Origin of the sequence: Streptomyces sp. NPDC051452, assembly GCF_044454765.1 — a bacterium.
Lineage (GTDB): Bacteria > Actinomycetota > Actinomycetes > Streptomycetales > Streptomycetaceae > Streptomyces.
Map to the genome: position 1 here is coordinate 172219 of NZ_JBITEB010000002.1, position 56509 is coordinate 228727.

Annotated in this window: 54 protein-coding genes, 2 tRNA genes and 3 pseudogenes (2 of these 59 running past the window's edge); 34 read left to right on the plus strand and 25 right to left on the minus strand. The window is 70.5% G+C overall.

From position 1 onward, the window contains the following. On the minus strand, positions 1-404 hold the 5' end (the start) of the coding sequence (locus ACIBA9_RS06005; protein WP_399360123.1) for an alpha/beta fold hydrolase. The gene continues 517 nt to the left of window position 1, outside the view; only the first 404 of its 921 coding nucleotides appear in the window; its start codon is at positions 402-404; the stop codon falls past the left edge of the window. Beyond that, entirely contained in the window at positions 401-1987 is a 1587-nt protein-coding gene (locus ACIBA9_RS06010; RefSeq protein ID WP_399360124.1) for a flavin-containing monooxygenase, read from the minus strand. The genes ACIBA9_RS06005 and ACIBA9_RS06010 overlap by 4 nt, the downstream gene beginning before the upstream one ends. 177 nt (positions 1988-2164) lie before the next feature. On the opposite strand from ACIBA9_RS06010, the gene ACIBA9_RS06015 reads away from it, so the two are divergent. Further along, positions 2165-2791: a MerR family transcriptional regulator gene (locus ACIBA9_RS06015; protein WP_399361224.1), complete on the plus strand. Its 627-nt coding sequence runs from the start codon at positions 2165-2167 to the stop codon at positions 2789-2791. Between the two features lie 40 nt (positions 2792-2831). On the opposite strand, the gene ACIBA9_RS06020 is transcribed toward ACIBA9_RS06015, so the two are convergent. After that, the gene (locus ACIBA9_RS06020) at positions 2832-3635 is read right to left on the minus strand and encodes an exodeoxyribonuclease III (protein WP_393898882.1); all 804 of its coding nucleotides are present in this window, start codon (positions 3633-3635) and stop codon (positions 2832-2834) included. 75 nt (positions 3636-3710) lie between these two features. Here ACIBA9_RS06020 and ACIBA9_RS06025 point away from each other — a divergent pair, with 75 nt between their 5' ends. Continuing rightward, positions 3711-4187, plus strand: coding sequence for a GNAT family N-acetyltransferase (locus ACIBA9_RS06025; RefSeq protein ID WP_393898881.1), 477 nt, complete (start codon positions 3711-3713; stop codon positions 4185-4187). Between the two features lie 102 nt (positions 4188-4289). Here ACIBA9_RS06025 and ACIBA9_RS06030 read toward each other — a convergent pair. From ACIBA9_RS06030 to galU, 7 genes are all read right to left on the minus strand, one after another. Continuing rightward, positions 4290-4363 (minus strand) — tRNA-Ala (locus ACIBA9_RS06030). Positions 4364-4437: 74 nt separating this feature from the next. Then, a complete protein-coding gene (glpR, locus tag ACIBA9_RS06035) occupies positions 4438-5766 on the minus strand; it encodes a gephyrin-like molybdotransferase receptor GlpR (protein WP_399360126.1) in 1329 nt (442 codons plus the stop codon). A 172-nt stretch (positions 5767-5938) separates the two neighbouring features. Continuing rightward, entirely contained in the window at positions 5939-6580 is a 642-nt protein-coding gene (locus tag ACIBA9_RS06040) for a GNAT family N-acetyltransferase (RefSeq protein WP_399360127.1), read from the minus strand. A 20-nt stretch (positions 6581-6600) separates the two neighbouring features. Further along, positions 6601-7131 carry a molybdenum cofactor biosynthesis protein B gene (locus ACIBA9_RS06045; protein ID WP_393898871.1) on the minus strand — a complete coding sequence of 177 codons (531 nt, stop codon included), beginning with the start codon at positions 7129-7131 and terminating at the stop codon, positions 6601-6603. Then, positions 7128-7607, minus strand: coding sequence for a cyclic pyranopterin monophosphate synthase MoaC (gene moaC / locus ACIBA9_RS06050; RefSeq protein ID WP_362158305.1), 480 nt, complete (start codon positions 7605-7607; stop codon positions 7128-7130). The genes ACIBA9_RS06045 and moaC overlap by 4 nt, the downstream gene beginning before the upstream one ends. A gap of 125 nt (positions 7608-7732) precedes the next feature. Next, entirely contained in the window at positions 7733-9055 is a 1323-nt protein-coding gene (gene glp, locus ACIBA9_RS06055; protein ID WP_399360128.1) for a gephyrin-like molybdotransferase Glp, read from the minus strand. Next, positions 9052-9963, minus strand: coding sequence for a UTP--glucose-1-phosphate uridylyltransferase GalU (gene galU, locus ACIBA9_RS06060; RefSeq protein WP_362158309.1), 912 nt, complete (start codon positions 9961-9963; stop codon positions 9052-9054). Before galU ends, glp begins: the two co-directional genes overlap by 4 nt. 97 nt (positions 9964-10060) lie before the next feature. Here galU and ACIBA9_RS06065 point away from each other — a divergent pair, with 97 nt between their 5' ends. Next, a complete protein-coding gene (locus ACIBA9_RS06065) occupies positions 10061-10681 on the plus strand; it encodes a 5-formyltetrahydrofolate cyclo-ligase (RefSeq protein ID WP_399360129.1) in 621 nt (206 codons plus the stop codon). Positions 10682-10753: 72 nt separating this feature from the next. Here the strand turns inward: ACIBA9_RS06065 and ACIBA9_RS06070 are convergent, their stop codons facing one another. Further along, a complete protein-coding gene (locus tag ACIBA9_RS06070; RefSeq protein ID WP_399360130.1) occupies positions 10754-13558 on the minus strand; it encodes a penicillin acylase family protein in 2805 nt (934 codons plus the stop codon). Positions 13559-13775: 217 nt separating this feature from the next. Between ACIBA9_RS06070 and ACIBA9_RS06075 the strand changes: the two genes are divergently transcribed. The 9 genes and pseudogenes from ACIBA9_RS06075 to ACIBA9_RS06115 all read left to right on the plus strand — a co-directional run bounded on the left by ACIBA9_RS06075 (position 13776) and on the right by ACIBA9_RS06115 (position 21144). Continuing rightward, positions 13776-15332 (plus strand): potassium/proton antiporter, encoded by a 1557-nt coding sequence (locus tag ACIBA9_RS06075; protein ID WP_399360131.1) that lies wholly within the window; start codon positions 13776-13778, stop codon positions 15330-15332. Positions 15333-15614: 282 nt separating this feature from the next. Continuing rightward, the gene (locus tag ACIBA9_RS06080; RefSeq protein WP_399360132.1) at positions 15615-16910 is read left to right on the plus strand and encodes an MFS transporter; all 1296 of its coding nucleotides are present in this window, start codon (positions 15615-15617) and stop codon (positions 16908-16910) included. 67 nt (positions 16911-16977) lie between these two features. After that, positions 16978-17319, plus strand: a complete 342-nt coding sequence (locus ACIBA9_RS06085; protein WP_399360133.1) for an FmdB family zinc ribbon protein — start codon at positions 16978-16980, stop codon at positions 17317-17319. A gap of 123 nt (positions 17320-17442) precedes the next feature. Next, entirely contained in the window at positions 17443-18276 is an 834-nt protein-coding gene (locus ACIBA9_RS06090; protein ID WP_362158325.1) for an S-methyl-5'-thioadenosine phosphorylase, read from the plus strand. Positions 18277-18594: 318 nt separating this feature from the next. Next, a complete protein-coding gene (locus ACIBA9_RS06095) occupies positions 18595-19179 on the plus strand; it encodes a hypothetical protein (protein WP_399360134.1) in 585 nt (194 codons plus the stop codon). Positions 19180-19329: 150 nt separating this feature from the next. Beyond that, entirely contained in the window at positions 19330-19803 is a 474-nt protein-coding gene (mscL, locus tag ACIBA9_RS06100; protein WP_399360135.1) for a large conductance mechanosensitive channel protein MscL, read from the plus strand. Positions 19804-19901: 98 nt separating this feature from the next. Beyond that, a pseudogene (locus tag ACIBA9_RS06105) lies at positions 19902-20015 on the plus strand (IS630 family transposase); the annotation flags it as partial. A 1-nt stretch (position 20016) separates the two neighbouring features. Continuing rightward, positions 20017-20238: pseudogene (locus ACIBA9_RS06110) on the plus strand (hypothetical protein); the annotation flags it as partial. 72 nt (positions 20239-20310) lie between these two features. Beyond that, positions 20311-21144 (plus strand): alpha/beta fold hydrolase, encoded by an 834-nt coding sequence (locus tag ACIBA9_RS06115; RefSeq protein ID WP_399360136.1) that lies wholly within the window; start codon positions 20311-20313, stop codon positions 21142-21144. 59 nt (positions 21145-21203) lie between these two features. Here ACIBA9_RS06115 and ACIBA9_RS06120 read toward each other — a convergent pair whose 3' ends face one another. Beyond that, positions 21204-21380 (minus strand): hypothetical protein, encoded by a 177-nt coding sequence (locus ACIBA9_RS06120; protein WP_362158331.1) that lies wholly within the window; start codon positions 21378-21380, stop codon positions 21204-21206. Between the two features lie 184 nt (positions 21381-21564). On the opposite strand from ACIBA9_RS06120, the gene ACIBA9_RS06125 reads away from it, so the two are divergent. The 3 genes from ACIBA9_RS06125 (at position 21565) to ACIBA9_RS06135 (ending at position 24934) form a co-directional block, all read left to right on the plus strand. Further along, the gene (locus ACIBA9_RS06125) at positions 21565-22587 is read left to right on the plus strand and encodes a P1 family peptidase (RefSeq protein ID WP_399360137.1); all 1023 of its coding nucleotides are present in this window, start codon (positions 21565-21567) and stop codon (positions 22585-22587) included. A 222-nt stretch (positions 22588-22809) separates the two neighbouring features. Beyond that, complete coding sequence (locus tag ACIBA9_RS06130) at positions 22810-24030, plus strand: Ig-like domain-containing protein (protein WP_399360138.1); 1221 nt, start codon at positions 22810-22812, stop codon at positions 24028-24030. Positions 24031-24187: 157 nt separating this feature from the next. Continuing rightward, positions 24188-24934 carry a DUF6227 family protein gene (locus tag ACIBA9_RS06135; RefSeq protein ID WP_399360139.1) on the plus strand — a complete coding sequence of 249 codons (747 nt, stop codon included), beginning with the start codon at positions 24188-24190 and terminating at the stop codon, positions 24932-24934. 62 nt (positions 24935-24996) lie between these two features. Here ACIBA9_RS06135 and ACIBA9_RS06140 read toward each other — a convergent pair whose 3' ends face one another. The 5 genes from ACIBA9_RS06140 to ACIBA9_RS06160 all read right to left on the minus strand — a co-directional run bounded on the left by ACIBA9_RS06140 (position 24997) and on the right by ACIBA9_RS06160 (position 31388). Further along, the gene (locus tag ACIBA9_RS06140; RefSeq protein WP_362158341.1) at positions 24997-25248 is read right to left on the minus strand and encodes a hypothetical protein; all 252 of its coding nucleotides are present in this window, start codon (positions 25246-25248) and stop codon (positions 24997-24999) included. A gap of 133 nt (positions 25249-25381) precedes the next feature. Beyond that, positions 25382-27670 (minus strand): fructose-specific PTS transporter subunit EIIC, encoded by a 2289-nt coding sequence (locus ACIBA9_RS06145; protein ID WP_399360140.1) that lies wholly within the window; start codon positions 27668-27670, stop codon positions 25382-25384. A gap of 160 nt (positions 27671-27830) precedes the next feature. Then, positions 27831-28787 carry a 1-phosphofructokinase gene (pfkB, locus tag ACIBA9_RS06150; RefSeq protein WP_399360141.1) on the minus strand — a complete coding sequence of 319 codons (957 nt, stop codon included), beginning with the start codon at positions 28785-28787 and terminating at the stop codon, positions 27831-27833. Further along, positions 28784-29545: a DeoR/GlpR family DNA-binding transcription regulator gene (locus ACIBA9_RS06155; protein ID WP_362158348.1), complete on the minus strand. Its 762-nt coding sequence runs from the start codon at positions 29543-29545 to the stop codon at positions 28784-28786. Before ACIBA9_RS06155 ends, pfkB begins: the two co-directional genes overlap by 4 nt. 292 nt (positions 29546-29837) lie before the next feature. Beyond that, positions 29838-31388: an MFS transporter gene (locus ACIBA9_RS06160; protein ID WP_399360142.1), complete on the minus strand. Its 1551-nt coding sequence runs from the start codon at positions 31386-31388 to the stop codon at positions 29838-29840. Positions 31389-31451: 63 nt separating this feature from the next. On the opposite strand from ACIBA9_RS06160, the gene ACIBA9_RS06165 reads away from it, so the two are divergent. Further along, positions 31452-32414, plus strand: coding sequence for a helix-turn-helix transcriptional regulator (locus ACIBA9_RS06165; protein ID WP_399360143.1), 963 nt, complete (start codon positions 31452-31454; stop codon positions 32412-32414). A 14-nt stretch (positions 32415-32428) separates the two neighbouring features. On the opposite strand, the gene ACIBA9_RS06170 is transcribed toward ACIBA9_RS06165, so the two are convergent. From ACIBA9_RS06170 to ACIBA9_RS06180, 3 genes are all read right to left on the minus strand, one after another. After that, the gene (locus ACIBA9_RS06170) at positions 32429-33253 is read right to left on the minus strand and encodes a TetR/AcrR family transcriptional regulator (RefSeq protein ID WP_399360144.1); all 825 of its coding nucleotides are present in this window, start codon (positions 33251-33253) and stop codon (positions 32429-32431) included. Between the two features lie 579 nt (positions 33254-33832). Then, positions 33833-34831, minus strand: coding sequence for an RNA polymerase sigma factor RpoD/SigA (locus ACIBA9_RS06175; RefSeq protein ID WP_399360145.1), 999 nt, complete (start codon positions 34829-34831; stop codon positions 33833-33835). Positions 34832-35362: 531 nt separating this feature from the next. Next, complete coding sequence (locus tag ACIBA9_RS06180; protein WP_399360146.1) at positions 35363-36178, minus strand: dioxygenase; 816 nt, start codon at positions 36176-36178, stop codon at positions 35363-35365. A gap of 137 nt (positions 36179-36315) precedes the next feature. On the opposite strand from ACIBA9_RS06180, the gene ACIBA9_RS06185 reads away from it, so the two are divergent. Next, the gene (locus ACIBA9_RS06185) at positions 36316-36825 is read left to right on the plus strand and encodes a MarR family transcriptional regulator (protein ID WP_362158360.1); all 510 of its coding nucleotides are present in this window, start codon (positions 36316-36318) and stop codon (positions 36823-36825) included. A gap of 15 nt (positions 36826-36840) precedes the next feature. Here the strand turns inward: ACIBA9_RS06185 and ACIBA9_RS06190 are convergent. The 3 genes from ACIBA9_RS06190 to ACIBA9_RS06200 all read right to left on the minus strand — a co-directional run bounded on the left by ACIBA9_RS06190 (position 36841) and on the right by ACIBA9_RS06200 (position 40435). Then, positions 36841-37670, minus strand: a protein-coding gene (locus tag ACIBA9_RS06190; RefSeq protein ID WP_399360147.1) for an IS5 family transposase whose coding sequence is annotated in 2 segments (ribosomal slippage) — positions 36841-37331 and positions 37331-37670 — 831 coding nt in all. Because the reading frame shifts where the segments join, the coding sequence is not laid out codon by codon here. Between the two features lie 129 nt (positions 37671-37799). Next, positions 37800-39344 carry an MFS transporter gene (locus ACIBA9_RS06195; RefSeq protein WP_399360148.1) on the minus strand — a complete coding sequence of 515 codons (1545 nt, stop codon included), beginning with the start codon at positions 39342-39344 and terminating at the stop codon, positions 37800-37802. 443 nt (positions 39345-39787) lie between these two features. Continuing rightward, entirely contained in the window at positions 39788-40435 is a 648-nt protein-coding gene (locus ACIBA9_RS06200; RefSeq protein ID WP_399360149.1) for a TetR/AcrR family transcriptional regulator, read from the minus strand. Between the two features lie 277 nt (positions 40436-40712). On the opposite strand from ACIBA9_RS06200, the gene ACIBA9_RS06205 reads away from it, so the two are divergent. Further along, positions 40713-42050 carry a M6 family metalloprotease domain-containing protein gene (locus ACIBA9_RS06205; protein ID WP_399360150.1) on the plus strand — a complete coding sequence of 446 codons (1338 nt, stop codon included), beginning with the start codon at positions 40713-40715 and terminating at the stop codon, positions 42048-42050. A 212-nt stretch (positions 42051-42262) separates the two neighbouring features. Then, positions 42263-42335 (plus strand) — tRNA-Arg (locus ACIBA9_RS06210). A gap of 156 nt (positions 42336-42491) precedes the next feature. On the opposite strand, the gene ACIBA9_RS06215 is transcribed toward ACIBA9_RS06210, so the two are convergent. Continuing rightward, a complete protein-coding gene (locus tag ACIBA9_RS06215; protein ID WP_399360152.1) occupies positions 42492-42905 on the minus strand; it encodes a hypothetical protein in 414 nt (137 codons plus the stop codon). 608 nt (positions 42906-43513) lie between these two features. Between ACIBA9_RS06215 and ACIBA9_RS06220 the strand changes: the two genes are divergently transcribed. The 10 genes and pseudogenes from ACIBA9_RS06220 (at position 43514) to ACIBA9_RS06265 (ending at position 53516) form a co-directional block, all read left to right on the plus strand. Continuing rightward, the gene (locus ACIBA9_RS06220) at positions 43514-44029 is read left to right on the plus strand and encodes a transposase (protein ID WP_399360153.1); all 516 of its coding nucleotides are present in this window, start codon (positions 43514-43516) and stop codon (positions 44027-44029) included. A 111-nt stretch (positions 44030-44140) separates the two neighbouring features. After that, a complete protein-coding gene (locus ACIBA9_RS06225; RefSeq protein ID WP_399361227.1) occupies positions 44141-44491 on the plus strand; it encodes a transposase in 351 nt (116 codons plus the stop codon). 1046 nt (positions 44492-45537) lie between these two features. Next, positions 45538-46497, plus strand: coding sequence for a hypothetical protein (locus ACIBA9_RS06230; protein WP_399360154.1), 960 nt, complete (start codon positions 45538-45540; stop codon positions 46495-46497). A 390-nt stretch (positions 46498-46887) separates the two neighbouring features. Further along, positions 46888-47724, plus strand: a complete 837-nt coding sequence (locus ACIBA9_RS06235; RefSeq protein WP_399361229.1) for a S8 family serine peptidase — start codon at positions 46888-46890, stop codon at positions 47722-47724. Between the two features lie 113 nt (positions 47725-47837). Continuing rightward, positions 47838-48201 (plus strand): annotated as a pseudogene (locus ACIBA9_RS06240) (transposase); the annotation flags it as partial. An 821-nt stretch (positions 48202-49022) separates the two neighbouring features. Next, positions 49023-49376: a hypothetical protein gene (locus ACIBA9_RS06245; RefSeq protein ID WP_399360155.1), complete on the plus strand. Its 354-nt coding sequence runs from the start codon at positions 49023-49025 to the stop codon at positions 49374-49376. Positions 49377-49396: 20 nt separating this feature from the next. Beyond that, a complete protein-coding gene (locus tag ACIBA9_RS06250; RefSeq protein WP_399360156.1) occupies positions 49397-50413 on the plus strand; it encodes a radical SAM/SPASM domain-containing protein in 1017 nt (338 codons plus the stop codon). Between the two features lie 135 nt (positions 50414-50548). Further along, a complete protein-coding gene (locus tag ACIBA9_RS06255) occupies positions 50549-51058 on the plus strand; it encodes a SigE family RNA polymerase sigma factor (RefSeq protein WP_399360157.1) in 510 nt (169 codons plus the stop codon). A 60-nt stretch (positions 51059-51118) separates the two neighbouring features. After that, complete coding sequence (locus tag ACIBA9_RS06260; RefSeq protein WP_399360158.1) at positions 51119-51832, plus strand: hypothetical protein; 714 nt, start codon at positions 51119-51121, stop codon at positions 51830-51832. Positions 51833-52280: 448 nt separating this feature from the next. Continuing rightward, entirely contained in the window at positions 52281-53516 is a 1236-nt protein-coding gene (locus tag ACIBA9_RS06265) for a hypothetical protein (RefSeq protein WP_399360159.1), read from the plus strand. 191 nt (positions 53517-53707) lie between these two features. On the opposite strand, the gene ACIBA9_RS06270 is transcribed toward ACIBA9_RS06265, so the two are convergent. Beyond that, complete coding sequence (locus ACIBA9_RS06270) at positions 53708-53962, minus strand: hypothetical protein (RefSeq protein ID WP_399360160.1); 255 nt, start codon at positions 53960-53962, stop codon at positions 53708-53710. A 358-nt stretch (positions 53963-54320) separates the two neighbouring features. On the opposite strand from ACIBA9_RS06270, the gene ACIBA9_RS06275 reads away from it, so the two are divergent. The 5 genes from ACIBA9_RS06275 to ACIBA9_RS06295 all read left to right on the plus strand — a co-directional run. Beyond that, positions 54321-54899: a fasciclin domain-containing protein gene (locus ACIBA9_RS06275; protein ID WP_399360161.1), complete on the plus strand. Its 579-nt coding sequence runs from the start codon at positions 54321-54323 to the stop codon at positions 54897-54899. Positions 54900-55149: 250 nt separating this feature from the next. Next, positions 55150-55359 carry a hypothetical protein gene (locus ACIBA9_RS06280; RefSeq protein ID WP_399360162.1) on the plus strand — a complete coding sequence of 70 codons (210 nt, stop codon included), beginning with the start codon at positions 55150-55152 and terminating at the stop codon, positions 55357-55359. A 66-nt stretch (positions 55360-55425) separates the two neighbouring features. Continuing rightward, positions 55426-55698 carry a hypothetical protein gene (locus ACIBA9_RS06285; protein ID WP_399360163.1) on the plus strand — a complete coding sequence of 91 codons (273 nt, stop codon included), beginning with the start codon at positions 55426-55428 and terminating at the stop codon, positions 55696-55698. A gap of 96 nt (positions 55699-55794) precedes the next feature. After that, entirely contained in the window at positions 55795-56274 is a 480-nt protein-coding gene (locus ACIBA9_RS06290) for a hypothetical protein (protein ID WP_399360165.1), read from the plus strand. Between the two features lie 57 nt (positions 56275-56331). Next, positions 56332-56509, plus strand: the 5' portion of a protein-coding gene (locus ACIBA9_RS06295; RefSeq protein WP_399360168.1) for a glutathione peroxidase. It continues 341 nt past the right edge of the window; 178 of the gene's 519 nt are visible here — the first part of the coding sequence; it begins with the start codon at positions 56332-56334; its stop codon lies off the right edge, out of view.

Consider the following 56509-nt stretch of genomic DNA (forward strand, 5'->3'; position numbering starts at 1 on the left):
GCGTGCTCCCGGAAGCGGGGGCGGCCGGCGGCGGCCATGACGGTCATGCCGCCCATGGAGTGGCCGACGATCAGGGCCTTCTCCTCGGGCGCGAGTGTCTGCGCGAGTACCGCCTCGAGGTCGTCGGCCAGCGCCTCGGTGGTGCACGCGGCGCCGGCCGGACTGCGTCCGTGCCCGCGCTGGTCGTAGGTGATCACCCGGTGGTCGCTCGCCAGTTCCCGGATCTGGGCCGCCCAGAAGGCGGTCGAGCAGGTCCAGCCGTGCGACAGGACGACCGGGGGCGCTTCGTCGGGGCCGTGCACCTCGACGTGCAACCGGGCGCCGTCGGCGGAGACGACGGTGAGCCGGCGGCCCGGGACAGGCGGGGCGTACGGGCCCGAGGCCACGGAGGCGGGCCGGCTCATGCGGCGCCCTCGCTCTGCAGCGCGGTGTCGTCCTGGGCGGCCGGGGTCCGGGCGGCCGGGGTCCGGGCGGCGCCGGCCGTCGGTCGCGTGGCGGGGTCCGCGCCCTTCGCGGCGGGCCTGCGGACGACCTCGTACTCGCTCAGGTCCACGCGCCGGGTCGCGCGCCGGAACTCGGTCGTCGTACCGGGCCAGATGGTGGTGTTGCGGCCGCTCGCGTCCAGGTACCAGCTGGTGCACCCGCCGGTGTTCCACACCGTGCGCTTCATGCGCTCCTGCACCCGGTCGTTCCAGGCCTCGACGGCGGCGGGCCGGGCGTCCAGGGCGGTGCGGCCGCCGAGGACGTCGAGCTGACGCAGATAGTCGGCCATGTAGTTCAGCTGGGACTCGATCATGAGGATCATGGAGGAGTTCCCCAGGCCGGTGTTGGGGCCGATGATCGTCATCCAGTTGGGGAACCCGGCGGCCGCGGCACCGCGCAGCGCCCGCATGCCGTTCTTCCAGGACTGCGCGAGGGTGATGCCCTCCACGCCGACCACGCGTTCGGCGATGGGCATGTCCGTGACGTGGAAGCCCGTACCGAAGACGATCACGTCGGCCTCGGTCTCGGTGCCGTCGGCCGCGACCAGGGTGGAGCCGCGGACCTCGTCGAGCCCGGCGGCGACGACGTCCACGTTGGGCCGGGCGAGGGCCGGGTAGTACGCGCTGGACAGCAGGATCCGCTTGCAGCCGATGCGGTAGTCGGGGGTGAGCTTGGCGCGCAGGGCCGGGTCCTTGATGGCGCGGGTCATGTTGCGCTTGGCGAGCCGCTCGACCAGGCCCAGCTCCTCGGGGTGCTTGGTGAACGCCTGGACCTGCAGTTCCCGAATGCCCCACAGCAACCCGCGCCGCAGCCGGGTGGTGAGCGGCAGCGACCGGTGCAGCCACCGCTCGGCGCCGCTGATGGCCCGGTCGACCCGGGGCATCACCCACGGCGGGGTGCGCTGGAAGAGGGTGAGACGGCCGACCTGGGGCTGGATGGCGGGCACGATCTGGATGGCGGAGGCGCCGGTGCCGACCACGGCGACGCGCTTGCCGCGCAGATCCTGTTCGTGGTCCCAGCGCGCGGAGTGGAACACCTGGCCGGGGAAGGTGTCGAGGCCCGGGACCTCGGGGATCTTCGGGTCGGACAGCGGTCCGGTGGCGGAGACGACGACGTCGGCGGTCAGGGCGCCGCGGGCGGTCTCGATGCGCCAGCGCAGCCGCTCCGCGTCCCAGGTCATCAGCTTGACCTCGGAGTCCAGGCGGATGTGCGGACGCAGTCCGAAGAGGTCGGTGACGTGCTCCAGGTAGGCGCGGATGTGCCGCTGCCCGGAGAAGGTGCGGGGCCATTCGGGGTTGGGCGCGAAGGAGAAGGAGTACAGGTGGGAGGGCACGTCACAGGCGCACCCGGGGTAACTGTTGTCCCGCCAGGTGCCGCCGACGCTGTCGGCCCGCTCCAGCACGACGAAGTCGGTGATCCCCTCGCGGCGCAGCCGCACGGCGGCCCCGAGTCCGCCGAACCCGGACCCGATCACCGCCACCCGTACATGCTCGAGCTCGGCCATCCCGAAGCCTCCACGCATCGCCTTGGACTCTGCCAGTGAACACTGGCGCAATGGGACTGTAGAGCAGCTCCGTACCGAGCGGTAGGGGTCGGGAGAAGGAAAGTTACCGGCGGTACAACATAGGCTGCGGGCGTGGCAGAGGACGCAGAACACCCAGGTGCCCCGCGCGAGTACCGCATGGAGGAGCTGGCCCGGCTGGCCGGCATCACCGTGCGCACCCTGCGCTTCTACCGGGAGCGCAAGCTGATCCCGCCGCCCCGCCGGGAGGGCCGTATCGCCTGGTACGACGAGCATCACCTGGCCCGTCTGCGCACCATCGCCGCCCTGCTGGAACGCGGCCACACGCTGAACGGGATCGCGGAACTGGCCGAGGCCTTCGACCACGGCCGCGACGTCGCCGACGTCCTCGGCGTCGGCACCCCGACCGAGGAGGAACCGGTCCGCCTCACCCCCGAGGAACTCGCGGCCCGCTTCGAGGGCGAGGTCACCCCCGAGAACCTCGCCGCGGCCATGGACCTCGGCTATCTCGGCACCGACGGCGACGAGATCGTCCACATCAGCCGGCGCCTGCTGGACGTCTCCTCCGCGCTGGTCCGCGAGGGCATCCCGCTCGCCGAGGTGCTCGGGGCCGGCGCCCGCGTCCGCGAGCACGCCGACGCGCTGGCCGAACTCTTCGCCACCCTGATACTGCGGCACGCCTCGAGGAAGGACCTCCACCGGCTGCGCCCGCTCGCGCGCAGTGTCGTCGAGGCGGAACTCTCCCTCGCCCTGGACCGCCGGATCGCCCGGCACCTCGACGCCTGAGGGCGCCGCGGCCACGGCACGGCGGCCACGCCGCCCGCGGCTACAGGTCGTAGACGACGGTCACCGGCGCGTGGTCGGACCAGCGCTCGGCGTGGGTGGCCGCGCGCTCGACGAAGCCCTTGACGGCCCTGGCGGCCAGGCCGGGGGTGGCGACGTGGTAGTCGATGCGCCAGCCCGAGTCGTTGTCGAAGGCCCGCCCGCGGTAGGACCACCAGGTGTACGGCCCCTCCGCCTCGGGGTGCAGGGCGCGCACGACGTCGACGTAACCGCCCTCGCCGGCGGCGAGCACCCGGCCGAGCCACTCGCGCTCCTCGGGCAGGAACCCCGAGTTCTTCGTGTTGCCGCGCCAGTTCTTGAGGTCGGCCTGCCGGTGGGCGATGTTCCAGTCGCCGCAGACGACCACCTCGCGCCCGTCGGCGGCGGCCCGCTCGCGCAGCTCCTTGAGATGGCCGAGGAACTCCCCCATGAAACGGACCTTCTCGTCCTGCCGTTCGGTTCCCACCTCACCGGAGGGCAGATAGAGGGAGGCGACCGTGACGCCGGGCAGATCGGCCTCGACATAGCGTCCGGAGCCGTCGAACTCGGCGGAGCCGAAGCCGACCCGGACCCGGTCGGGCTCGCGCCGCGTATAGAGGGAGACGCCCGCACGACCCTTGGCCGCGGCCGGGGCGTGCAGGACGTGCCAGCCGTCGGGCTGCCGCACCTCGTCCGGCAGCTGGTGCGGCTCGGCGCGTACCTCCTGGAGGCAGACGACGTCCGCCGAGGTCCCGGCGAGCCACTCCACGAAGCCCTTCTTGGCGGCGGCCCGCAGTCCATTCACGTTCACGGAGGTCACAGTCAGCACCCGGGCACGATACCGGCACACTGGTGGGAGCCCGCACCGTCCGAGATTCCTCTGCATAGAAGTACGATACTCAGCATGAATATACGCCCCGTTCGCTTCGATCACCCCGACGCCGTCAAGCTCAACGACGAGGTCCAGGCCGAGTACCACCTGCGCTACGGCGACGGCGGCGACGCCACCGTCCTCGACCCCGCGGACTTCGACGCACCCCGGGGCGTGTATCTGATCGCCTACGACGACCTGGGCCGCCCCGTGGCCACCGGCGGCTGGCGCGCCCAGGACCGCAACGACGAGGGCAACGAGGACGGTGACGCCGAACTCAAGCGCATGTACGTGATCGAGCGGATGCGCGGCCTCGGTCTCGCCCGGCGCATGCTCGCCGCCCTGGAGGAGGACGCCCGCATGGCCGGCCGCGTGCGCATGGTGCTGGAGACGGGCACCAAACAGCCGGAGGCCATCGCCCTGTACACGTCGAGCGGCTACGAGGCGTGCGCCAAGTTCGGCTACTACCGCCACCACGAGGAGAGCCGCTGCTTCGCGAAGAGACTCTGAGCGAACCCGTCAGACCCCGAGCGGCCTCGGAGAGAGCCCGAACGGCCCCGGAAAGACGATGGAGCCCCGGTCGGCTACTGCCGACCGGGGCTCCATGCTGCGTGGACCTGAGGGGATTTGAACCCCTGGCCCCCTCGATGCGAACGAGGTGCGCTACCGGACTGCGCCACAGGCCCTTGCAACGAGTGAAACTTTAGCATCCCCATCGGGCTGCCCGGAAATCCGCTCCCCGGTCACTCGGGACGCGGTGTCACTCGTTGGCCGCGCGCGGACGCTCGCCGTCCTCGTACTGGTCGAACAGGGGGGTGCGGCCGCGCTCGCGGGCCCTGCGAGCGGAGGCCGCGCGGCGCGCGTGGCCGCGTCCGGGCACCGGCTTGTCCCCGGAAGCGGACCCCGCCTCGTCCCCCTCACGCGTCTCGTTCACCTTGGCCGCCTTGTCGGCCTTGTCGGCCTTGTCTTCCTTGTCCGCCTGCGGGGCGTGGCCCGCCTCATGGTCCGGCGCGACGGAGCTGGAGCGCGCCGAACTCCAGGTGTCGGGCGCCCCCAGATCGACGTCGGAGGTGGCGCGCGGCGCGACGGGCGCGGTCACGTACGTCGGCAGCGGTACCGGCACCGGGTCCCAGCTGTCCCCGTGCCCGGGGCGGCGCTGGCGCTCGCGCTGCTGGTCGACCCACTCGGCGTGGTCGGTCTGCTCCACGAGGGCCCGGCGGTCCGCGGCGAGCGCGGACAGCCCGGTGTCGGTGTCCGTGCCGGTATCGGGCCCCTCCTCGGGTTCGTCGGCGCCGGCCCCCTGGGCGAGGGGCGCGCGCCGACGCGGCTGGCGCTCGCGCAGGCGCCGGGCCGCGGCCTCGGCGCGCTGGCGGTCCATCTGGAACGCGAACCGGCGCCGTTCCTGGGAGCGCAGATAGACGATGTAGGTGCTGAGCAGAACCGCGGGGACACCGGGCGCCCACAGGAAGGCGAGTCCCCCGACGGCGGCGACGATCGCACCGAGGGTGAACGCGCAGAAGAGCATCACGGTGGTGCGCCGACGGCGCGCGAGTACCTTCGAGCGCTGGGCGCGGGCCGCGGCCGTCTGCGCCGAGACCGCCTGCGCCGAGGCCACTTGAGCCGAGGCCGCCTGCGCCGAGACCGCGCGCCGCACGTCGGACGCGCGCTTCTGCGCGGGCACGGAACCGGACACGGCCGCGCCGGTGGGCTCGTACCCGGGCACGGATGCGGACTTGGGCGCCGGTACGGCCGCCTGGTCCGGCGCCGGCTGCGCGTGCGCCTCGGGCCCGGCGTCCGCATGGACCTGACGGCGCGTCGGAGGCACGGCGAAGGCCCGGACGTCCACCGAATCGGTGACGACGTCCGGAACGTCGGCGTCCTGCTCCCCCTCCTGGGCGGAGCGCGCCCGCAGGTCCTTGGCGTATCGGCGCTCCATGCCCGCCCGTCCGGACAGCAGCCGGATGGCTGTGCTGAAGCGTTCCGTCGGACGGGCCTCGTTCAGCTCGTCCTGCCTACGGAGCCACATCGGCACCAAGTAGGCGGCCCAGGCCCCGACGATGACTGCGTAGATGAGGCCGCTGCTGCTCACGTCTCACACCGTAGAGGGATTTGTGTGAGGCCATCCGCCAATTGGGCCGGTGTGTCGCACGATCCGGCTGATATTTCCAGCTTTTTTTGCGACCGATGCGATCAGCACACAGCCACAGACGTGAATTCGACGTCGTGAGGCGGTCGTTGAACGCTCTTTTTCGAACACACATTCAATTCCGCGGAGGCTGGGCGGGATTCCCCCGCGGGTTCTGCGGATCGAGTTCCCGGGCACGGGTGCGCTGCCAGCGGGCGAGCAGCCCGTCGGGCACCTCTTCCGCGGTGAGCGCGAAGACCAGATGGTCGCGCCAGGCGCCGTCGATGTGCAGATAGCGGGGCCGCAGCCCCTCCTCGCGGAATCCGAGTTTCTCCACGACCCGGCGGCTCGGCCGGTTCTCGGGACGAATGCAGACCTCGACGCGGTGCAGTCCGACGGTACGGAAACAGTGGTCCACCACGAGCGCGACGGCGGCGGGCATCACCCCGCGCCCGGCCACCGCCTCGTCCACCCAGTAGCCGACGTGCCCCGAGCACATCGAGCCCCAGGTGATCCCGGCGACCGTCAACTGGCCGACGAGCCGCCCCTGGTACTCGATGACGAAGGGCAGCATCCGGCCGGCGGCCGCCTCGGAGCGCAGGTGCCGGACCATCTGCCGGTAGGTCGGCCGGTGCGCGATCGGTCCGCTCGGCGTGGGCGGCGGAATGGTCGCCTCCCAGGGGCGCAGCCAGTCCCGGTTGCGCCGGTTCACCTCGCGCCAGGCACCCTGGTCGCGCAGCTTTATCGGGCGGAGGACGACATCGCCGTCCGCCAGCACGGCGGGCCAGGACGGGCTGTTCAGCTCGCACCCCCCGGGGGTGCCTCCCAGGCCTTCGGGGCACTGGGAGAGGGTCCGACGTGGTCGCCGCCGCGGAGCTGGTCGACGGCGTGGGCCAGCAGCGGCTCCAGCACGGCCAGGCCGTCGCGCACGCCGCCCGTGGACCCGGGCAGATTCACGATCAGGGTCCGTCCCGCCACTCCGGCCAGGCCCCGGGACAGCGCGGCCGTCGGCACCTTCTCCCGGCCGAACGCCCGGATGGCCTCGGCGATGCCGGGCACCTCGCGGTCGATCACCGCGCGGGTCGCCTCGGGGGTGCGGTCGGTGGGCGAGATGCCGGTGCCGCCGGTGGTGACGATGGCGTCGTAGCCGGCCTCGACGCCCGCGCGCAGCGCCGCCTCGACCGGCTCCCCGTCGGGGACGACCTCGGGCCCGTCCACGGCGAAGCCGAAGCCCGCCAGGCCGTCGGCGATCAGCGGGCCGCCCCTGTCCTCGTAGACTCCCGCGGCGGCCCGGTTGGAGGCGGTGACCACCAGAGCGCGGTAGGTCATGCCCGGCTCCAGTCGCCGGACTTGCCGCCCGTCTTCTCCTCCACGCGCACGTCCGTGATGACCGCTCCCTTGTCGACCGCCTTGACCATGTCGATCACGGTGAGCGCGGCGACCGTCACCGCGGTGAGGGCCTCCATCTCGACACCCGTGCGGTCCGTCGTCCGCACGGTGGCCTCGATCTCCACGGCGTCGTCCGCGACCGACAGGTCCAGTCTCACACCGGACACCGCGAGCGGGTGGCACAGCGGGATCAGATCCGGGGTGCGCTTGGCGCCCATGATGCCCGCGATGCGCGCGGTGGCGAGGGCGTCGCCCTTGGGCAGCCCCTCCCCGCGCAGCAGCTCGACCACGCGGGGCGATACGAGGACCCGGCCGCGGGCACGGGCGGTGCGCGCGGTCACGTCCTTCCCGGATACGTCGACCATGCGGGCGGCGCCCGTCTCGTCGATGTGCGTCAGTCGGTCCTGCGTGCTCATGGTGTGCGGCGCTCCCCATCCGGGCCCGCCGCGGTGCGGTGTGCGGGCCTGTCGTGCGCGACACGGTACCGCCAAGCGGGCGCGCGCACCGGACCAGGATCACCCGGCGGACGGCCACGCGCGCCTCAGCCCAGCAGGACGACCTCCACCTCGGTGCCGGGCTCGACGGATTCCACGTCCTCGGGGACGACGATCAGCGCGTTGGCGTGCGCCAGCGCGGCGATCAGATGGGAGCCCGCGCCGCCCACCGGGGACACCTCGCCGTCGGCGTAGGCGCCGCGCAGGAACTGGCGTCGGCCCCGGGGAGAGCGCAGCGCCTCCTTCGTCCGCAGGGTGGCCCGCGCGCGCGGGCGGTGCAGGTCCGTGAGACCCATCAGGGCGCGGACGGCGGGACGGACGAACAGTTCGAAGGAGACGTACGACGACACGGGGTTGCCCGGCAGCGCCAGCAGCGGTGTGTGGTCGGGGCCGATGGAGCCGAAACCCTGCGGCTTGCCGGGCTGCATGGCGAGCCTGCGGAAGTCGACGCCGGCGCCGGCCTCGTCCTCGTCGCCGGCGTACGACAGCGCCTCCTTGACGACGTCGTAGGCGCCGACGCTGACCCCGCCGGTGGTCACCAGCAGATCGGCGCGGATCAGCTGGTCCTCGATGGTGGAGCGCAGGATCTCGGGGTCGTCGGCGACGGCGCCCACCCGGTAGGCGATGGCCCCGGCGTCGCGCGCGGCGGCGGCGAGGGCGAAGCTGTTGGAGTCGAAGATCTGGCCGTCGGCCAGCGGCTCGCCGGGCTGGACGAGCTCGCTGCCGGTGGACAGGACGACCACGCGCGGGCGCGGGCGCACACGGACCGTGCCGCGGCCGATCGCGGCGAGCAGCGCGATCTGCGGCGGGCCGAGGACCGTACCGGCCTCCAGGGCGCGCTCGCCGGCCTGCACATCGCTGCCCTTGGCGCGCACGTGCGCGCGTGCCTCGGCGGGGCGGTGCACGCGCACGTGCCCCTGCGCGCCCTCGGGGGCCAGGCTGCGCGCCCGCATGCCGCTCACGGGGCCCTCGCCGAGCCCGCCGTCGGTCCACTCCACGGGGACGACGGCCTCGGCGCCCGGGGGCAGCGGGGCGCCGGTCATGATGCGGGCGGCCTGGCCGGGGCCGACCCGCACCGGGTCGGACGCGCCCGCGGCCACGTCCCCGACGACCTCCAGGACGGCCGGGAACTCCTCGCCGGCGCCCTCGACGTCCGCGACCCGCACCGCGTACCCGTCCATGGAGCTGTTGTCGAAGGGCGGCAGCGACACCGGCACCATGACGTCCTCGACCAGGACACAGCCCTGGGCGTCGAGGAGTTGCAGCTCGATGGGTTCGAGGGGGCGGACGGTCGAGAGGATGTCCTCCAGATGCTCGTCCACCGACCACAGGTGGTCCGCGTCGGTGGTGTGGGGCGCGGCGCTGCTCAAGACTGCTGCATCTCCTCGGCTACGTAACTGCGGAGCCAGGACCGGAAGTCCGGGCCCAGGTCCTCACGTTCGCACGCGAGCCGGACGATGGCACGCAGATAGTCGCCGCGGTCGCCGGTGTCGTAGCGGCGGCCCTTGAAGACGACGCCGTGCACCGGTCCGCCGACCTTCTCGTCCTGGGCGAGCTGCTGGAGGGCGTCGGTGAGCTGGATCTCACCACCGCGACCGGGCTCGGTCTTGCGCAGTATGTCGAAGATGTGCGGGTCCAGGACGTACCGGCCGATGACCGCGTAGTTCGAGGGTGCGTCCACCGGGTCCGGCTTCTCCACCAGGCCGGTCACCTTCACGACGTCGCCGTCGGCGGTGGCCTCGACCGCCGCGCTGCCGTACAGGTGGATCTGCTCGGGCGCGACCTCCATGAGCGCGATCACACTGCCGCCATGCTGCTCCTGGACCTCGATCATGCGCTTGAGCAGCGGGTCCCGGGGGTCGATCAGGTCGTCACCGAGGAGGACGGCGAAGGGCTCGTGGCCGACGTGCGGGGCGGCGCACAGCACCGCGTGGCCCAGACCCCGGGGGTCGCCCTGGCGTACGTAGTGCATGGTGGCCAGATCGCTGGACTCCTGCACCTTGGCGAGCCGGTCGGCGTCACCCTTCTTCTGGAGCGCCGACTCCAGCTCGTAGTTGCGGTCGAAGTGGTCCTCGAGGGGCCGCTTGTTGCGTCCGGTGATCATGAGCACGTCGTCGAGCCCCGCGGACACGGCCTCCTCGACCACGTACTGGATCGCGGGCTTGTCGACGACCGGCAGCATTTCCTTGGGAGTGGCCTTGGTGGCCGGCAGGAACCGGGTGCCGAGGCCTGCTGCTGGGATGACAGCCTTGCTGATCCTGGGGTGCGACTGAATCATGCCCGCAACCTTATCCGCTGCCTCGGACGCCGATCCGAGGCTCCGGTGGCTGGACCCTCGTACGACGGCATGGGGCACAAGGATGCGAGAACGACCGATGGAACACGACGGACGCGTGGACGAGCCCGACAAGCGCGCGTTGCGGCGGGAGCTCCTCGCGGTGCGGAGGGGGTTGCCGCAGGACGACGTGCGCGCGGCGGGGCGCGCGCTGGCCCGGCACGCCCTGGAGCTGCCCGAGCTGGCGCGCGCCCGCACGGTGGCCGCGTATGTGTCGGTGGGGTCGGAGCCCGGGACGCCGGCGCTGCTGGACGCGCTGCGCGCGCGGGGGGTGCGCGTCCTGCTCCCCGCGCTCCTCGCCGACGACGACCTGGACTGGGGCGCGTACGCCGGTCCGGACTCCCTCGCGCCGGTCCGGCACGGCGGGCGGATGTCGCTGCTCGAACCCTCCGGGAAGCGCCTCGGTCCGGACGCCGTCACGGCCGCCGACGTCGTCCTGCTGCCCGGGCTCGCGGTGGACGCGCGCGGGATGCGCCTGGGGCGCGGCGGCGGCTCCTACGACCGTGTGCTGGCCCGTCTGGAGCGGGCGGGTGCCCGCCCCAGCCTGGTGGTACTGCTGTACGACGGCGAGGTCGTCGCGCGCGTCCCGGTGGAGGCGCACGACAAGCCGGTGCACGCCGTGGTGACGCCCTCGGGCACCCGCCGCTTCCCGCTCACCTGACCGATCCCGGGCGCGCGCGAAACGGCCCCCCACGCGTGCGTGGGGGGCCGTTTCGGTGGGTGTCTCAGCGGTTCACGGCTTGAGGACGAGCGTGTCGCTCGTGCTCTTGCCGACCGCGTCGGCCGAGAACGACCAGGGCAGTAGCTCGCCTGCGGCCCACTTGCCCGTCTGGTCGGTGTAGTGCGCGCTGAACGCGTGCCCGGAGGCGCCGGTCAGGTTGATCCACTTGGACTTGTCGAGGTCGGCGAGGTTGACGACCATCCGCATGGACGGCACCCAGACGACGTTGTAGCCGCCGGCGGCGTTCCAGCCGGAGGCGTTCACGGTGGCTTCCCCGCCGCTGAGCTTCCAGGGGCCGCGGTTCAGCACGTACTGCAGGAACTGGGGGCCCTCGGTGCCGAGCGTCTGGTTCTTCAGGAACAGGCGGTGCAGCCGGCCCCAGCTCCAGGTGTCGATGTCCTTGCCGAGCTTGGCGGTCAGCTCCCAGCGGGCGTCGATCATGGCCCGGGCGAAGAGCTGGTCGCGGTCGTCGGCGGCGGGACGGGTGCCGTACTTCGGGGTCTTCCACCAGTCGCTGTGCGGCTTGTCCATCAGGGTGCGCACGACCTCGAACCAGCGGTCGCCGCCGTCGGGCTGCGCCTGGTCGGCGTCGCGCTGGCCGCATTCGCGCACCTTGGTGTCGTCGTCCACCGGGCCGGTGCTGTCGATCTTGTCGACCCACAGGCACTGGCCCTTGACGCGCAGCTCCTTGGGGAGCTTGTTGCCGAAGGCGAGCTTGAGGATGTTGCGCCAGACGGCGTTGAAGTAGGCGGCGGCCGCGGAGTCGGCGTCCTGGGTGTAGTCCCAGCCCTCCAGCAGCTTCTGCGCCTGCCGGACGTTCCCGTCGTCGAGGTTGAGCTTCAGCAGCTTGGGCACCAGCAGCTTGGCGATCTCGCTGCTGTTGTCCATCTGCATCTGGCGCATGTCGTCGGTGGAGATCTTGCCGCCGTCCTTGATCTTGGATTCGATCAGGTCGGTGATGCGCTGGCTGCGGGTGCCGTAGCCCCAGTCGGTGGTGAGCGTGTACGGGTACTTGTCCTTGTCGACCACCGCCTGGTTGGCGGTGACGATGTAGCCGCGCCGGGGGTCGTACTCGTAGGGCAGCTCGTCCTTCTTGATGAAGCCGGTCCACTTGTACTTCGAGTCCCAGCCCGGCGCCGGCAGGGAGCCGTCGTCGGCCGAGGAACGCGTGGGGATCTTGCCCGGGAGGGTGTAGCCGATGTGCTCGCCGTCGGCGTAGACCAGGTTCTGCGAGGGCACGTCGAAGAGGGCGGCGCCCGCGCGGAAGTCGTTCCAGTTCGCCGCCTTGTCTATGGCGAACACGGCGTCCATGGAGGTGCCCGGGTCGAGGGCGGTCCATCGCAGGGCGATGCCGTAGCCGTCGCCTCGGTCGGGCGCGGCGGTGTTGACGGTGGCCTTCCTGCCGACCTGGACGAGTTCGTCGTCGCGGTCGGACAGCAGCGGCATCCCGTCCTGGGTCTGGCGGACCACGATGGACTTGGACGTGCCGCCGGCGACCTTGATGGTCTCCTCGCGGCTCTTGAACGGCCGGACCTTGCCGTCGTACAGGTAGCCGTTGGCGGTGACCTTCTCCAGGTAGAGGTCGGTGACGTCGACCCCGGAGTTGGTCATGCCCCAGGCGATCCGGCCGTTGTGGCCGATGACCACGCCCGGCATGCCGGCGAAGGTGTAGCCGGTGACGTCGTACTGGCACGTGCTGGAGACGGTCCGGCAGTGCAGGCCCATCTGGTACCAGACGGACGGCAGCGACGCCGACAGGTGCGGGTCGTTGGCGAGCAGGGGCTTGCCGGTGATCGTGTACTTCCCGGAGACGACCCAGGAGTTGGAGCCGATGCCCTGGCCGTTGACGCCGACGGCCGTCGGGACGTTGTCCAGGACCTTGTACAGGCCCGCCAGCTGGCTCGTGAGGCCCGATCCGGCCGCGCCCGAGGTGGTGGAGCCGGTCGCGCCCGTGGAACCCGCGGAGGCGCCCGTGGTGCCGCCGGACGTGCCGGACGTGCCGGGCGTGCCGGACGTGCTCGTCGAGCCGTTCTGCTGGAAGGTCTTCGACAGCTCGCCGTACTGGCCCTCCTGCACGATCGGCTTGTTACGGCCGTAGGGGTACTCCGGGTACAGGTCCTGGATCTGCTGGGGGCCGAGGCGGCTGGTCATCAGGGCGCGGTCGATCTCGTCCTGCATGTTGCCGCGCAGGTCCCAGGCCATGGCCTTCAGCCAGGAGACGGAGTCGACGGGGGTCCAGCTGCCCGGCGTGTAGTCGTTGGTGAGACCCAGCGCCGCGTACTCCAGGGAGATGTCCTTGCCGTCCTTGCCCTGGAGGTAGGCGTTGACCCCCTTGGCGTATGCCTGGAGGTACTTCTTCGTGGACGGCGACAGCTTGGTGTCGTACTCCTGCTTGGCGATCCGGTCCCAGCCCAGGGTGCGCAGGAACTCGTCGTTCTTGACCTGGCCCTGGCCGAACATCTCCGACAGGCGCCCGGAGGTCATGTGCCGGCGCACGTCCATCTCGTAGAACCGGTCCTGCGCCTGGACGAAGCCCTGCGCCATGAACAGGTCCTCGTCGGAGGAGGCGTAGATCTGCGGGATGCCGTAGCCGTCCCGCTTGACGTCGACCGGGCCGGACAGGCCCTGGAGCGTGATCGAACCCTTGGTCTGCGGGAAGGAGGCACGGACCGTGCTGATCGACCAGTACGCGCCGTAGGCGATGCCTCCGATGATGGCGAGAACCAGCACCAACACGACCAATCGGGCTTTGCGCCCCTTCTTCCTGCCGGACTTGGCGGGCTTGTCACCCGTTGTGGCGGTGGTGTTGGGGGGCATCGCTGTCCTTGCTGTCCTAACGCGAGCGGCAGGTCGGGCTGTGACTTTGAATGAGCGCTGGAGCAACCATAGGCGCAGGGTCCTCTCCCCCTTGACGCGGAGTCGGGAACCGGCCTGCGCGAGCGTTCGATCTTGCCTCGTCGAGCGTCAAGAAAACGTCAAGAGTTAGGTAAGGTAACGAAGTACTTGGGTGCGGTGCGCCGCAGCCTCGGGTCTTGTGTACGTGTGTCCGCTCGCCTCGCGCGCGGGCCAAGGAAGGGAACCGCCGCTGACTGTCCACCACCTCAACCAGCTCCTGCTCGTCTGCTCCGTCGTCCTGCTCGTCGCCGTCGCGGCCGTCCGGATCTCGTCCCGCAGCGGGCTCCCCAGCCTGCTCGTCTACCTGGGGATCGGCGTCCTCATGGGCCAGGACGGCATCGGCGACATCCACTTCGACAGCGCCGCAGTGACCCAGGTCATGGGATACGCGGCCCTCGTCGTGATCCTCGCCGAGGGCGGCCTGGGCACGAAGTGGAAGGAGGTGCGCCCGGTCCTCGCCTCCGCCTCCGTCCTGGCGACGGTGGGCGTCGCGGTCAGCGTGGGCGTCACCGCGGCCGGCGCGCACTACCTGGTCGGGCTGGAGTGGCGGCAGGCGCTCATCATCGGCGCGGTGGTGTCCTCCACGGACGCGGCCGCGGTCTTCTCCGTGCTGCGGAGGATCCCCCTGCCCGCGCGCGTGACGGGCACGCTGGAGGCCGAGTCCGGCTTCAACGACGCCCCGGTGGTCATCCTGGTCGTCGCCTTCTCGACGGCCGGCCCGGTCGAGCACTGGTATCTGCTGCTGGGCGAGATAGCCCTGGAGCTGGCCATCGGCGCCGCCGTGGGGCTCGCGGTGGGCTGGTTCGGGTCCTGGGGGCTCAAGCACGTCGCCCTGCCCGCCTCCGGCCTCTACCCCATCGCCGTGATGGCCATCGCCGTCACCGCGTACGCCGCCGGCGCGCTGGCGCACGGCAGCGGCTTCCTGGCCGTCTACCTGGCCGCGATGACGCTCGGCAACGCCAAGCTCCCGCACTGGCCCGCCACGCGCGGCTTCGCCGAGGGGCTCGGCTGGATCGCCCAGATCGGCATGTTCGTCGTGCTCGGCCTGCTGGTCACCCCGCACGAGCTGGGCGACGACTTCCTGCCCGCCCTGCTCATCGGCCTCGTGCTGACCATGGTCGCCCGGCCGCTCAGCGTGTTCGCCAGCCTGGCGCCGTTCCGTGTGCCGTGGCAGGAGCAGGCCCTGATGTCGTGGGCGGGCCTGCGCGGCGCCGTGCCCGTCATCCTGGCGACCATCCCGATGGTCAACGGCGTCGACGCCAGCCGCCGCATCTTCAACATCGTCTTCGTCCTGGTCGTCGTGTACACCCTGGTCCAGGGTCCGACACTGCCCTGGCTCGCCCGCAAGCTGCGCCTCGGCGAAGAGGGCGAGGCCTCCGATCTCGGCATCGAGTCGGCGCCCCTGGAGCGGCTGCGCGGGCACCTGCTGTCCATCGCGATCCCCGAGGGCTCCCGGATGCACGGCGTGGAGGTCAACGAGCTGCGACTGCCGCCGGGCGCGGCCGTCACCCTCGTCGTACGGGAGGGAAAATCGTTTGTCCCCCTGCCCACGACGGTGCTGCGCCGCGGGGACGAACTGCTGGTCGTCGCCACGGACCCGGTCCGCGACGCGGCGGAACGGCGCCTGCGCGCGGTCGCCCACGGCGGCAAGCTTGCGGGGTGGCTCGGCGCCGACGGGGTGGGCCCGGGGCGGTGAGCACGGGGCGTTGCCGGGACGTTTCAGACTCCTCACACCCGTGCCGATCACAGGTGAAGAGGGCGGACGGTGCTCGCTTTCACAGGGGCGCAACGCCTTGATCCCTGTAGGATGAAGGGCACCTAGATCGAACCAACTCTGCCTGATGCAGAGCTGGCGCGACCGTATGGCGGCCGGAACGCCCTCCGCAGTGGCACCGGTATCTACCGCAGTTCCGCGCAAGAGGACAGCTCTCGGCGGCCCCGCACGGGCGCGCTACCAGGCCGAAGAAAGGCACGGGCCGTGGCATCCACGGTCACCACCGAGCCGACGGAGACCCCGTCGACGCCTTCCCGCCCGGGATACGGCCGGCTGCTGCGCACCCGCGGCGCCTGGACGTTCCTGCTCCCCGGCTTCGCGGCGCGCCAGCCGTTCGCGATGCTCACGATCTCCATCGTGCTGCTCGTGCAGCACACCACCGGCTCCTACGGCGCCGCGGGCGCCGTGGCGGCCGCCACCGGTGTCTCCATGGCACTGTTCGCGCCCTACAGCGGGCGTCTCGCCGACCGCCGCGGCCAACGCGCCGTATTGGTCCCCGGCGTCCTGGTGCACACCCTCGCGGGCCTGTCCCTGACCGCGCTCGCCCTGGCGCACGCCCCCTTGTGGGCGCTGTTCCTGGCGGCGGTCCCGACCGGCGCCTCGGTACCCCAGGTGGGCCCCATGGTGCGGGCACGCTGGGGCGTGAAGCTTCAGGGCTCGCCCCTGATGACCACCGCGGCCGCGTTCGAGTCCGTCACGGACGAGCTGACCTTCGTCCTCGGCCCCCTGCTCGCCACCGCGCTGTGCACGACCGTGACGCCCGCGGCGGGCCTCGTCACGGAGGGCGCGCTGACCCTCGTCGGCGGCCTGCTGTTCGCCGCGCAGAAGGGCACGCAGCCGGCGGTGGGCGCCGAGGACGGGCACGCGCGCGTGCGGCACGCCTCGGCCCTGCGCGTCCCCGGCGTGCGCGTGCTGATCGTGACGTTCCTGGGCATCGGATCCGTCTTCGGCGGCATGCAGGTGTCGCTGGCCGCGTTCACCGAGTCGATCGGCGAGCCCGGCCTGAACGGCGTCCTGTACGGCGTCTTCGCGGCCGGCAACATGCTCTCCGGCATCGTCTGCGGCGCCATCGCCTGGAAGGTCGCCCCGCGGCGGCGCCTGGTCATCGGCTACACGGCGCTGGCGCTGGTCGCGTCCGCCCTGTGGACCGCGCACTCGGTGCCGCTGCTCGCCGGGCTCGGCCTGCTGGTCGGCATGTGCATCGCCCCGGCCCTGATCACCGGCTACACGCTGGTCGACGGCCTGGTCCCGGCCGGTGCGCGCACCGAGGCCTTCACCTGGCTGACCGGCGCCGTCGCGCTCGGCCAGGCGGCCGCCGTCACCGTCGCCGGACAGCTGGAGGACCGGTTCTGGGACGGCGCCGGCTTCCTGGTGCCCATGGTGGGCACGGTGCTCGCGCTGATCACCCTGGTGGCGCTGCGATCCCGGCTGGCCACCCCGCAGCGGAACCGCACGGTCGCACGTGGCGTCGGTCACCGCGTGCCGGTCACGGTGGACTGATCCCCGGGAATACGTCACTATGGATCGTCGTTAGCACTCATCGAGTGAGAGTGCCAGGAGGAAGACAGTGCCGACGTACCAGTACCAGTGCACCGAGTGCGGCGAGGGCCTCGAGGCGGTGCAGAAGTTCACCGATGACGCCCTGACCGAATGCCCCAGCTGCAGTGGCCGCCTGAAGAAGGTGTTCTCCGCGGTCGGCATTGTCTTCAAGGGCTCCGGCTTCTACCGCAACGATTCGCGCGGCTCCTCGTCGAGCAGCAGCCCGGCCTCGAAGCCGAGCTCGTCGGACTCGAAGTCGTCGTCCGACGCGAAGTCGTCGTCCTCGGCTTCGGCGTCGTCGACGTCCTCCTCGTCGACGTCCTCGTCGACGTCGTCCTCTTCGAGCTCGGCCGGCAGCTCCGCCGCCTGAGACCGCCCGAAGCGGACCAGGACAGACCTCCCACCCCGGGCCCTGCCGTCGTACGACGGCGGGGTCTTCGGTATGTCCGGCGCCGTCTCCCCCGTGTCGTCGCGGCCAGCTAGTGTGCTGGACATGGCGAACGCAGAGATCGGCGTAATCGGCGGCTCGGGCTTCTACTCGTTCCTCGACGACGTGACCGAGGTCGAGGTGGAGACCCCCTACGGGCCGCCCAGCGACTCCCTGTTCCTCGGCGAGGTGGCCGGCCGGCGGGTCGCCTTCCTGCCCCGGCACGGACGCGGCCACCATCTGCCACCGCACCGCATCAACTACCGCGCCAACCTGTGGGCCCTGCGCTCGGTCGGGGTCCGCCAGGTGCTCGGTCCGTGCGCGGTGGGCGGGCTGCGCCCCGAGTACGGCCCCGGCACGCTGCTGGTGCCCGATCAGCTGGTCGACCGCACGAAGTCCCGGGCGCAGACGTACTTCGACGGACTGCCGCTGCCCGACGGCAGCGTGCCGAACGTCGTGCACGTGTCCGTGGCCGACCCCTACTGCCCCGCCGGGCGGTCGGTCGCGCTGAAGGCGGCGCGTGGGCGGGACTGGGAGCCGGTGGACGGCGGCACGCTGGTCGTCGTCGAGGGGCCGCGCTTCTCCACCCGTGCCGAGTCGCTGTGGCACCAGGCCCAGGGCTGGTCGGTCGTGGGCATGACGGGCCATCCGGAAGCGGCCCTCGCCCGGGAACTGGAGCTGTGCTACACCTCGCTGACCCTGGTCACCGACCTGGACGCGGGCGCCGAGACCGGTGAGGGCGTCTCCCACGAGGAGGTGCTGCGGGTCTTCGCGGCCAACGTGGACCGGATGCGCGGGGTGCTGTTCGACGCGGTGGCAGCACTGCCGGAGACGGGCGCACGGGACTGCCTGTGCGTGAACGCCCTGGGGGGTATGGATCCCGGGTTCGAGCTGCCGTAGTCGGCGGGGGAGTCCGCGGGGGCGGTGACCTGGCGGGGCGCTGGGGCTTAGTGGGGGCTGGGGCTTAGTGGGGGCTGGGGCTTAGTGGGGCGCTGGGGCCAGGGGGGCGGCTGGGGGCGGGGCGGCGGCTACGGGCTGAGGGCGGTGGGCGTCCGGCCGGGGGGCGGGACGGGAGCGCGGGCGGCTGAGCGGAACTACTCGTTCGGGTGGGCGAGTTGTCCACAACACGTCCGTCGTCCACCGGCTCCGACGGGATGCGGCGCGAGGCCCCATCGTGGCATCGCAGGCCCGAATCCCTCGTCGCAGGCGGTGATCCCCATGCCCTTCCCCCCGTCGTCCTCCGCTCCCACCCCGCCTCCCCTGCGTCCGCCGCGCCCGATGGGCACGGACGCCCCGGCGACCTGTGCGGTGCCGCGGTTCGCTCCGGTGCGGGTGCGCGGCGGGCGGTATCGGCTGCAAGGGCTCGTACGGCGGCACGGGCGGGCCCTCGCGGCGGGCCTGACGGTGACGGCCGCCGCGCTGGTGGTGGCGGGGCCGCGCACGGCGCCGGAGCCACACCGGGTGGAGCGGGCCCGCGGACACCCGTCGGCGCAGCCGGCACACCGGGGCGCGGCGGCGAGGGCCGTGGCGGACCTGGTGGCGGCGCCGGTACGGATCGCCGACGCGGCCACGGTCGGACTGCTGCGCGCCGGTGACCGGGTCGACGTCATCGCGGCGCAGGACCCGGCGACCGGAGGCGGTGCGCGGGTGCTCGCACGCGGTGTGCGGGTGACGAGGGTGCCGGGGCCGGTGGCGGGTACGGCCGAGAGCGGGGCGCTGATCGTCCTGTCGGTGCCGCGCGCCACGGCGGCCCGGCTGGTCGGCCCGAGCGCCACGGCCCGGCTGGCGGTGACGCTGTGCTGAACCGACTGGTGAACGTCGTGTCAGGTCTCCTCGCCACACTGCTGCCAGCTCCGTCGGTCGATGGACCGGACTGGACACCATGGCCGCCACGTGCCGTAGGTTGCGGAGCGTTTTGTTCCACACCCTGTGCACACGAGGAGAGTCACCGAGGTGAGCGCGAAGAAGGATCCGGGCATCCTGCAAGGCTTCAAGGCCTTCCTGATGCGCGGCAACGTCGTCGATCTGGCAGTCGCGGTCGTCATCGGCGCCGCCTTCACCAACATCGTCAACGCCGTGGTGAAGGGAATCATCAACCCGCTGGTCGGCACGATCGGCACGCAGAACCTCGACAACTACTACACGTGCCTGAAGGGAACGTGCCGGGAGGCGGCGAACGGCTCGGTCAGCGGAGTGCGGATCCTGTGGGGCTCCGTGCTCGGCGCGACGCTCACCTTCGTGATCACGGCCGCGGTGGTGTACTTCCTGATGGTCGTGCCGATGTCGAAGTACCTCGCGCGACAGGCGGCCCGCAGGGCGGCGCGGGAGGGCACGAGGGAGGTCATCGAGGTGACCGAGCTGGAGGTGCTCAAGGAGATCCGCGACGCGCTGATCGCGCAGCGGGGACGAGGGCACGACGAGCGCTAGTGCTGTGCCCGGGAAGGTTCACCGGGTCGCTGCTGGCGCGAGTCACCTCGCGGCCGGTTGGATGTGAGGACACATCCGATCGGGTGCATGGAGGTGCGGTGGCAGAGCCGGTCAAGGTCCGGAGGCCGACGGATCAGGAGGGGCAACGGCTGCGGCAGATCGTGCGGCGGGGTAGCACCAGCACGGTGCGCTACCGGAGGGCGATGATGCTGCCATCACCCCAACCACGCCGTCCAGACCCGTGAACTGCACCGCTACCTGCGATGGCGCAACGCCAACGCCCGCCACCCCGACGTCCTAGCCGCCCAACGCCGCGAGCGCGCCCGCATCCGCAGCGAGAAAGGCATCCGATGGGTCGGCACCGCTCACGTCCGGCGCAGCGTGACCAGGCACAAGGTGAATTCACTGTCCGGGCACGGCGCTGCCGGCCTGTGACCACGCCGTCCGGACCGAACCCGGTTTGATCACCCGCGTAGGCCGGAAGCACAGCCGAGAGGAACAGCACCCGTGAGTGAATGGCAGCTGGCCGAGACATTCCGCAGCACGTCAGGCGACGTCCGCTGGGGCAGCCTCGGACAACCCGGCCGGGATCCGGTCGTGCTCCTGCACGGCACACCCTTCTCCTCGTATGTCTGGCGCGCTGTCGCCCGCTCACTCGCCCGCCGTCACCAGGTGTTCGTGTGGGACATGCCCGGTTACGGGGCATCGGAGATGTCCATCGGCCAGGACGTTTCCCTGGCTGCCCAGGGCAGGGTCTTCACCGAGCTTCTGGCGCACTGGGGCCTGGAGGAACCCCTGGTGGTCGCCCACGATTTCGGCGGCGCCGTCTCCTTGCGGGCGCATCTGCTGCACGGCGCCCGCTATCACGCGCTCGCTCTGGTCGACCCGGTCGCGCTGGCGCCGTGGGGGTCGCCGTTCTTCCGGCTTGTCGGTGAGCACTCCGAGGTCTTCGAGCAACTGCCGCCCGCACTGCACCACGCCTTGGTGCGCGAGTACATAACTTCGGCCAGCAGCCCCGGCCTGCACCCGGCAGTCCTCGACCGGCTCGTCCGGCCCTGGCTCGGCGAACCCGGCCAGGCGGCCTTCTACCGGCAGATCGCCCAGGCCGACCAGCTCTACACCGACGAGGTGCAGGACCGGTACGGCGAGATCGGCATCCCGACGCTGGTGTGCTGGGGGCAGGACGATACCTGGATTCCTGTGGCGAAAGGACGGGAGCTCGCCGCATGCATCCCGGGCGCGCGACTTGAACCAATCGCCGGTGCGGGCCATCTCGTCCAAGAAGACGCGCCCGCCGAGCTCACAGCCGCTCTCATCGCCTTCCTCCAGAACCCGCGCTAACGCCCGACAACCCGGTGAACCTTCTCGGTCACAGCGCTAGCGGCGCACGCGCGACCGGCTCAGAGGTGGTGGGGCGGCTTCTCGTCGAGGAAGCGCTTGAGATCGGCGGCGCTGTCCCCGGCCGGTCGCTCACCCCAGCCGCGATCGGTGTCGTCCGTGGACTGCTGGTCCAGCGGGTCGTCGAAGACCAGCGCGGGCTTCGGGTCGCGCGGCTCGGGTTCCGGGGCGGTGCTCATACCTCAAGGGTACGGCGGTGCCCGGGGAGGGTGCGGCCAGGCGGGTGCGGCTCCACCCGGAAACGCGCGGTGTACGCCGCCGGTCCGGCTCGGGGCCGACCGGAGGCGCACGCCGCCCGGTCCCACCCGACGGTCGGCCGGCCGAATCCCGGTGCGCGTCCGGCGCTGGGACAGACTGGCCCCCATGACAGTTGACGCATTGACGGACGTCACCGGGCTGCGCGTCGGGCACGCCACTCGTGGCGGGGACGGCTGGCTCACCGGCACCACGGTCGTCCTCGCTCCCGAGGGCGGCATGGTCGCCGCCGTGGACGTGCGCGGCGGAGGCCCCGGCACCAAGGAGACCGACGCCCTCGACCCCCGCAATGTGGTGGCGAAGATCGACGCCGTCGTGCTGACCGGAGGCAGCGCGTACGGGCTCGACGCGGCGTCCGGCGTGATGGCCTGGCTGGAGGAGCGGGGCCGGGGAGTGCCGGTGGGGACGGAGCCGGCGCACGTCGTCCCGGTCGTCCCGGCCGCGTGCGTCTTCGACCTGGGGCGCGGCGGGGATTTCCGCGCACGGCCGGACGCCACGACGGGGCGCGCGGCGGTGGAGGCCGCGGCGGCGACCGCGCCCGGCGCTCCGGTGGCCGAGGGCTGTGTGGGCGCCGGAACGGGCGCGGTGGCGGGCGGGCTCAAGGGCGGGGTGGGCACCGCGAGTACGGTGCTCGACTCGGGGATCACCGTGGCCGCGCTGGTGGTCGCGAACGCCGCCGGGTCGGTGGTGGATCCCGAGACGGGCGCGCTGTACGGGGAGTTGTCGCAGGGTCGGGTCGAGTACCCGGAGGAACGCGTGCACCGGGCCGCGCGCGACAGGCTCGCCGAGCTGGCCGCCGGCAGCGCGCCGCCGCTCAACACGACGCTGGCGGTGGTGGCCACCGACGCGGCTCTCTCCAAGGCACAGGCGCAGAAGCTGGCGGGCACGGCGCACGACGGCATCGCGCGCGCGGTACGGCCCGTGCACCTCCTGCACGACGGGGACACGGTGTTCGCGCTGTCCACCGGCGAGCGCCCACTGGACGCCCACCCGTTGGCGCTCAACCCCGTCCTCGCCGCCGCCGCGGACCTGGTGACCCGCGCGATCGTACGAGCCGTACGCGCCGCCGAGTCGACCGAAGGCCCGGGAGGAGTGTGGCCGTCGTACGGGGAGTTGTACGGCAGGGGGTAGGGGCGGGCGGGGAGGGGAGGGGCCGGGGGGGGAGCCCCCCCCGGGGAGCCCCCCCCGAGGTGGGGAGGCGGGGGCCTGAACCGCCCCGCCCCGGCCCCGATTGTCGCGGTTCTGTCACGTGATCGTGTCCAGGTACTACGGGGGGAACCCGGCCGGGCACCGGCGCCCTCCTTCTGGACGCAGTGAACGGATCACGCACATGACACGAACCTGGAGCAGCCCGTGACAACGCCGGAGATCTCAGCACGGCGCGCACTGGGGGCCTGTGCCGCCCTGCTGGTCGGCGCCCTCACCCTGACCGCTTGCGGCGGTGACGCCAGTGCCGACAACGGCGACGGCAAGGGCGGTAAGGACTCCCCGAGGACGTCGGTCGCGAAGATCGCGATCTCGGCCGAGGACGGTTCGACGGACGCGTCCATCAACGCGACCGGAGTGAAGGTCAGCGAGGGCAGGCTGACCGATGTGAAGATGACCGTGGCGGGGTCGGGACAGGCCGTGCCGGGGGCGATATCGGCGGACGGCAGTACCTGGAAGCCGAAGGAGCAGCTGGAGCGCGGGACGAAGTACCGGATAGGGGCGACCGCCAAGGACGCCGACGGGCGTACGGCGGCGGCCAACTCCATCTTCACCACCGTCAGCAAGGACCACAGCTTCATCGGCACCTACACGCCCGACAACGGCGCGACGGTCGGTGTGGGCATGCCGGTGTCGTTCGACTTCAACAAGGCGATCACCGACAAGAAGGCCGTGCAGTCGCACATCACGGTCAGCAGCAGCAGCGGCCAGCAGGTGGTCGGGCACTGGTTCGGGAACCAGCGGCTGGACTTCCGCCCGCGGGAGTACTGGAAGGCCGGTTCCAAGGTCACGATGCGCATCGACCTGGACGGGGTCAAGGGCGCCGAGGGTGTCACCGGGGTGCAGAAGAAGACCGTCACCTTCACCGTCGGGCGTTCGCAGGTGTCGACGGTCGACGCCCGGACGCAGACGATGACGGTGGTGCGGGACGGCAGGACGATCAAGTCGGTGCCGATCTCCGCGGGCAGCCCGCAGCACACCACGTACAACGGGCAGATGGTGGTCTCCGAGAAGTTCACCCAGACCCGGATGGACGGCTCGACGGTCGGTTTCGGCGGGGAGTACGACATCCCGGACGTGCCGCACGCGATGCGGCTGACGGGGTCGGGGACGTTCATCCACGGCAACTACTGGTACGACAAGGGCAACCCGCCCTTCGGTCGGCAGGGCACCAGCCACGGCTGCGTCGGCCTCGCGGACGTGCAGGGGGCGCAGGGCGACACGTCGGCCAAGTGGTTCTTCGACAACACGCTCGTCGGCGACGTGGTGATCGTGAAGAACTCCCCCGACACGACGGTCTCCCCGGACAACGGCCTCAACGGCTGGAACATGGCCTGGAGCGCCTGGACCGCCGGAAGTGCCTCCTGAGCGGCGGCTTTTGACGATACGGAGGGCCGCGCGGGAACTTTTCGCGCGGCCCGCGCGTTTTCCCGGCGCACGTTTTCCGGGTTCCCGGACATGATGTCCGAGCGAGGGGCTACGGTATGCACCCACAAGGTGACATGCAGCAACGCCGGGAGATGTCTTGAGCGTTCCGTACGAGACCGCAGCGTACGAACCAGCCGAGTCGCCCGAGTCTCCGGAGGAGCATCTCGAGCGACTCCTCGGCCGTGCCCTGAACTCCTTCGAGCTGCCCGACGAGGTGATACGGCGGCTCGACTGCGCGCTGGCGCACGACAGTTCACTGCACTCCGCGCATCACAGCGCGGGGCTGCACCGGGAGACCTATCGGCACACCTGGCTGCTCGCCGACGGCTCCGCGGTCACGCTGTGGGAGCTGGCGCACAACGCCACGCCGGGCGGCGCCCCGGAGCACGAGGTGTACGTCGACCAGGAGGAGCTGGGGGCCGCCACGGGCCGGCTCGGACTTCCCGCGGAGACCCCGGACTTCGAGGTGCCCGCGCTGATGCGGCTGTGGGCGATTCCCGAGCCCCGGCACGTGTTCGCCTCCGCCGACTCGGCGGACCACGCGCGCCGGCTCCTGCGCCGCGCGGAGAATGCCGACCGGCCCGGCGCCGAGACGGCGGCGCTGCTGGCGACGGCGACCGCGCACGAGATCACCCAGGCGTTCGGCCGCCCCGGCCGGGCCGGGCGTGCGGGGCTGAGCTACGCGCTGTACGAGCACGCGTTCCTGCTGCCGGACGGTACGCAGGTGTCCTTGTGGGAGGCCGAGCACACGGCGACTCCCGACGGGCGGCACATGTGCGAGGTGTATCAGTCCGAGGACGCGGCCCGGGACGCCATGGAACGGCGCGCGGCCCGGCAGGGGTGAGGTGACGGCGGGACCCTGAGGGCCCGACCGACAGGGGTTTGGGGCGCGGGGGCTTGGCGGACTCAGCCGTTGGCCAGTCGCCGTACGAGGCCCGCGAACGCGTCCTGTTCGGCGGGGGTCAGTTCGACGGACTCCAGCGGCGGCCCCTCCCGGCGCTGTCCCGGCAGGGCCGTCAGGGGCGGGGCGGGGCGCCGGGCGGTGGTCGGGCGCCCGGCGCGCAGCAGCAGGCGCCACAGGACGGCGGCCCAGGCGACGGCCGCCACGGCTAGGACGGCCACGCCGATCCACTGGAGAGTCGGGACGTGCTCAGGCATGCGTTCCAGTACACACCACGGTCCGGGACTTCTGTCCCGGACCGTGACGTATCTCGCAGGTGCCGTGAACAACTCACAGCGTCCCAAAGGGACAAGACTGCTGGGGCGGTGGGGTGTGGTGGTGCGGCGGAGGTCAGGTCGTGACCGGCTGCCTGGTCTCCTCCGGGGTGGTGGCCGGGCCGGCCGTGGGGCCGGTGGCGGCCGGCTCCGGGGTCTGCCCCCGCATTCCCTTGAGCAGAACCACCAGGGCCGTGGTGACGCAGACGCCGGCCGCGATGGCGACCAGGTACAGCAACGGGTTGCCGATGAGCGGGACCACGAAGACACCGCCGTGCGGGGCGCGCAGGGTCGCGCCGAAGGACATGGACAGGGCGCCGGTGAGTGCGCCGCCCACCATGGCCGAGGGGATGACCCGCAGCGGGTCCGCGGCCGCGAACGGGATCGCGCCCTCGGAGATGAAGGAGGCGCCCAGGACCCAGGCGGCCTTGCCGTTCTCGCGCTCGGCCCGGGTGAAGAGACTGCCGCGCACGGTGGTGGCCAGGGCCATCGCCAGCGGCGGGACCATGCCGGCCGCCATCACCGCGGCCATGATCTTCATCGCCGAGTCGCTGGGACTGGCGACGGCGATACCGGCCGTGGCGAAGGTGTAGGCGACCTTGTTGACCGGGCCGCCGAGGTCGAAGCACATCATCAGGCCGAGCAGGCCGCCGAGCAGGACGGCGTTGGTACCGGTCAGGCCGTTGAGCCAGTCGGTCAGTGCGCGCTGCGCGCCGGCGATGGGCTTGCCGATCACGACGAACATCAGGAACCCGACGATCGCCGAGGAGATCAGCGGGATCACCACCACCGGCATGATGCCGCGCAACGCCGCGGGGACGGCGAACCGCTGGATCGCCATCACCACACCGCCGGCGATCAGACCGGCCGCCAGGCCGCCGAGGAAGCCCGCGTTGATGGTGAGCGAGATGGCGCCGCCGACGAAGCCGGGGACCAGGCCGGGGCGGTCCGCCATGCCGTAGGCGATGTAACCGGCGAGGACCGGGACGAGGAAGCCGAAGGCCACGCCGCCGATCTGGAACAGCAGGGCGCCCCAGCTGTCGGCCTGGGTCCACAGGAAGTGGTCCGTCACCGAGGGCGCCTTGTTGACCTGGTAGCCGCCGATCGCGAACCCGAGGGCGATGAGGAGTCCGCCCGCGGCGACGAACGGGACCATGTAGCTGACGCCGGACATCAGCCACTTGCGGAGCTTGGTGCCGTAGCCCTCGGTGGAGTCGCCCGCGCGCTCGACCGGGGTGCCGCCCGGTGCCGCGGCCGGCGCGCTGGTCTCGCCGCGCGCGGCCTTCTCGCGGACCTCGGCGATGAGGTCGGCGGGGCGGTTGATGCCGGCCTTGACTCCGACGTCGACGGTCGGCTTGCCCGCGAAGCGGTCCTTCTCGCGTACGGGGAGGTCGTGGGCGAAGATCACGCCGTCCGCCGCCGCGATCACCGCCGGGTCCAGCCGGGTGAAGCCGGCCGAGCCCTGCGTCTCGACGACCAGCTCGACGTCCGCGTCGCGGCCCGCGTTCTGCAGCGACTCGGCCGCCATGTAGGTGTGGGCTATCCCGGTGGGGCAGGAGGTGACGGCTACGACACGGAAGGGCCGCTCGGTGGAGTGAGCGGCGGAGCCGACGCGCGCCGGAGCCGCCCCGTCCGGAGCCGCCCCGTCCGGAGTCCCGCCGTCCGGAGTCACGCCGTCCGGAGTGGACGCACCCGCCCCCGACGCCGTACTGCCCGTGCCGCCCGTGCCGCCCGTGCCGCTCGGCCCGGATGCCGTACTGCCCGCCGCGGTGCCGGTGGAGGCCGCCACCGGCGCCGCGGCGGTGTCTTCGTGGGCGCCGCCGGGACCCTCGCCGGCGCTCTCGCCGCTGCTTGCGGCAGGGCCGCTCTCCGCGGCGTTCCGCGCACCGTCCGTCCCGGTCGTCGTCTGCTGTCCCGACGGCGTCTCGTCGCCGCGGATCAGCGCCGCGGCCGTCTCCGCGTCGGTAACCGCCCGCAGCGCGGAGGTGAATTCGGCGTTCATCAGCTGGCGGGCCAGTGCGGCGAGGATCGTCAGATGGGCGTCGTCGGCTCCGGCGGGGGCCGCGATCAGGAAGATGAGGTCCGCCGGGCCGTCCGCGGCGCCGAAGTCGACACCGGCGGCGCTGCGGCCGAAGGCGAGGGTGGGCTCGGTGACATGGGCGCTGCGGCAGTGCGGGATGCCGATGCCGCCGTCGAGTCCGGTGGGCATCTGGGCCTCGCGGGCGGCCACGTCGGCGAGGAAGCCCGCCAGGTCGGTCACCCGGCCCTGGGCCACCATGCGTTCGGCGAGGGCCCGCGCCGCCGCTTCCTTGGTGTCGGCGGACAGGTCGAGGTCGACCAGGTCCGCCGTGATCATGTCGCTCATCGCGGGCTCCTATGCACGCGTATCGCCCGGGAGGGGCGGGCGGAAGAGGGGGTGTCTCGCCTTCGCCGGTACGGAGTGGCCGTACGGCAGGGGGTCGGGGGGTTTCCGCCGCGGCGGATCGGGAGGTGTCCGCGGCGGGTCCGGGTGGGCGCGGGGTGCGTCAGGGGGTGCATGACGCCGGCTCCGTCAATTCGTGCTCCAGGGGGATCCGGTCGGTGACCGTCACGGCGGCCGGGTCCAGGTCGGCGGGGGCCGGCATCACGCTGCCGGGGAGCCGGACGGCGGCGGCGCCGTGGGCCACGGCGGCGGCGAGGGCGTCGGGACCGCTGCCGCCGGCGACGAGGAAGCCGGCCAGGGAGGAGTCGCCGGCGCCCACGTTGCTGCGGACGGCGTCCACGGGCGCGCTGCCGAACCAGGCGCCGGAGTCCTCCACGAGGAGCTGGCCGTCGGCTCCGAGGCTGGCGAGCACGGCGCGCGCGCCCATCCCGCGCAACTCCTCGGCCGCTTTGAGGGCGTCGCCCACGGTCGTCAGGGGGCGCCCGACGGCTTGCGCGAGTTCCTCGGCGTTGGGCTTCACCACGTCGGGCCGGGCGCGCAGCGCCTCCAGCAGCGGCCGCCCCGAGGTGTCCAGGGCGATGCGGGCGCCTCCGGCGTGCGCCCGCGTGACGACGTCGGCGTACCACGAGGGCGCGAGGCCCCGGGGCAGGCTGCCGCAGCACGCGATCCAGTCGGCGCCGAGGGACTGCTCGCGCACCGTCTCCAGGAGCAGGTCCTGCTCGGCGGCGGTCAGTTCGGGCCCCGATGCGTTTATCTTCGTGAGCACTCCGTCGGACTCCACGAGTGCGATGTTGGAGCGGGTGTTTCCGGCGATCGGGACCGGCGCGACCTCTAGCCCCTGCGCGTCGAGCAGTCCGGCGACGAGTGCCCCCGGAGCGCCCCCCAGGGGCAGGACGGCGACCGTGCGCCGGCCGGCGGCCGCGACGGCGCGGGAGACGTTCACGCCCTTGCCGCCGGGGTCTGTGCGCTCGCTGTCGGCACGGATGACCTCGCCGCGCTTGAGTGCGAGGACCTCGTAGGTGCGGTCGAGGGACGGGTTGGGGGTGACGGTGAGGATCATGCGCGTACCACTTCCGTGCCGTCGCGCTCGATGGTGGCGGCGTCTTCGGGGCTCAGCCCGCTGTCGGTGATCAGCAGGTCCACCTCGCCCAGATCGCCGAAGCGGGCGAAGTGCTCCTGGCCGTGTTTGGCGGAGTCGGCGAGGAGGACGACGCGGCGGGCGGCGGCGACGGCGGCGCGCTTGACCGCGGCCTCGGCGAGGTCGGGGGTGGTCAGACCGTGCTCGACGGAGAAGCCGTTCGCGGCGACGAACAGCACGTCCGCGCGGATCTCGCTGTACGCGCGCAGCGCCCAGGCGTCCACGGCGGCGCGCGTGCGGTGCCGTACGCGGCCGCCGACGAGATGGAGCTGGATGCCCGGATGGTCGACGAGGCGGGCGGCGATGGGCAGGCTGTGCGTGACGACGGTGAGGGAGGACTCCAGCGGGAGTGCCGCGGCGAGCCGGGCCAGCGTCGTACCGGCGTCGAGGATCATCGTGCCCTCGACGGGCAGTTCGGCGAGGGCCGCCTTGGCGATGCGGTCCTTCTCGTCGGCCGCGGTGGACTCCCGCTCGGCGAGGTCGGGCTCGAAGTCGAGGCGGCCGGCCGGTATGGCGCCGCCGTGCACCCGGCGGACCAGTCCGGCGCGGTCGAGGGCCTTCAGGTCGCGGCGGATCGTCTCCGCCGTGACCTGGAACTCCTCGGCCAGCGACAGCACGTCCACCCGGCCGCCGTCGCGGGCCAGCCGAAGGATCTCCTGCTGCCGTTCCGGTGCGTACATGGCGTGTCCGATCACTTCTCTGGAATGCCCGAACGTGTGGTTTCGCCCTCAGGCTACGCCCGGCCCTCCCGGAAGTAAACAAGTTCGGGCCCCTCGCAGACATGAACGGGCACGAACGGGCGCAGTCGCCGACGGACGCGAAAGGGGCCCGGTACCTGTGCGGTACCGGGCCCCGCCGGTCCGGGTCGCAGGACGAGCCCAGGACAGGAGACGAGATCGGGCCGGGGGACGGGATGGGGCCGGGAGACGGGATGGGGCCGGGAGACGGGATGGGGCCGGGAGACGAATCCGGTCAGGAGACGAGTTCGCGCTCCTGCCGCCCCCGCTCCACGGCGGACTCCGTCTCGGCGGCCCCCTGCTCGTGCTGGGCCGGACGCTTGGGCAGGGCGGACATCAGCAGGAAGATCACGCCCATGATCCCGGCGACCCACCACAGCGCGTACTGGAAGGCGTGCACGAAGGCCGGGCCGACCTGGGCCGGGGTCAGCCGGTCGCCGATCCTGCCGAAGAACACCACCGACACGAGCCCGAGCCCCAGCGCGTTGCCCATCTGCTGCACGGTGTTGATCAGCCCCGACGCGGAACCGGCGTGCTCGCGCGGCACCTCCGAGAGCACCGCGTCGGTCAGCGGGGCGACGATCAGCCCCATGCCGGCGCCCATCACCACCAGTGGCAGCGCCATCTGCCAGGACGCTATGGACTGGCCGTAGCGGTGGGCCTCCCCGAGGTAGAGGAGTACGCCCAGGCCCATGACCAGCGCGCCCGCCTGGAGCACCTTGCGGCCGAACCGGGGGACCAGCTTCTGCACGGACAGCCCGGCCGCCGTCGACACCGCGAGCGAGAACGGCACGCCGGTCAGTCCGGCACGCAGCGGCCTCCAGCCGAGTCCGATCTGCATGTACAGCGTCCAGACCAGGAAGAAGATGCCGAGCGCGACACCGAACACGGTCTGTACGGCGATGCCGGCGGCGAAGCTCTTGACGCGGAACAGCGACAGCTCGATCAGCGGGGAGCCGTCCCGCGCCGCCTTGCGCCGCTCGTACGCGATCAGCGCGCCGAAGACGACGAGCGCCCCGGCCATGCACACGTATCCCCACAGCGGCCAGCCCAGCTCACGGCCACGGGTGAGCGGGTAGAGCAGCATCAGCAGGCCGAGGCTCACCAGGGCCACACCGACCAGGTCCAGCTTCAGCGCCTTGGGTGCGCGCGACTCGCCGATGAACCGGCGGCCGAGGAGGAAGGCGACGACGCCGACCGGCAGGTTGATGAGGAAGATGGGGCGCCATTCGAGGCCGAACAGGTTCCACTCCGTCAGCAGCGCGCCGAGCAGCGGTCCGGAGACCGCGCCCAGGCCGACGATCGCGCCGAACAGGCCGAAGACCTTGCCGCGCTCGTGCGCGGGGAAGGTGGCGTGCACGATCGACAGCACCTGCGGCACCATCATCGCCGCCATGCCGCCCTGCAGGATGCGGGAGGCAACCAGCATCTCCGGGTTGACGGCGAAGCCGCACAGCGCGGAGGCGAGCGTGAAGCCGCCGATACCGACCAGGAACAGCCGCCTGCGGCCGTGGATGTCGCCGAGACGGCCGCCGGTGATCAGTCCGGCGGCGAAGGCGAGGGCGTAGCCGGCCGTTATCCACTGGATCTGGCCGACGGAGGCGTGGGCGGTGCGCCGGATCGACGGGATGGCGATGTTCACGATCGTGACGTCGACCAGGTCCATGAAGGCCGCGGTCATCACGATCGCGAGGGCGAACCAGCGGCGCCGGTCGGCCGGGGCGCCCTGCGAACCGTCGGAACCCGCGGCGGGCCCGACGGGGTGGGTCTGTTCCGTGGAGGTCATACCGTGCACGCTAGGACCCCATTAGGTCAGATCGTGGCCTAGATCTGCGGCATGCTCGGATCCATGACGACCGACACTCCGGCCCGGCTGCTCCAGCTCCTCTCCCTGCTCCAGACCCCGCGCGAGTGGCCCGGTGGCGAACTGGCCGAGCGGCTCCGGGTGTCCCGCCGTACCGTGCGCCGGGACATCGACCGGCTGCGGGAGCTGGGCTATCCGGTGCAGGCCAGCAAGGGCGCGGACGGCGGGTACCGGCTGATCGCCGGCAAGGCGATGCCGCCGCTGGTGCTGGACGACGAGGAGGCGGTCGCCATCGCCGTCGGGCTGCGCGCCGGTGCCGGGCACGCCGTGGAGGGCATGGACGAGGCGTCGGTACGGGCCCTGGCCAAGCTGGAGCAGGTGCTGCCGGCCCGGCTGCGGCATCGGGTGTCCACGCTGCAGGCCGCGACCACCCAGCTGACCAGCGGTGACGGCCCGAGCATCGCACCGGAGACGTTGACCGTGATGGCCTCCACGGTGGCGGGACACGAGCGGCTGCGGTTCTCCTACCGCGACAAGGACGGCAGCGAGTCACGGCGGCTGACCGAACCGCACCGGCTGGTGTCGACCGGACGCCGCTGGTACCTGGTGGCCTACGACCTGGACCGCGCGGACTGGCGCACCTTCCGGGTGGACCGGGTGAGCGCACCGTTCGCGACCGGAGTCCGGTTCGCGCCGAGGGAGTTGCCGACGGGCAGCGCCGCGGAGTATCTGCGGCGCTCCATCCACCGGCGGCAGGAGACGTACGAGTACGAGGTGTGGTTCGCGGCCCCGGCCGAGCGCCTCGGCACACAGGTGCCGGCCCGGGCCGGGACGATCGAGGACGACGGGCAGGGCGGCTGCGTCCTGCGGGGCACCACCGGCGATCCCATGGAGTGGCTCGCGGTCCGGCTGGTGATGGCGGGATACGAGTTCACGGTCCGCGCGCCGGAGGAACTGGTGGCGTGCGTACGGGATCTGGGCGGACGACTGAGCCGGGCGGCCGGCTAGGGCCGCCACTCGCCCTAGGCCTGCGCGTCCCATTCGAAGTCGCCCAGGGCCCGCAGATTGCGCAGTGCCAGGGAGGCGGGGCCGTCCGGGCCGTTGGGCGGGGACGCCGTGCCGGCCCAGATCTCCACCGCCACCCGGACGGCGGCCCCGGCCACGGCGGCGGCGAAACGGAGGGAAGGGGTGGGGCGCGAGCCGGCCGCGGCGGGCGGCACGGCAACGTTGTCGGAACCCACCCCGGCGGACGCCCCGGCGGACATCCCGGCGGAACCGGCTTCGACCGGAACGGCGGCGTCACCCGAACCGCGATTGGCGGAAACAGTGCTGCCCGCGCCGCCCTCGCCGGAACGCGTCCCGGCGAGTCGGGCCGCCAGGATCTCCCCCAGCGCCTCCTCCGACGCCTGACACACCTCCGCCCAGACCTTGCGCAGCGCGGGGCTGGTGTCGGCGAGGCGGATCAGGGTGCGGACCCACTCCCAGGACGCGGAGGAGACGCCGGCGCCCGGGGTGAGGGTGTGGTGGACGGCGTGTACCAGCGCCTCCGGGACGGTGAGGTGGGCCGGAGCCGCGCGGACCGCCTCCGCCCAGCGCTGGGCACCCGCCGCGTAGAGGGGGGCGACCGCCTCTTCCTTGGTGGCGAAATAGCGGTAGAAGGTGCGCGGCGCGATGCCCGCGGCCTGGGCGATGTCCTCGGCACGCGTGGCCCGCAGTCCCTGGTGGACGAACAGGGCCGCCGCCGCCCGGGCGATCTCCATCCGGGTCTCGGCCTTACGGCGCTCGGTCAGCGAAACCGGCGCCGAGGCGGAAAAGGGCTGGTGGGCGGGGTTGCGGGTGGTGCTCATCCCGGCAGGCTATGCCCCTGTGGCAGAATCTGCCATCCGGCGGTCCACCCCGTGGTTCAGGTACGGGGTGGGCCGCCGCCTCCATGCGGAAACCGGGCTCCGGCGCCTGGGGGGGGGTAGGCGCCGGAGCCCGGTTCTGGAAGGTCCCGGCGCCGGGGGGGGATTGCGTCGGGACGTGGCTTGCGTGGGTCGGCTGGCTTGCGTGAGTCGAGTCTGGCCTGGCTTGCGTGGGCCGGCCGATGGCGCGGTGCCGCGGTGCGGCTGCTGTGCGAGGCACTCTCGCGTGGGGGGCGACAGTGCCTCGGCCCGATGATGCGATGCGGTGGCGTGGTGTCGGTGGTGAGGGTCCTGCGGTGGGGTGGGGAGTGCGATTCCCTCGGGCCCGCTCCTGGGCCCGGAAGGGTTGTTCCCTCGGGCTCGGGAGTTGAAGCGATGGGACACCGCCATGTTTGCGCCGTCTTTCACCACCGGTCGCGGCACACCGGCCACTCCGGCGCGCGCCCCGCAGGAAACGGCACGAGCACCGGGACCGGGGCCGCGGCATCCGTGGTGAGCGCCCCCGGCCTCGACGCGACGCCGCTACGCCGCCGCGTCGAAGCCGGTGTCGCGGGCCAGCTTCTTCAGTTCGAGCAGGGCGTGCTTCTCGATCTGGCGGATGCGCTCGCGGGTCAGACCGTGCTCCTTGCCGACCTCGGTCAGGGTGCGCTCGCGGCCGTCGTCGATGCCGTAGCGCATCTTGATGATGGACGCCGTGCGCTGGTCGAGGCGGCCGATCAGGTCGTCCAGCTCCTCGCTGCGCAGCAGGGTGAGGACGGACTGCTCGGGGGAGACCGCCGAGGTGTCCTCCAGCAGGTCGCCGAACTGGGTCTCGCCCTCGTCGTCCACCGGCATGTTCAGCGAGACCGGGTCACGGGCCCAGTCCAGGACGTCGATGACGCGCTCCGACGTCGAGGCCAGCTCCGCGGCGATCTCGGCGGGCTCCGGGTCCCGGCCGTTCTCACGGTTGAACTCGCGCTGCACCCGGCGGATGCGGCCCAGCTCCTCCACCAGGTGGACGGGGAGCCGGATGGTGCGGGACTGGTCGGCGATGGAACGGGTGATGGCCTGACGGATCCACCAGGTGGCGTACGTCGAGAACTTGAAGCCCTTGCGGTAGTCGAACTTCTCGACGGCGCGCACCAGGCCGGCGTTGCCTTCCTGGATCAGGTCGAGCAGGGGCAGACCGCTGCGCGGGTAGCGACGGGCGACCGCGACGACCAGGCGAAGGTTGGAACGGATGAACACGTCCTTGGCCCGCTCGCCGGCCGCGACCAGCGCTTCGAGTTCCCCACGGGTGGCGTCCGACTCGCTCTCCTCGAAACCGTCGAGGACCTGCCGCGCGAACACACCCGCCTCGATGGTCTGGGACAGCTCGACCTCCTTTGCGGCGTCGAGCAGCGGTGTACGCGCGATCTCGTCGAGGTACATGCCGACCAGATCGCGGTCGGCGATCTCGCCGCCATGGGCGCGAACACTGCTTGCCGAGTCGGCCGTCTCGCCGGTGGCGGACTTACGACGGGCGACGGCACGGGTTGCCATGCGAGCTCCCTTGCGATGGTGGGCTGGCGGGTGGTCGTGAACGCTCGGCACTCCGGGGACTGTTTCCGGGACTCTCTCCGAGTGCCCTGCTTCCGTGGGAAACAACGACTGGAATCCGGACAGAATTCCCCACCCACCCCCCGATTTTTCTGATCATGCAGTACCCTGCTCCACCACACCGGGGTACCGGATGGCGCTATCACCCGCAGAGGTGCAGGTCAGACCCGAAATCGAGGGTGACCGCCAGGCCCGTACGGCCCTCCACGACCCCTACGCGCGTGAGACGGCCATCACATGCGATATGACGGTCCTCACTGCGGGAGAACGCCGCCCTGGCCGCCCTCCCACCCCGGAAGACGGCACATACCGGCCGATGGTTGCCACGGACAGGGCCACGGTCCTGGTCGGGCCGGGCCGGTCGGGGCCGGCCTGAGCCCTGGTCGGCTTGGCTCCGCGGAGACGGGAGACGGGAGGCGGCGACGGCGACGGCGACGGGGGACGAGGTCACGACCCCGCGGCAACCGCCCACCCTCATCCGAACTGCACGGACCGCTTAGCCATTCCCAGCCAGAAGCCGTCGATCACCGAGCGCTGGTCGTCGAGCTCGCCGGCCGCCTCCGCCGCCCCCATGGTCACGAAGAGCGGGGCGAAGTGCTCGGTGCGCGGGTGGGCGTAGCGGCCGGCCGGGGCCTTGGCCAGGAAGTCGAGCAGCGCGTCCCAGTCCCGGGCCTCCAGGGCGCGCCGGCCCCAGTCGTCGAACTCGGAGGACCAGGTGGGCACGGAGCCGCCGGTGTGCCGGAGCGCGGCGAGGTTGTGGGTGAAGAACCCGGACCCGATGATCAGCACGCCCTCGTCGCGCAGCGGGGCGAGCTTGCGGCCGATGTCCATCAGGCGGACCGGGTCGAGGGTGGGCATGGAGATCTGCAGGACGGGGATGTCGGCGTCCGGGAACATCTCGACGAGCGGGACGTAGGCGCCGTGGTCGAGGCCGCGGTCGGGGATGTCCTGGACGGGCGTGCCGGGGGCGCGCAGCAGCGCGCGGACGGATTCGGCCAGCTCGGGTGCGCCGGGGGCGGCGTAGCGGACCTGGTAGTAGTGCTCCGGAAAGCCCCAGAAGTCGTAGACGAGCGGGACGGTCCGCACCGCGCCCAGCGCGAGCGGGGCCTCCTCCCAGTGGGCGGAGACGATGAGGACGGCTCTGGGGCGGGGCAGTCCGGCCGCCCAGGCGGCGAGCTGGCCGGGCCAGATCGGGTCGTCGGCCAGCGGCGGGGCGCCGTGGCTGAGGTACAGGGTGGGCATGCGCTCCGGGGTGGTGCCCCGAGTGAAGCCTTCGGCGGTGGCGGACATGGTGGCGGCTCCCGACATCCGAATCTCGGCGTGCCGGGCACTGGACCCAGACACATTTACTTTAACTCTCAAGCGAATACGCCGAGGATACGTCCCACTTGTTCAACTTTCAAGGAGCGCCCTCGTACAGTTGAGGCATGAACACGGCACCCCACTCCGCCTCGGAACACCGCTGGCTCACGGACGAGGAACAGCGCGTCTGGCGCGCCTACCTGCACGCCACCACCCTGCTGGAGGACCACCTCGACCGGCAGTTGCAGCGCGACGCGGGCATGCCGCACATCTACTACGGCCTCCTCGTCAGCCTCGCCGAGGCACCGCGCCGCCGACTGCGGATGACCGAGCTGGCGATGAAGGCGAAGATCACCCGCTCCCGGCTGTCCCACGCGATCGCCCGGCTGGAGAAGAACGGCTGGGTGCGCCGGGAGGACTGCCCCTCCGACAAGCGCGGCCAGTTCGCGGTGCTCAGCGAGGAGGGCGTGGAGGTGCTGCGGCGCACCGCGCCCGGCCATGTGGCCGCCGTACGGCAGGCGTTGTTCGACCGGCTCAGCCCCGAACAGCAGAAGGCCCTCGGCGAGATCATGGGGATCGTCGCCGAGGGCCTTCAGCCCGATGAAGCGGGTGCGGACCTGCCCTGGCTCCGCTAGGTCGTGTCCGCAAAGTCAGGGCAGCCAGAGTCGTAGGCAGGCGAGGGTGACCAGTGCCTGGTAGTGGCGGGCGCGTTTGTCGTAGCGGGTGGCCAGGGCCTTGTTGTGTTTGAGCCGGTTGAAGCAGCGTTCGACGACGTTGCGGCGGCGGTAGGCTGCGCGGTTGAGCCGGCACCGGCTCTCGCCTCGCCGGATCCGGCCGTTGATCTGGTCGATGCGCTCGGGGATGGCGGCCTTGATTCCGCGTCGGCGGAGATAGGTGCGGATCTTCGTGGACGAGTAGCCCTTGTCCGCGGCCACCAGTTCCGGCCGGGTGCGCGGGCGGCCAGGCCCGCACCGCTCGATGCGGATGCGGGCCATGACCTGCTCGAACTGGGTGCAGTCGTTGACGTTGCCGGCGGTGAGGGTGAAGGCCAGGGGGCGTCCCTGCCCGTCACAGGCGAGGTGGATCTTCGTGGTCAGTCCGCCGCGGGACCGGCCGATCGCCTCGCCCTGCCAGGTCCCCCTTTTCGCGCTCCGGCGGCATGCTGGTGGGCCCGCACGGTCGTGGAGTCCACGCACACCACCGACCAGTCGACAGCTCCCACGGCATCGGAGTGCTGCTGGACGTGGGCGAGCAGCCGGTCCCAGGTTCCGTCGGCCGACCAGCGGCGGAAGCGTTCGTAGACGGTCTTCCACGGGCCGTAGCGCTCGGGCAGGTCCCGCCAGGCCGCACCCGTGGACAGCTTCCACAGAATCCCGTTCACGACCTGACGGCGGTCCCGCACCGGCCGACCCATCCGGGAAGGGGCCAGCAACGGCTCGATCACCGCCCACGACTCATCAGTCAGCTCATGACGACGCACCACGAACAGACAAACGACGCCGCGACTTTACGGACACGGCCTAGGGCCTGTCTTTCGGATCTTGCCGGGGCCGGAGGAGAGGCCCTGGCCCCCGGTGCGGACGGATCAGTGGGCGACCACCGGCACCGATCAGTGGGCGACCACCGGCACCATGAACTCGTCCTCGGCACCTTCGCCGGAGGCCATCGCGGTGCCCGTGCCGCCCGGCCGTCCCGCGTTCACGAAGGTGAAGGCGATCGCCGAGGCGAGCGCGAGGATGCCGACGGCGAACCAGATGGCCGCGCTGTAGCCGTGCACCATGGCCTGGAGCTGGACCAGCTGCTGCTGCGGCTTGCCGGCCGCACCGGCGATGTGGTCCTTGAAGTACGACGTGGTCGCCGATGCGGCGAGAGTGTTCAGCAGGGCGGTGCCGATCGCGCCGCCCACCTGCTGGGAGGTGTTGACCATCGCGGAGGCGACACCGGCGTCCCGGGGCTGGACGCCCTGGGTCGCCAGGGACATGGCGGGCATGAACGCCGTACCCATGCCGAGGCCCAGCAGCACCATCGCGGGCAGCAGCAGGGTCCCGTACGACGAGTCGATCTTCAGCTGGGTCAGCAGCAGCATGCCGAGACCGGCGACCAGGAAGCCGGGGCCCATCAGCAGGCGGGCCGGGACCCGGGTCATCAGCCGGGCGCCGATCTGGGTGGACCCGGTGATCATGCCGGCCACCATCGGCAGGAAGGCGAAGCCCGTCTTGACCGGCGAGTAGCCCTTCACGACCTGGAGGTAGTAGGTCAGGAAGAGGAACAGACCGAACATGCCGATGATCGCGAGGCCAAGGGAGAGGTAGACACCGCCGCGGTTGCGGTCGCTGACCACGCGCAGCGGCAGCAGCGGAGCCTTGACCCGCGACTCGACGACCACGAACGTCAGCAGCAGCACCCCGGAGGCGACGAACATCGACACGGTCACCGCGTCACCCCAGCCGTCGGACGCGGCGCGGGTGAAGCCGTAGACGAGCGCGACCAGGCCGAGCGTGGACAGGATCACGCCGGGGACGTCGAGCGGGGAGCGGTTGCGGCCGCCCTCCGGCTCCCGGATGACGAAGTAGGCCCCGGCCGCGGCGACGACGGCGAACGGGACGTTCACGAAGAAGGTCCAGCGCCAGTCCAGGTACTCGGTGAGGAAGCCACCGAGGATGAGGCCGACGGCACCGCCACCGCCGGCGATCGCGCCGTAGATGCCGAACGCCTTGGCGCGCTCCTTGGCGTCGGTGAACATGACGGCCAGCAGGGACAGCGCGGCCGGCGCGAGCAGGGCGCCGAAGACGCCCTGGAGGGCACGGGCGCCGAACATCATCGCGCCGGTCGTGGCGGCTCCGCCGAGCGCGGAGGCGGCGGCGAACCCGCCGAGCCCCAGCACGAAGGCGCGCTTACGGCCCCACAGGTCGGCGATACGGCCGCCGAAGAGCAGCAGACCGCCGAAGGCGAGGGCGTAGGCGGTCACCACCCACTGGCGGTTCCCGTCGGATATCCCGAGGTCCCGCTGGGCGGAGGGAAGGGCGATGTTCACGATGGTGGCGTCGAGGACGACCATCAGCTGGGCGAGCGCGATGAAGACGAGCGCTTTCCAGCGGTTGGCGTCGCCGGCCGGGGCGGCGACGCCGGGAGCCTTGAGGGCTGTGTCGGACATGGAGGTACCCACTTCGGGACTTCGTGACGGAAAAATGATGAGAAAACGCTGCTGGGCGGTGAACGGCGGCCGTGGAGGCGCGGGCGTGGACGTGGGGGCCCGCGGGCCGCGGTGAGGTCGGGTGGTGGAGTGCGGTGTGCTGCCGTGCGGTGTGCTGCCGTGCGGTGTGCGGCCGTGCGGTGTGCGGTGCGATGCGGTGGCGACGGTCGGTGGACTTCGGACGAGGGCCGCACTCATCGGTGAGGGCGACTCGCTGCGCTTCAGTGGCTGCTCAGTAGCTGCTCAGTGGCCTGTCAGTGGCTGTTCCCGAGCCGCCGTTGGCCGGGATGCCCGGCCGGGACGCCGGCCGGGACGCCGTCCCGATCACCGATCAGGCCCCTCGTTCGTGCGGATCGGTTCGTGCGGATCGGTTCGTGCGGATCGATGGTCTGGTCGCTGGTCGGTCAGGACGGGCGCAGCTCCTTGATCGTGACGGCCGTGCCCGGGAGGGCGGAGCGGGCGGGGGCCCGCAGGCCGTCGAGGAACAGCTGGAGGTGCCGGTGGACGAACCGGTCGCCGTGCAGACAGTCCGTGCCGGCCGGGGGCCGGCTCAGCTGCGCCACGACGATCAGCAGGTCGCCGACGCCGACATCGGCCCGCAGTTGCCCGGCGGCCTTAGCCCGGCCCATGACCCCTTCCACGAGTTGCTCGACGCGCTCGCGGGCGGCCTCCAGGTCGGGGTGGTGCTGGTCGAAGGTGTCGGAGATCATCGGGCACAGCGCGCTGATCCGCTCGTCGGCGGCGGCGTGCACGAAGCGCTCCAGGGCCGCGAAGGCGTTCCCGGTCTCGGCGAGGGCCGCTTCGGCCGCCTCGGCCGTCCGGTCCATGACGGAGCAGACGACCTCGCGGACGAGGGCCTCACGGTCGGGGAAGTTGCGGTACACCGTGGCGTTGCCCACCCCGGCCCGGCGGGCGATCTCGTCGAGAGGCACGTCCGGACCGTGCTCGACGAACATCTCCCGGGCGGCGGTGACGATCCGCTCCCGATTGCGCACGGCGTCGGCACGGGGCCGGGGCGCCCTGCGCTGCGCGGGGGAGGTCGCGGTGGGCACGGTGTACTCCTTGAGGCGTTGGGGGTGATCCGGGGAAGCAGTCCCCGTTTCACTCGGACACAGGGCTAAACGGGGAAGCAGTCCCCGGTTATTTCCCAACGCCGCAAGGAATCACTGTGACCTGAGGCACATTCAATCTCCGCCTCGATTCACCCTCCTGCGGGCCGCGCTTCCCACGATCGGCTCCTCCAGCGCGCGCCCGCCACCCCGCCGACCCAGGGTGATCGCAAGGGTGCAGCCGGAGACCGGGGGCTGCCGTGGAGCGAGAGGTCCATGCATGCAGCCGCACTCACCCCGCCGCCGCATACGCCCGCACCGCATAGGCCCCCACCGTGTACACCCGCGCCGGATACGACCGGGCCGCATACGCCCGCGCCGCACGGCCGCCCTCGCCGCCGTGACGACGCTGACCTTCGTGGTGTGCACCTCGGCCGGGGCCGGACACCTCACGGCCCCCACCGCCGCCGGCCCCATCGGCCTGGCCCACGCCGCCGCGCTCTCCCCCTGTCTGCTCCACGCGGGCCTCGACGTACAGATGACCGAGGGGCTGCCCACACCGCGCGGCTACTCCCGCTCCACCGGCACGGTCCACGCGCTGACCCTGATGGTCGACTTCTCCGACGCGCCCGGCAAGGGCAGCGCCATGGACCGGTTCCACGAGTTCTTCCCGCAGACCCAGGAGTGGTTCCGCAACGCCTCGTACGGCCGGCTCGACTACCGGCCCGAGACGCCCATCACCACCTGGCTGCGGATGCCCCAGAGCTTCAAGGCGTACGGCATAGAGCGCGGCGCGCCCTTCGACCCCGGCTACCGGGAGCTGGTTCAGGACATCGTGGCCGCGGCCGATCCCAAGGTGGACTTCCGCACGTACGACCTGCTGAACGTGCTGGTCACCCCGAACGCCGGGCCCTCCGCCCTGGACACGGTGCTGTCCGTGACCTTCGCCGGGAACGGGGAGGCCCCGGTGGCCGACGGTGTGCCCGTCGCCAACGCCTCCTTCGTCTACTCCCGCCAGGACGACGGCTCGGGGTCCTACGCCCACACCGGCTACCGGGTGCTCCCGCACGAGAACGGCCACACCTTCGGCCTGCCCGATCTGTACACCCAGGAGGGCGGAGGCGCGGTCGGGCACTGGGACATCATGAGCGAGGACTGGGGCGCCAACAACGATCTGCTCGGCTGGCACAAGTGGAAACTGGGCTGGCTGGACGGCAACCAGGTCGGCTGCGCGGCGACCCGGGGCAGCGTGGAGTACGTGCTGACCCCGCTGTACAAGGCCGGGGGCGGCAAGCTGCTGCTGGTGCCCATCGACGGGCGCAGCTCCTACGCGCTGGAGCTGCGCGCGCAGGGCGGCAACGACGAGACGGTGTGCCGGCCGGGCATCCTGATCTACAAGGTGGACGCCAAGGTCGACACCGGACGCGGTCCCGTCACCGTCTACGACAGCCACCGGGACAGCGGCGGCTGCACCCGCAGCCCCAACGTCCACGCGGAACTCTCCGACGCCCCCTTCTCCCCCGGCGAGACCTTCAAGGACCCCCGCCATGCCATCACGATCGGCGTACTCAAGGCGGACGAGGAGGGCAACTACCGCATCCGGATCACCCGAGGCTGAACCTGGTGTTCGGTGCCACCCGGGGCGACCGCCGAGCGGCCCACACCCGGTGCGCGCCCGCACCCGCACCCACACCCCGCACCCTGGAAACGCACCGTTTCCCCCACCCTGCCCCGGATCGACCCGCCGACCCGGCCCTTCCCTCCCCCCTGACCGATCAACACCCCCCAGCTCCCCCTCCCCGATCCGGTACTCTGTGGACCGAGTAGCGCGCCTTCGTAGCTCAGGGGATAGAGCACCGCTCTCCTAAAGCGGGTGTCGCAGGTTCGAATCCTGCCGGGGGCACAGCGAGAAGGGCCAGCTCAGGAGGGGTTACCTCCCGGGCTGACCCTTTGACGTTTCAGGGGTCGTGCCACAGGCGTGCCACTACACCGGCACTTTCGCCTCGGGCGGTTCGCTACCTACGCACGAGAGACCACGCGGCGAATCGCCCCAACGCGCTCATGAAGCGTGCCGGATAGACTGCACGAACTCGCCGGATCCGTCATCGAGCAACCAGAACGACCAGCCGTTGCGGTTTGGGTTGACGTCCGGCTTGTAGTGCATCACCACAGCCCGAGCCGCTCCGGTAGGCGTCTTGAAGCTTTGCCCCGCAAGCGGTCCCGACGTGATGTCGATCCTCTTCGTGTCCCGGTCATAGCTGCCACGGGTCCGATGACCTTCGTAGTCGGCATAGACGTCGACCTTGCGCTCCGCCTTCGCATCCTGCCCGTTGGCGGCGGCTGGCGCCGAGGACGGCACACTTGCGGTTCTCACAAGCCGAGCGACGACCTCGCCTGCAGTTGTGTTCCCCATGCGCGCGGCGAACTCGATGTAGCGATAAGTCTGCGCATCGACCTCGATAGTTGGGCTCATGCCTTCCCCCTGTCAGCCGGTTTCGACGAGCAGAGCGTAACACGGATCGAGGACGCGAGTCACGTAAAAGGAGAATGAGAAGAAAACGACGAACGAATCAAGAGGACGCAGGTGGATGGGCCAGCCCGAAAGAGGAGCTCTCACGTGCCGGCCTCGCACTCTCGCGTTGTGGCTATGTACCGGTCGCAACCGCCGCCCGGGGATCTCGCTCGACAGATCCGAGGGTGCTCTCCCATCGCCTCGGATCATGGCGCCGAGCCGGTCAGCGATGGCCCGGTCCCGGTCGCTGGTTCCTGAGCCCTGCTATTAGGGAGACGCGCCACGGCGACGACCTCACACCACCGCCACCGACCCAAGGACACCCGCTATGACCAGCGTGTTCTGCGGCATCGACTGGGCCACCGACCACCACGACATCGCATTGCTCGACGAGGCCGGCGCCCTCCTGGACAAGCTCCGCATCGACGACACCCCAGTCGGCCTCAGCCAGCTCCTGGACCTGCCGGCCCAGCACGGCGACAGCTCGGACAACCCGATCCCGATCGCCATCGAGAACCTCTCACGGACTCCTGGTCGCCTGCTTACGCGCCACCGGCAGACTCATCTACGTGATCAACCCCCTCACCGCCGCCCGCTACGCACTCAGCCGCAAGAAGTCCGACCACCTCGACGCCAAGGTCCTGGCCAACATCCTGCGCACCGACCCCGCAGAGCACCGGCCCCTGCCCGCGGACAGCCACCTCGCCCAGGCCATCACCGTCCTGGCCCGAGCCCACCAGGACGCCGTCTGGGACCGCGTCCAAAGCGGCAACCGCCTGCGCTCCCACCGGCGCGAGTACTTTCCCGGCTTCCTCACCGTCTTCCGCCACTTCCGCGAAGGCCTCGCCTCACCCGTCACCCGCACCCTGCTCGCCGCGGCCCCCACACCCACCCAAGCCGCCCAGCTCACCCGCCCGCAACTGCGAGCGATCCTGAAGAAGGCCGGACGCCAACGTGAGATCACCGGTGAAGTCGAACGACTCCACACCCTCCTCCGCGAGCCGCAGATGCACCAACCACCCGTGATCGAGCAGGCCATGGGCACCAAAACCCTCGCTCTGCTGCGGCAGTTCAACGCCACCTGAGCCAGCGCCGACGACCTCGAAGCAGCCACCACCGCCGCCTTCGCCACCCACCAGGACGCCGAGATCATCACCAGCTTCCCCGGCCTCGGCGCACTGACCGGCGCCCGCGTCCTGGCCGAACTCAGCGACGACCACACCCGCTTCGCCAACCCCCGAGCGCTGAAGGCCTACGCCGGATCCGCCCCCATCACCAGATCCTCCGGACGCAAGACCACCGTCCTGGCCAGGCACATCAAAAACCGGCGCCTCGCCTCAGCCGACTACACCGCCCTCACCGCGTCCCCCGGAGCACGAGCCCACTACGATTGCCGCCGCCAAACCGAAGACCGACACATCGCAGCCCCACGCAACCTCATCGGGCGCTGGCAAGCCAGCGTAGTCATGCTCGTCCCAGACGAAACTGACCACCTCTCTGGCACGCCTCCTGAGCCAACTGGCCCTTATCCTCATCCGGATTGCTAGCCACGCGCCCCAGCTCGTTGAGAGCGACGCTGAGCTGCTGATAGACCACGTCTCCACATACGCTGTCAGTCAGGTCTGCGGACTGAGGCAGCTGTCCAATTCCTGGTTGCACTGATCGTGGCAAGACCGCCACTCATAGTACGCATCGGGCGAATCGTCCAGTATCTGCTGACATCCGGCCTCGCAGGTGTGGTACCGGTTGTCGCAATAGATCAGATGTTGCCGCTCCTCTTGGGTCCAGGCAGGCACGATCCGGTGACCGCGGGCGCCGACTCGCGGTCTCTGCGTGTATGGGCTGGAGCGCTGGTACAGAGATGCCTCGGCGTGGAATCCAGGGATGGCCATGATGGATCTCCCCTCTGCGTGGTCTGGATTCGGAAGCGGTACAGACGCCCCGCCCATCGATCGCAGGCGCCTCGCGCTTACTTCCCCGAGCGCCGCCCTGGTGGTTCGGTGCGGCGGAGTGCATTCCGTGCTCTCCCTCCACCGTACGCTCCCGAGGTCCGTCCGGGATCTCGACCCTCGGCTGCGGGACCGGATTCTCCGGGCAACCCCCAACCGCCCGGCCGGTTTTCGATCGTCCCGAGGTGCCGTCGGCGCCGAGTCGACGCAGGATGGAAGGTAAGCGGATAACCGCGGCTCCCGGGTCACGTCCTGGGAGGGCGGCTGTGCGCCGATAGCCAGGTTCCGTCCCGGGAACGGGAGTGTGGAAGATGGCCAAGGACGATGCGCGGGACGATCCCGCCAAGGGTGCCCGGGTCCGGCAGCGCCGGGTACGCATCCCCGGGTTCGTCCGGGACGAGGAGATCGGACTCGGGGATGCCGTCAAGCGTGTGACGTACGCGATAGGAATCAGGTCCTGCGGAGGTTGTGACCGGCGCGCGGCCGCACTCAATCGTCGGGTGGTGCTGACGACGCGTCGAAGGTGCTGACGCTGTGATGTGTGCGCATTCTGTTCAGCGCTTCCATTCAGCGCTTCCACGCTTCCACGCATTCACCTATTCACGCATCCCCTTTGTCATGTCCTCTCATACAAGGAGCCACTGATGGAAGAGGAAAACCGCGAACGGGTGGCGGACCCCCCGTCTGAGGTGCCCGATCACATGGAATCGGTAGCGGGATCCGTCCCGTATGCGTGGCACACCCCAGCGGATTGCGGCTGTGGCTGCGACCGAGGAGAGGTACTGGCCGCCGAAACGGATTCGGTTCATGAGGACGGCGGATGCGGGCCTACTATTCCCTCCTACGTATACGTGCTGGGCAAGATCGACTACGTGCCCCCGAGTCGGTCGATCGAGAAGGAGCTCGCGCAGATTGTGGGACGGGCCGATGCCTCCCAGCTGACCGACCGCCAGGCTGTCCACCAGGTCATCTCACAGCCCGAGAACCGCTATCTCGCACGGCAGTTGTGCTATGTGCTGAGCGTGCACGGCATCGAGACCTACATCCTCCGCCCACGTGACTGCTACGGCCTCGATCTCCTGATCGACGCCATCCGCCCGGAACCCCGCCCCTCCGACCTCGACGTCGTGATCGGAGTCCGCGGGCCGCTGGCGTCGCCCGCACTGTGTAACGGGCTTACCGTCCCGGTCGTGACGTTCGACCAGATCTACTCGTTCGACACCGAGGAGCTGGTAAGAGCGATCGAACGGCCCGAGGGGATGACGGCCGAGCAGTTCGAGCCAGCCTGTTACGACCTGCTGCGCCAGGTCATGCAGCTCGGCGACAACGCAGGGGACACGGACGAGGCTCGCGTGCTCAACTACATCGCCGTCCGCTACCCGCGCTTTTACGAGAAGACTGTGGAAGCCTACGCCGACAACTTCGCGCTGAGCGCTGTGCAGTTCCGAGCCTCCCGGTTGAGCGGCACCAGCAGAATCATCGATGTCGTGGTGTCGTACACACACCGGCGCACCGATGTCACGGAAAAACACTTCGTGCGGGTGGCGTGCGACGGGGAATTCCCGTATCTGGTGACCAAGCTCTCGCCCTATTACGACCGCTGACACACGGCGGCCGCACTTCCGAAAGAAGTGAACGAGCATGAGAATTCCGGGATTCACCGCCGACAGGGCAATATGCCCAAGTCACGGCAACTATCGCCCAGGACGACATGACGCCCCGCCGGGCCACCGCATCGTACCGCAATATTACATCTGCTACGACGAGTGCCGGGGATTCTGCTGGAACGAATGTCGGGGCAACTCCAGGAGCGCCGGCTGCCTCAAATGCAGAAAGGAATGCATTGACCAATGCAGGGAAGGCCTATAGCACTAATAGCGCAATAGGTCGGACGGTCTCCCTCAGAAGGCGGCGCAATCGTGGGGCCATTGGATTTGGTCAAGCTCACTCCCCTGATGGCGCGCAGCGCGGGTAGGCCGGAAGTCATTGTTGGAATGATCGACGGCCCTGTGGCCGTCGGCCATCCCGGACTCGCCGGCCGGCGCGTGCGCGTACTACCGGGGGCCGGGCGTGGCAGCGGATGCGCCGCAGACACCTTGTGCCGTCACGGCACGTTCGTAGCCGGCGTCCTGAGCGCCGGACGGTCGTCTGTGGCGCCGGGCATCTGCCCGAACTGCACGCTCCTGGTACGCCCGGTGTTCGCCGCGGAACAGCCGGGCTGCCGGCCGGAGCAACTCGCGGACGCCATCGTGGAGACGGTGCGCAGGGGCGCCCGGGTGCTCAATCTGAGCGCTGCGTCCGAACAGCCTTCCAGTGCCGGGCACCGGGCATTGGAGGGGGCGTTGGACTATGCGGCGAGCCGGGGTGTGATCGTGGTCGCTGCCGCAGGTAACCAGGGCAGACTCGGCACCTCGGTGATCACTCGGCATCCGTGGACGATCCCGGTGATCGCGTACGACGGGCGGGGCAGACCGATGAGCCTGTCGAATCTGGGCGGCTCGATCAGCATTCGCGGCATCGGCGGACCCGGCGAAGGCATCGTCAGCCTCGGTACTGGTGACCATCCGTTCACCATCACCGGCACGAGCGCGGCCACCCCGTTCGTGTCCGGCGCAGTCGCCCTGCTGATGTCGGAGTTCCCCGGCTCGTCGGCATCCGAGGTACGGTCGGCCGTCACCCGCGCCAGCACCTCACCCCGGCGGCCCCTCGTCCCCCCGCTATTGGACGCCTGGGCCGCGTACGAGGCCTTGCGGGGACGCCCGGACGTGGTGCGGAGCCCTCCGCCTCTCTGCGCACACCAGCGCTGTCGCCGCGTGCATGAATCGTCATGAGAAACCCCGGCTGGCAGCAGTTTCATGCCAGGATCGGAGGCCGGGAGTCCCGTTGAGGGCCACGAAGAAGGTAACTGTGAGTACTTCTACGGCCCTGGGTTGGTTTGCTGCCACACGGGACCCCGCTCGCGGCCCTGCCGATCGGCGGCAACCGTAACGACGTCGCCCGGCTGATCCCGTTGCTCGATCCGATCCCGCCGGTCCGTAGCCGAGTAGGGCATCCCCACCGCAAGCCGACTCGCTGACCGCGGCTACGACCACGACGTCTACCGCGACCAGGGCCGCGCCCGCGGCATCGTGCCCGCCATCGCCCGCCGCGGTACCCGGCACGGCACCGGACTGGGTGCCTACCGATGGGTGATCGAGCGGACCTTCGCCTAGTTGCACGGCTTCCGCCGCCTGCGCATCCGCTTGGAACGGCGGGCCGACATCCACGAAGCGTTCCTCAAACTCGCCTGCTGCCTCACGACCCACTGACAGCGCGGATCATTGTGTAAGCCGATGTCAAGTCGTCGAGTTGCGCAGGCCTGCCGCAAGTGCATGCTGTAGCTAAGTGGTCGGTCTATGAGCGATTTATGTGGAGGTGGCCCTATGGCAAAGTTCACACCGGTAGCACAAGAACCGCATCAGATGGAAGTTCACGAAGTAGAACTTACTCCGGAGGAATGGGATACCTACCGCGCGTCACCGATCAAATTCCTGAAGGAGCTCGCCGAGTCCGATGGAACCAAAGTCAACCGCCTAATGCTCGACGCGCAGATGGTCCAAAGTTGGGACGCCAACGATGATGGCCCGCCCGGCATTTGTCATGGAACTCTGACGAGGCATCATATCATCTCAGGCCCATTCCGGTCGACTGTGGCATGGCACTGCTCCGGCCCCTGGGAATAGCATCCTCGACGTCCGGTGCAGTTAGTACCCGTGCCGAAGTCCGAGCACGCGTGCCACTGCCTGTACCGCCTACGCGACGAGACGTTTCATGTGTACCGTCCTTCCTCACCTACGCGGTGCTTCCAGGCGGACTTAAGCTGCTAAGAACGGCTAAGCGCACTGAGGTGGATCGGCACTGAAGGTCGTGTGCCACAAGGGAGTTGAGTGTACGGCCGACTGTGGGGACATCGCCAGGGCGGCTGAGTCGCAGCCGGTGCGGAGTGTAGGAAGTCGAGCCGGTCCGACTTCCCACACTCGCAACAGTTCAGGGCGCGCGACGTCAGACTTCACCCGCATGGTGCCTTGTCCGGCCCGGCAGATCGAATACAGACTTCCTCCGGAAAATTCCATTTCACCAGAGGACAGCGATGACTAACGCCAAGCGCGGATCCGAGGCCCTGATGGAAGCCTGGCGTAACGCCGGCCAGCCGATCAGCGAGGACTTCGTCTCCGGCCTCGCCGAAATCACGTCCGAGCTCGTCCTGGAGCGGATCCTGATCCGCGGCACTCCCCGCCCCGATGTCCTGCAGGCCACGTTCCGGGTAGATGGCAACAGCCACGGCTCGCAGATCGGTTCGGTGGTCCAGAGTGTGGTGGATTTGGCCCACCGTACGAATGTCGTCCAGCACACTGCCCTCACTTGGCAAACCCGCGGACTCGCGCCGGTCATCGACGCCCAGGTCATCGAGGTGTCCGTCGGGGCCGACAACCGCGCCCGCTGATCCCCCGCCCGCGCATTCCGATGACTCTTCCCGATCGGGCCTACCTGCAGGTCCACCCAACCCGGCGCTGCAACCTCCGTTGCCTGCACTGCTACTCCTCCTCCGGGCCGGATGTCGCGGAGACCACCGAGTTGTCCGTCCTGAAGCAGGCGGTGGCCGACGCAGCAGCCCTTGGGTACGACGTACTCGGGGTGTCCGGAGGTGAACCGACGTTGTACCGTCCGCTGGACGACCTGCTGCGAACGGCCCGCTCGCACGGCATGCGGACCACCGTCACCAGCAACGGCATGCTGCTCACCGGCCGCCGGCTCTCAGAACTGGCGGGCCTCGTAGATGTCCTGGCCATCTCGCTGGACGGTGTGCCGGACAGTCACGTGCGGATGCGCCAGGATCCCCGGAGTTTCGCGGCCATGCAGCGCAGGCTCCCGCTGGTCCGGGACTCCGGGATCCCCTTCGGCTTCATCTTCACCCTGACCCAGTTCAATATCCAGGAGCTGGCCTGGGTGGCCGACTTTGCCGTCGCCGCAGGGGCCGCCCTGCTGCAGATCCACCCACTCGAAGCAGAGGGCAACGCTGTGGGCGCCTTGCCCGACGCGGTGCCCGACGTGACCGAGATGCTCTTCTCGGTGTTGGAGGCCGCGCGGCTGCGGACGTCGACAGACCTCGTCATCCAGCTCGACCTGGTGGAACGCGGAAACCTGGTATCCCAGGCCGACCGCTTCCGCCTCGGCGACAGCGGCGACGAGGGCGACGGTCAGGGGGATGGGCCAGCCGAGCGACTCAGTTCCTGGCTGTCACCGCTCGTGGTCGAGACGGACGGTACGGTCGTGCCCTTCACCTACGGGTTCGACCGCCGGTTCGCCCTCGGCAACCTGCACGAGACACCGCTGTCCGCCCAGGCCCGCACCTGGGACCCGGCCCCCTTCCGCGACCTCTGCCGGAGAGTGCACGCCGACCTGGCCAGCGACTACGGGCCCGCATTCGTTAACTGGTACGACGAAGTCACTCGCGCCTCGCGGGCGAGCCTCGTCGGTTGAGCGGACAGGTCGGCGGCCCGGTGCAACAGCCGGGACCGTCGGCCTCTACAGCTGGACTGATTTCTGCTTCTCCGGGTGGGACGTAGCCCTGCGGCCACAGCGTCTTCAGAGTGTGGACGACGAACAGGATCTCGGATGAAGCGCCGGTACGAAGAGGAATTCATGGCGTTCGCCGCTGCGCGATCCGCACCTCTGTTCCGCTCTGCGTGCGTGCTCACCAGCGGTGATGTGCACCTCGCCGAGGACTTGGTGCAGGACACGCTGGGCCGGATGTATGCCAACTGGCGCAAGATCGCGCAGATAGACGACCCGGCGGCCTACACCCACACCGTCCTCGTACGGACGTATCTGTCCTACCGCCGTCGGCGCAGCAGCTCCGAGCAGCCCACCGGCACTCTCCCGGACTCCGGTGCCACCACCGAGCATGACGCCACGCTACGGGTCACGTTGCTCGACGCTCTCGGCCGACTCTCCGCCCGGGACCGGGCCGTACTGCTCCTGCGCTACTGGGAGGACCGCAGCGTCGAGCAGACCGCCGCGATCCTTCAGGTCCGGCCGGGCGCGGTACGCAACCAGAGCATGCGCGCACTCGCCCGGATCCGGAACCTGCTGGGCCACGACCTGTCCGAGCTCGTCAGCCCCTGACCCCGGTGCCGCAGCACCTCCCTCGCCCTCTGCACCGACCCCGAAACGCGGTGACCCGTCATGCCCATCGAAGAAGATTTCACCGACGCCCTCCGCACCACCCTCCTGACCTTCGAGCCGCCCCACACCGCGTCACTTGTGCAGGCCGGTGTCCGCAACGGCCGGCGCAGGCGCCGCCGCCGCGCCGTGGCCGTCGGCGTGAGCGGGGCAGTCGTACTCGCGCTCGCCGGGCTCGGCGCGGCGGTCGTTCCCGGGCAACTCTCCGACGGGCGAACAGCCGACCACGGGATCGCCGGGCCGGCGGCCGCGGCCACAACCGGATCGGCCACGGCATCCGCCACCCCGAAGCCGACCTTCACCGGCACACTGTCCGCCGACCGCGCCCTTGCCACCCTGACCGCGCTGCTGCCGGCCGGCCTGACCCATTCGAGCCCGCCCGGCGGCCGGCAGTCCGGGCAGCTGTGGGTGGACGACGGCCACGGCAAGTCGCTACTCGAAGTGCACGTCTCCCGGCAGACCTCCACCACCGCGATCCGCGGCCACGTCTTCGCCGGCACCACACCCCTGGCCGACGGCACCCTGATCAAGTCCTGGCAGGCACCACCCGGAACGGACCCGGGTCACGCGGCGGTGAACGTACTGCGTCCTGACGGGCTCTACGTCACCCTCATGGAGTGGCAGGGACCGAGCCAGAACGCCCCCTCAAGTCGTACCGCGCCGATCCTGACGCCGGCCCAACTACGGGCCATCGCAACCAGCTCACAGTGGCGGTGACCCCCGCAGAGGCCATGCGGCGGGCCGACACGATCACGGTGGGCATCACCTCGGCGACTGTCTGGCCGCGTCCACGCCCGCGTCGGCAGTACTGATGTGCCTTCAGCACTTCGCCAACCCACTGGTGGCCCGCATCGAGCAACCGACGAGCACTGGCCTGACCATCACCGACTGACCGACATCACGAATTCAAGTGCAATGCCCTGGCGAATCGCCATCAGTACTTTGGATGCACCGTCTCCGAAAGGTGTCGATCACGAGCCGGATGCCGCCATGAGTGCGCGTGCGGTGTGCCACTGGCGGATATTCAGGCCAGGACCTCTCGGTTGAATTGTGATCGCAGCCGGGCGTGTCGCCTTCCTGTCGATTGATCCGACATGAATCATTTCTGTTGGTGTTCCGGTATCACTCACGGGAACGACACTCGCGATCCGCCCAAGGAGCCCCGATGCGTCCGAGTATCCCTCGTATCGCCCCCATTCTCATGGGCCTCACTGCCGCCGCTTTTGGCTTCGTCACGCCGACCGCTACCGCACAACCTGCCCCACCGGCTCCGGACCCACTGGGCGTGTCGCAGTCGGCCACGGCGCCTACCAACACAGTGGTCGGCACTTCCTCGGCCAAGGCAAGCGGCACCACTCCTGCCACCAGTCGGTCGCTGACCGTGAACGTGCCCAGCTGCAACGAGAGCGACCTGCAAGCCGCAATCGGCGCTGTCGCCACAGTGGGTGGCACGGTCAACCTCAGGCGCGGCTGCACCTACACCCTCACCGACGCCGCGCCGCCCAACGACGACAACGGACTGCCGGTCATCACGAACAGAGTGACGATCAACGGATACGGCGACACCATCACCCGCGCCGCAACCGCGGCCAACTTCCGTTTCTTCGAAATCGACGGCCCCAATGGAAACCTGACTCTCAACGCCCTGACCCTCAGCAACGGTCACGCATCCAGTGGCCTTGGCAACGGCCGGGGCGGTGCCATTTGGCTCCAGGGTGGCGGTTCCGCGCTGACGCTGAACAACACCAGCCTCACCACCAACACCGCCGACACCTTCGGTGGGGCCATCGACAACGACAATGGCACGGTGAGCGTCAACAGCAGCACGCTCTACAACAACACGGCGAGGGCCGGCGGGGCCGTGTTCGTGAGCCCATTCGGAGGTTCCGGCACGGCGACCGTCGACAGGAGCGGGATCACCGGCAACCACGCAACCCAACTGGCCGGCGGTATCGCCGCCGCCGTCGGCACGAAGGTGACGCTGACCAGCACCCAAGTCAGCAGCAACGATGTCACCGGTACCAACGCGCAGGGCGGCGGCATCGCGCAAGCCGGAACCATGACGCTGAAGAGAAGCCCGGTCATCGGCAACACCACCAGCGGCAACAATGCGCAGGGCGGCGGCATCTACAATACGGTCGGCACGGTGCAACTCACCGACAGCCCGGTCACCAACAACACTGCCAACGGCACGAACTCCCGCGGTGGCGGCATCTACAATACGGTCGGCACGGTGACTCTCACCCGTAGCCCGGTAACCAGGAACCGAGCGCTGGGAACGGGTGCAGACGGTGGCGGCATCTTCAGAGCCAGCGGCACGGTGACGCTGATCGCCAGTCCCGTCGTCGGTAACCAACCCAACAACTGTGGTAGCCCCAGCACCGTACCCGGCTGCTTTTAGTACGGGAGTTCATCGGAAGTATCAGCGGTGCGACTGTCTCAGGTTCGATTCCTGCCCAGAAGCACCAAGGCCCCGGGTCGATCGTGATCCGGGGCCTTTGACATATGACGACGGTCCTCTACCGGCGGCGGGATGGGCCCGGCTACCGACAGTAGGCGACGGTGGGGCCCTGTCTCAGCGTGCCACCAGGCTCAGGGCTGCTGCGGGTAGTACACCGAAGTGCCCGCGTCGGGGTAGTCCTGGAAGAGCTCCCTCTCCAGCGCCCAGCGGGCGTCCCTCAGTGCGTCCTCGGCCTGAGTCAGCCTCTTGTGCGGAAGGCTCTCAGGTCCGGTGCGGGGGAAGGCGTTTGCCACCTTGACCCCCAGGCGCACTAGTTCCCTCTGCATCTCGGCCAGTTGCTGTCCGATCTGGGCGTGCTCTTCTTCGTTGAGACGTGGCTTCGTCATGCGACCATCGTCTCCGCTTCGGTGTGCTGGGGACGGGCTTCGGCTTCGCCTTCACCCAGAGGGGGCTCCCCTTGCCAAGGGTGCCGCGGCGGCGACGGACGTCGGCAAGCAGATGACCAGCCACCCTCGGTGCCTCGCAGCGAACTTGCATGCCGTGGGCGGCAAGCGGGGCGTTCGCCGCGTCCGGCTTCGAGATGCGGCCCCGGGCACGTGCTGGATACGCTCGCTGAGCGGCAGGGTGATGAGGGCCCCAACGCCGGCCGGGCGCTGCGGCCGCCCCACCCCGCCCGACGGAAACGAAGACAGCCGCAGTCCAGGCCTCGGCAGGACTCACCCCTCCACAGGAGGAAGGTTTGCTATGAGGTTCACCCGCACGCACACAGCAAGAGCCACCGCGGCAGTTGTGGTCGCCGTCCCGCTCGCCCTCGGAGCTCTGACGTCGCAGAGCCATGCGCAGGATGCCTCTCCCAGCCCGTCCGGCACGTTCGGTTCCGGCTGTTCGGCGCTCTCCCAGAAGGCCGATACGGCCAAGGACAAGGTCGTGGAGGCCGCAGCTGCCTACCCGCAGCTCAGCCAGCTGGTAGCAGCCGTGGTCAGGGCACGGCTGAGCGGCACCCTCGACGGGAAGCCCGGAGTCACCATCTTCGCTCCCAATCAACAGGCCTTCCAGAACGTGCAAGCGTCACAGCTCTCCTCGCTGCTCGGCGACCAGGGGCAGCTGAAGAAGGTGCTGACGTACCACGTGGTGGACAAGCAGATCACCCCGAGCGAACTCTCCAAGGGTTCGTTCACGACGGTGGAAGGCAGCAAACTGACCACATCGGGCTCGGGCACCGACTTCAAGGTCAACGACAAGGCGAACATCGTCTGCGGCAACATCAAGGCCGCTAACGCCACCATCTACGTCGTCGACGCGGTCCTCCAGCCCCCGTCCTGAGTCACGAAGCCGAAGGTCGGCGGCGGAAGTGGCCCGGAGGTGTCCACCTCGCCGGGGTTCACTTCCGCCGCCGACGCCAAGAGCGCGATGTGCAGACGTGAGGTTCGTCGGCAAACGGCACCCTGGGCGAGCTCACGAATGGCGCAACGCGACGCTGGGAGGTGAAATGGAGTTTCAGCCCGGGAGCCGTCCCTGGCACGAGTTCGGTCGTGGCGTAGTACCGAATTAGGGCACGCGAGAGGAGAAGACCATGCGTATACGACGGCTGCTGGCGCTCGTGTTCGCCACAGCGACCCTGGCCGGCGTGAGCGTCGTCGGCGCCGCCGCCGCTCAGGCAGCGACGTATCCGGGTATCTCGGCCGAACAATGCACGGCCCAGGGTGGAACGGTCAACGCGGCAATGCCCTACCGCAGCGCCACGTGCACCTTCCCCGACGGGCACTCGGAGAGCATCACCTGAGCCCGCCGGGCCAGCCATTTCCGACGGCAACATCGGTCGACCAACCCCGGAGAGTAGGTGGCTCCCATGCGCACATCGTCCCGCGCGGCCGGTCTCCTCACCGGTCTGACCCTCGCCCTGGGCGTGGCCTTCGCCGCCCCCGCCGCCCACGCGGACATCCCGGCCTGCACGAACCTGGTCCAGGGGACGGGCGTCCAAGTCTCCGATGCCGTCAGCTCGGCGTGTACCCGAGGTGTGCACAACGACCTGCAAGGCTGCGCGAAGGGCCTGACCGAGGCCGGTGTGCCGGGCGGCGCCGCGAACGGTGCCTGCCGGCTGGCGGCCAACCCCCCTCGCTGAACCTGGCTCGCCGAGGACGAAGTCCGGGCCGGCTGCGGTCACTTGCGTGGCGAGAGCCACTGGTGGCGGTGCGCTGGTTGGGCCAAGCTGCGGCACATGGACTGGATGCCGCTTCTCTCGACGCTGACCGGTGCCGTCATCGGCATCGCGGCCACTCTGATCGCCGATCGCAACCGGTGGCGGCGGGAGGAGGCCAGGCATGCGTGGGAAGTACGGCGCGAGGTGTACACGGAGTACGTGTCCGCCCTCAAAGCGGCAGGAGAGGAGATGCGGGCCGTCGCCTTGGGCGATCACATGTCCGATTCGGTGCGTGACGCGGCCGTGAGGGAGGCCGTCCGCGGCGCCGGTCTCTATACCGCCAGTGAGCGCCTCTGGCTCGTGGGGCCGCCGCAGGTGGTGGCGGCGGGTAACGAGGCGTTCCATGGCCTGCGCGCGATACGCGACGCCTACGCCCGGGGGGTGGCGGTCGGCTCCGCCGAGGAAGCGGCCCTGGTGGGAAGGCGCCGTGCGGCCATGGCTCAGATGCGTCGTCTCATGCGTGAGGACCTGGGTTTCGGGCCTCTCGGGATCGAGTGATCGTCAGCGGGCAGGGCCGGGCACGAGGGTGTCATCCGGCGGGGCTAGCATCCGCCCATGACGACTACCGACCGCAACGACTCCCCGCTGGACGTCGAGATCGAGGCCCTCCAGGGCGGCTCCGCACAGCTGTCCCGGTTCTCGGGCCAGGCCGTGCTCATGGTGAACGTGGCCTCCAAGTGCGGCCTGACCCCGCAGTACTCCGGCCTGGAGAAGCTCCAGGAGCGCTACGCCG

Bases quoted from the DNA above. Each gene is read 5' to 3' on its own strand.
- ACIBA9_RS06180 (WP_399360146.1), bottom strand. From the start codon at position 36,178: ATGTCCGCCACCGCCGAAGGCTTCACTCGGGGCACCACCCCGGAGCGC.
- ACIBA9_RS06260 (WP_399360158.1), top strand. From the start codon at position 51,119: ATGCCCATCGAAGAAGATTTCACCGACGCCCTCCGCACCACCCTCCTG.
- ACIBA9_RS06120 (WP_362158331.1), bottom strand. From the start codon at position 21,380: ATGAGCACCGCCCCGGAACCCGAGCCGCGCGACCCGAAGCCCGCGCTG.
- ACIBA9_RS06250 (WP_399360156.1), top strand. From the start codon at position 49,397: ATGACTCTTCCCGATCGGGCCTACCTGCAGGTCCACCCAACCCGGCGC.
- ACIBA9_RS06025 (WP_393898881.1), top strand. From the start codon at position 3,711: ATGAATATACGCCCCGTTCGCTTCGATCACCCCGACGCCGTCAAGCTC.
- ACIBA9_RS06285 (WP_399360163.1), top strand. From the start codon at position 55,426: ATGCGCACATCGTCCCGCGCGGCCGGTCTCCTCACCGGTCTGACCCTC.
- ACIBA9_RS06275 (WP_399360161.1), top strand. From the start codon at position 54,321: ATGAGGTTCACCCGCACGCACACAGCAAGAGCCACCGCGGCAGTTGTG.
- ACIBA9_RS06090 (WP_362158325.1), top strand. From the start codon at position 17,443: ATGGCGAACGCAGAGATCGGCGTAATCGGCGGCTCGGGCTTCTACTCG.
- ACIBA9_RS06205 (WP_399360150.1), top strand. From the start codon at position 40,713: ATGCAGCCGCACTCACCCCGCCGCCGCATACGCCCGCACCGCATAGGC.
- ACIBA9_RS06175 (WP_399360145.1), bottom strand. From the start codon at position 34,831: ATGGCAACCCGTGCCGTCGCCCGTCGTAAGTCCGCCACCGGCGAGACG.
- ACIBA9_RS06065 (WP_399360129.1), top strand. From the start codon at position 10,061: ATGGAACACGACGGACGCGTGGACGAGCCCGACAAGCGCGCGTTGCGG.
- ACIBA9_RS06230 (WP_399360154.1), top strand. From the start codon at position 45,538: ATGGAAGAGGAAAACCGCGAACGGGTGGCGGACCCCCCGTCTGAGGTG.
- ACIBA9_RS06155 (WP_362158348.1), bottom strand. From the start codon at position 29,545: ATGTACGCACCGGAACGGCAGCAGGAGATCCTTCGGCTGGCCCGCGAC.
- ACIBA9_RS06245 (WP_399360155.1), top strand. From the start codon at position 49,023: ATGACTAACGCCAAGCGCGGATCCGAGGCCCTGATGGAAGCCTGGCGT.
- ACIBA9_RS06160 (WP_399360142.1), bottom strand. From the start codon at position 31,388: ATGACCTCCACGGAACAGACCCACCCCGTCGGGCCCGCCGCGGGTTCC.
- ACIBA9_RS06015 (WP_399361224.1), top strand. From the start codon at position 2,165: ATGGAGGAGCTGGCCCGGCTGGCCGGCATCACCGTGCGCACCCTGCGC.
- ACIBA9_RS06215 (WP_399360152.1), bottom strand. From the start codon at position 42,905: ATGAGCCCAACTATCGAGGTCGATGCGCAGACTTATCGCTACATCGAG.
- ACIBA9_RS06070 (WP_399360130.1), bottom strand. From the start codon at position 13,558: ATGCCCCCCAACACCACCGCCACAACGGGTGACAAGCCCGCCAAGTCC.
- ACIBA9_RS06265 (WP_399360159.1), top strand. From the start codon at position 52,281: ATGCGTCCGAGTATCCCTCGTATCGCCCCCATTCTCATGGGCCTCACT.
- ACIBA9_RS06125 (WP_399360137.1), top strand. From the start codon at position 21,565: ATGACAGTTGACGCATTGACGGACGTCACCGGGCTGCGCGTCGGGCAC.
- ACIBA9_RS06235 (WP_399361229.1), top strand. From the start codon at position 46,888: ATGATCGACGGCCCTGTGGCCGTCGGCCATCCCGGACTCGCCGGCCGG.
- ACIBA9_RS06255 (WP_399360157.1), top strand. From the start codon at position 50,549: ATGAAGCGCCGGTACGAAGAGGAATTCATGGCGTTCGCCGCTGCGCGA.
- ACIBA9_RS06290 (WP_399360165.1), top strand. From the start codon at position 55,795: ATGGACTGGATGCCGCTTCTCTCGACGCTGACCGGTGCCGTCATCGGC.
- ACIBA9_RS06195 (WP_399360148.1), bottom strand. From the start codon at position 39,344: ATGTCCGACACAGCCCTCAAGGCTCCCGGCGTCGCCGCCCCGGCCGGC.
- galU (WP_362158309.1), bottom strand. From the start codon at position 9,963: ATGATTCAGTCGCACCCCAGGATCAGCAAGGCTGTCATCCCAGCAGCA.
- ACIBA9_RS06280 (WP_399360162.1), top strand. From the start codon at position 55,150: ATGCGTATACGACGGCTGCTGGCGCTCGTGTTCGCCACAGCGACCCTG.
- ACIBA9_RS06095 (WP_399360134.1), top strand. From the start codon at position 18,595: ATGCCCTTCCCCCCGTCGTCCTCCGCTCCCACCCCGCCTCCCCTGCGT.
- ACIBA9_RS06140 (WP_362158341.1), bottom strand. From the start codon at position 25,248: ATGCCTGAGCACGTCCCGACTCTCCAGTGGATCGGCGTGGCCGTCCTA.
- ACIBA9_RS06170 (WP_399360144.1), bottom strand. From the start codon at position 33,253: ATGAGCACCACCCGCAACCCCGCCCACCAGCCCTTTTCCGCCTCGGCG.
- moaC (WP_362158305.1), bottom strand. From the start codon at position 7,607: ATGAGCACGCAGGACCGACTGACGCACATCGACGAGACGGGCGCCGCC.
- ACIBA9_RS06270 (WP_399360160.1), bottom strand. From the start codon at position 53,962: ATGACGAAGCCACGTCTCAACGAAGAAGAGCACGCCCAGATCGGACAG.
- ACIBA9_RS06165 (WP_399360143.1), top strand. From the start codon at position 31,452: ATGACGACCGACACTCCGGCCCGGCTGCTCCAGCTCCTCTCCCTGCTC.
- ACIBA9_RS06185 (WP_362158360.1), top strand. From the start codon at position 36,316: ATGAACACGGCACCCCACTCCGCCTCGGAACACCGCTGGCTCACGGAC.
- ACIBA9_RS06145 (WP_399360140.1), bottom strand. From the start codon at position 27,670: ATGAGCGACATGATCACGGCGGACCTGGTCGACCTCGACCTGTCCGCC.
- pfkB (WP_399360141.1), bottom strand. From the start codon at position 28,787: ATGATCCTCACCGTCACCCCCAACCCGTCCCTCGACCGCACCTACGAG.
- ACIBA9_RS06045 (WP_393898871.1), bottom strand. From the start codon at position 7,131: ATGACCTACCGCGCTCTGGTGGTCACCGCCTCCAACCGGGCCGCCGCG.
- ACIBA9_RS06010 (WP_399360124.1), bottom strand. From the start codon at position 1,987: ATGGCCGAGCTCGAGCATGTACGGGTGGCGGTGATCGGGTCCGGGTTC.